Origin of the sequence: Ferrimonas kyonanensis DSM 18153 (genome assembly GCF_000425405.1) — a bacterium.
GTDB classification, from domain to species: Bacteria; Pseudomonadota; Gammaproteobacteria; order Enterobacterales; family Shewanellaceae; genus Ferrimonas; species Ferrimonas kyonanensis.
The window spans coordinates 1-57,671 of sequence record NZ_AUDJ01000032.1 but is presented as its reverse complement, the minus strand read 5'-3'; the positions used below and the strand labels follow the sequence as shown (position 1 = coordinate 57,671).

Sequence of the window (57,671 nt, the reverse complement as noted above, 5' to 3'; positions counted from 1 at the left end):
CCACAAAACCTGTGGACAAGCCTGTTATTAGATCGATGACTACTTCGTAAGTTGCTGATCTTAAAAATTATTTGATCTTGGTTTTCACTTTGGTCAAAAAAAAAGCCCGCCAGAATCTGGCGGGCTTTTTTGTGGCTGGTCGCCAGGCATTCGCAGCGAGTCTGCTTTGCGAATGCCGGGTCGGCGTTAGCCTTTCGGGTAGGGGTGAGCCACGCCTTTGTGGCAGTCGATGCAGGTTTTGCGCTTGTCTTCCGCTTTCTTGAAGTTCATGGCGTGCATCCGCTTCGCGACTTTCTTCATGGACTCAGGCTGGTTCTCGTAGATGTTGGAGTGACAGCTGGTACAGGTTCGGGAATCGATGGAGCGCAGGTAGTCGCGCGCCAGATCGGCCTGTTCTTTACGGTTGTCATCCAGCCACTTCTGAGTGTTGAAATCTTTGATGGTCATGTAGCCGATGATGTCTTTGGAGACGATGATCTTCTTCACCAGGTACTCGAAGCCGCCTGGAGGCAGGTGACACTGAGCACAGGTCACAGTGATGCCGACACTGTTGTTGCCGTGGCTGGACGCCATAACCTCATCCCGCAGGGAGTGGTTGGAGTGACAGGTCATGCAGAAGTCGTCGGTGCTGGTAGCGTGCAGGACAACTTGAGTGCCATAGACACCGATTCCGCCCATCACCAGGGCCAGGAAAGCGCCTACAGGAATGCCAAGTAACCACTTTGACTTAGGTTGTTGCCATAACCGGCTCCATCCAGAGCGTTTGTTGTCAGACATCTCGATTCCTTAATTCATATTTGTAGAGTAATTCTTTGGTCTTCAGAAACTTTAGCCAACTTTTTGAGGATGGTTCAAAAATCTGGACCAAAACGGTATTGCTAAATGTATAACGCGATATTCTCAATATATCGATATTGGCCTGATAAATGAACAACTTTACCTAAGCTCGAGACAAATGTGAGAGGTGATCACGTATTTGTCTGAAACACCATCAATGACTCAAAACGAAATGGAAGCAGGCTGGGATCACGCAAAAATAAAAAAAGCCGCCCTTCGTTGCCAAAGGGCGGCTTATTTCAGACCGGTCGGCTATCAGGCGTTAGCTTGAATCGCTGTCAGGGCGATGGTGTAGACGATGTCTTCAACCAGAGCACCACGGGACAGGTCGTTCACCGGCTTGCGCATGCCTTGCAGCATTGGACCGATGGAGATCAGGTCGGCGGAACGTTGTACCGCTTTGTAGGTGGTGTTACCGGTGTTCAGGTCCGGGAACACAAACACGGTGGCCTGGCCGGCAACCGGGCTGTCCGGAGCCTTGGAGGCTGCAACGTTTGGCATGATGGCGGCGTCGTACTGCAGTGGGCCATCAATCACCAGGTCTGGGCGCTTCTCCTGAGCAATGCGAGTGGCTTCACGCACTTTCTCTACGTCTGCACCTTGGCCGGAGCTACCGGTGGAGTAGGAGATCATGGCCACGCGAGGCTCAATGCCAAAGGCTTTGGCGGAATCGGCGGACTGAATCGCAATCTCGGCCAGCTGCTCGGCATTCGGATCCGGGTTGATGGCGCAGTCGCCGTAAACCAGAACCTGATCAGGCAGCAGCATGAAGAAGATCGACGACACCAGAGACGCATTCGGTGCGGTCTTGATCAGCTGCAGTGGTGGACGAATGGTGTTGGCTGTGGTGTGAACCGCACCGGACACCAGGCCGTCGACCTTGTCTTCAGCCAGCATCATGGTACCCAGTACCACGTTGTCTTGCAGTTGCTCGCGGGCAACCACTTCGGTCAGGCCTTTGCTCTTACGCAGCTCGCACATCGGTGCCACGAAACGCTCGCGGGCCAGATCCGGATCCACGATCTCGATGCCTTCGCCCAGGGTGACACCCTGTTGACCGGCAACGCGACGAATCTCTTCCGGGTTACCGATCAGTACGCAGTTGGCAATGCCACGTTCGGCACAGATGGCGGCGGCTTTCACGGTACGTGGCTCGTCACCCTCTGGCAGCACAACGCGCTTGCCGGCACGGCGGGCAAACTCGGTCAGCTGGTAGCGGAAGGCGGCCGGAGACAGGCGGTTTTCACGCTTGGAGTCGCTGGCAACGTTTTCGATGAACTTGCGATCGATGTGGCCGGCAACGTAATCCTGCAGCAGTTCGATACGGGCGGAATCATCCACAGGCACTTCGTGGTTGAAGTTCTGGATGTTCAGTGCGGTCTGCCAGGTGTTGGTGTCAACCATCATCACCGGCAGGCCGGTATCAAAGGCTTGCGCGCACAGATCTTGAACTTGCTGCTCCAGCTCGTAGCCACCGGTCAGCATCAACGCGCCAATCTTGGTGCCATTCATGGCAGCCAGACAGGCAGAGACGATGATGTCGGAACGGTCACCGGAGGTAACCAGCAGCGTATCCGCTTGCAGGTGGTTAACCATGTTAGGGATGGCGCGGGTACAGAAGCTGACGCGACGCAGACGACGGCTGTGCATTTCACCGGCGTTGATCAGGCGGGCACCCAGGTGCTTAGCCAGATCGGAGGCCCGTGGCGAAACCAGGTCCAGGTTGTAAGGAACCGCACCCAGGATGCCCACTGGAGAGTTGGCAGACAGCTGGAAGATGTCGGCGTGGTCACCGCGAACGACCTGATCGTGTTCAAACACTTCAGACAGATCAGGACGGGCACGGCCTCGCTCATCGACCGGCGCACCGATCTTGTTGATGATGGCGCCCAGAATGCGTTTGTTCTTCTTACCACCAAACTCATCGACGATGATCTCCAGGCGCTTCTGCACCTGGTTGGCACCATCGGCACCTGGATTGATAACGAACACGATATCGGCATCCAGAGTCTTGGCGGTCTTGGCATTCAGGGTGTTGGCGAACGGATGGCTGCGGGTAGGAACCAGGCCTTCCACGATCAGCACTTCAGTTTCCTCATCACCGGACTTCACTCGAGCCACAATCTCTTCCAGAAGCACATCGGTATCGCCGGAGCTGATGCGCTGCTGCGCGTGTTCCATGGCAAAAGGTTCTGGTGGATTGATGGTAGGGGAAGTAGACAGAATGGTGGAGGAACGTTCCGGGCCGGTATCGCCGGGACGTTGCTGGGCAACAGGCTTGAAGAAGTTAACCTTAACACCCTGGCGTTCGAGTGCACGAACCATACCCAGGCTGATGGAGGTCAAGCCGACACCAGTACCCACTGGGATCAACATGATAGAGCGAGACATAATATACCTCTTAAAAGAAACTGAGCCACTTCCGTGGCTCAGTGTACAGCATTTAGATCAGAGCCAGAGCGTCGCTGGCAATGACGAACTCTTCGTTGGTTGGGATAACCATCGCAACTGGAGTGCCGTCTTTGGTGATAACACCTTCGTTGCCGAAGCGGGCAGCGGCGTTCTTCTCGGCGTCGACGTCGTAACCGAAGATGGCCAGGTGCTCCAGTACCTTCTCACGAATCAGCATGGAGTTTTCACCGATGCCGCCGGTAAAGATGATGGCGTCAACGCGCTTCAGAGGCACGGTGTAGGAAGCCACGTACTTGGCCAGGCGGTAGCAGAACACTTCCAGAGCCAGGGTGCAGCCTTCGTCACCGGCCGCATGGCCTTCTTCGATGCCACGGCAATCGTTGGTCTTTTCAGACAGGCCCAGCAGACCGGATTCTTTGTGCAGGATGTTGTGCACTTCGTCCAGAGAGTAGCCCAGGTTGTTCACCATGTAGAACACGACGTTAGCGTCGATATCACCAGAGCGAGTGCCCATTACGATGCCTTCCAGCGGGGTCAGACCCATGGAGGTGTCAACGCACTCGCCATTGCGAACGGCGGATACGGAACCGCCGTTACCCAGGTGGCAGGTGATGACGTTGGTGTCGGACACCTCTTTGCCCAGGGCCTTGGCGGCTTCTTGGGAAACGAACAGGTGGCTGGTGCCGTGGGCGCCGTAACGACGGATGCCGTGGTCGCGGTACAGGTTCTGTGGGATGGCGTATGCGTAAGCAGTCTTAGGCATAGTCTGGTGGAACGCGGTATCGAATACCACAACCTGAGGCAGCTCGGCGAAAGCGGCTTTAGCAGCACGAATACCGATCAGGTGAGCAGGGTTGTGCAATGGCGCCAGGGCGGCACACTCTTCGATACCGGCAATCACTTCGTCAGTGGCCAGCATGGACTTGGTGTACTTCTCACCGCCGTGAACGATACGGTGGCCGATGGCAACCAGTTGCTCAGCCAGTTCTGGCTTGCTGGCCAGAATGGTGTTTACGATGTAGTCCAGAGCCTCGGTGTGGGCTGCGCCGGCACCCAGAGCGGCTTCGCCCTTGTTGCCATCCAGCTTCCATTTGATACGCGCGTCTTCCAGATTGAAACATTCGGCCAATCCGGACAGATACTCGTCACCTGAAGTAGCATCGATTACAGCGAACTTCAGAGAGGAGCTACCGCAGTTAAGAACCAGAACAAGTTTGCTCATTATTCAAACACCTAAGTGATATACATGCGAACAACCGACTACGCACTCTGGGCGTATAAGTCGATAGCGACTGAAGAGGGTAAGCCAATACAGTATAGACCGCTGAAGAACGTGAACTCGGCCACGGGAATCGGCGGTTATTCGGCTGAATTGCAGCCACCCTCGTAAAAAAGGTATGACCATTTTACCCGAACTTTTCTCAAGAAGCAGAATCAGGACGTGTTACACTTAACAAATCTGTGATCAGTCTCGCGTTGTCCATAGGAGAGTGAAGCATGACCTTTTTTGAAACATTGCGATGTGGCAATGACTACATGAAGGAGTGGCCGAAAGCCGCCCAGCTGGCGCCGTTGTTTCCGGAGCATCGGGTCATCCGTGCCACCGAGTTGGCGATTCGAGTCATGCCTCCAATTGCGGTGTTTTGCTTCTGGCTTCAGTACCAATCCATGGGGGCCACCAGCTTGCCCCAGGCAATAGCCAGTGGCTTGTTTTTATTGAGCTTACCCCTGCAGGGACTGTTCTGGTTAGGCTGGCGGTCTCAACAACCCTTGCCTAAGCCTTTGCTGGTATGGTGTGACGATTTGCGCTCGAAAATGGTGGCGGCCGGTGAACAAATCGCCCCTTTCGGCGCGTCGGCCCGATACCTGAATATGGCCAAGTTACTGCGCAGAGTGTTTACAAAAATCGAGCGGGGAGAGTGGCAGAGGTTTGATTAACAACTGAGCGCACTCGAACCCAGATCACAAAAAGGAGGCGGTGGCCTCCTTTTTTGTGGGGTTTTTGTGGGAACAGTGTTCGATTTTGGTGTCAGTAGTACACCACACTTTTTATTCGCTGTTTTGGCGCCTGCTGAAACAGTTGCCAGACTTTCTCATAATCCAGCTTCAATTCCGCCACGTAATTGTCCCCCACCGGATAGATTCGAACCACTTCAGCGCCGCGCACCAGGCCGTCGATTTGAGTCTCAAATCGGTCCCCCTGCAGCAGTTGCTGATCGATGGCGCTGGTACCCGACACCCTGACTCCGTAGATCTGTTCCGCCAATTCCCGGTAGGCATCCAACTTGGCGGCTCGCATCGCCTGCTGTTGGCGCAGAGCGGGCGTGTCTCCTTGTTGCGACGAGATCGGAGCAATGCCCTTGGCGGTCAGGATTGGGAATGAGGTTGGGGCCACCGTCTCGTACTCGACGTAGGCGTTGTTCTGGCAACCGGCCATGACCAGAGCGACGACAAGGATCCAGCTTCTCATGGGGTAACCTCTCTTACCGGGGTGCGACCCGGTTGTTCATCGCGAATCAACAGACCCTGCTGTTCCGTTACGCTGTAGCTGGGCTCCAGATAGCCGGCGGACTCCTGCCAGGACAGAAACGCCTGAGAGGTCGATACCACCCGGTTATTGGCAATGTCCACCAGCCGGGTGTTGATGATGACCCCATCGCTGTCCTGGCTCAGGGTGGCAACCAGCACCTGATTGACCGGCAGATTGGCCTCCAGGCGCTGATAATCGCGACTGAGAATCAGGTTGCCCTGCTCAGAGACCCGAATCTGTTTGCTGCTGTTGAGCTCCACCAGGTTGAAGCCTCGCTGGTGCAGGGCCGACAACAGCCCTTCACCGAGTTGCCGGGGCAAGCGGCCGCTGGCGTTGATATTATTCAGCCACACCGGGGTGGTGACGGCGATCAGCTGTCGTTTATTCAACAGATCGTGGTTGCGCTCCAGATCTTCGGCAATGCGTGCGGACAGGTGAATAAGGGCACTGCTGTGCGGCAAACCTTTGCCGCTGTCGGAGTAGTCCGGCAATGGGGGCTCCGGTGGGGCAGCACAGGCCGTCAGTAGCAGGAACAGAACACCAATAGCCGCTTTCATCACTGTCTCCGTATTTAGGGCGCCTGTCAGGCGCATCGTTTGTTAATGGCTTATCGGCCCAAAACTCCAGGGCTTTAATTGCCATTGTCGGCACGAGCATTGCATTATTTACGCCAACTGCATCGAGGAACACGACAGATGATCAATCGGCGAACCACCGCTCTGCTCCTGGCCGGCTGTCTGGGCATGCCAGCCTGGGGACAATGGACGACATTAACCGGAACCGCTCCCGTGGCGGGGCAGGGGATGGAACAGGCCCGTCAGCAGGCGATCAACAACGCCCTGAGCCAGGCCAGTGGCGACACCATGGTGGTGGAAACTCTCAATAACGGGGTGCTGAGTCAGGGCAGCGAACCGCTGAGCCAGGTCGGTCAGTATCAGGTGATTGCCGAACACGTTCGTGACGACGTTCTGGAAGTGACGCTGCAGGCCGACGTTCGCAGTATCGGCAGTCAGTGCGACGGCGCCGGATTCCGTCAGGCAATCACCGTGCCCCGGGCGCAGGTGGTGCACCGGGAGCAATTGGTTCCGGGCAGCCTGTATGAGTTTGATGCCGCGGTCAGTCGCTTACTGGCCAACACCCTTAATGGGGAAGCACGTTCCCTGTTTGCCCATTCGCGCCCGGACATCAGTTTTGATTCGAATCAGCTCAATCAACAGTATCAGGGGGCCTGGGCGCAGGAGTTGACCATCAAGGACAACAGCCAGTACATCGCGGTAGTGCGAATCGATGATGTGACGGTGGACCCCCACAAGCCGCTTCTGGGCTGGTTTTCCTACGATCGCAACCGCTATTTTGGTGCCGATCTGTCGGTGTACGACGGTCTCAGTGGCCAGTTGGTGTGGCAAAACCGCTACCGGGCCCAGGGCGACTGGCCCTACGAGCGCACCGATGCCGTCAACATCGCCAGCAGTCAGTTCTGGAACAGTGAATACGGTCAGCAGATTCGTCAGACCGTGACTCAGATGGCCCAGGATCTGGATGCCACCCTGCGCTGCCGCCCGTTAAACGGCCGGGTGCTGGCGGTTAACGGCGAGCGGGTCACCTTTAACCTGGGCAGCCGTCATGGAGTACGGGTCGGGGATCGACTGACCCTGCAGAGCCGACAACAGGATCAGCAAAGCTGGTGGCCCCAGCAAAATGGCAAGGAAGACCGTTTGCTGGTGGAGCAGGTTCAGCGGGAGCAGGCCATTGGCCGGTTGCAGCCCGGAGCCAGTTACACCGCATGGCAGCCTCAGGATCTGGTTCGGGCCAGGGGACAGAGTCGGTAACGGTGATGTCTAGGGGGGCGGCGAAACAGCGCCGGGTGTTCAGGCCTTGATGGCCTTGCCCAGGCGGTTGCCGCTGCTGGTGGTGCCTGACTGGTTATAGGTCAGAGAGTTGGCACTTTTGGTGCTATTGAGGATCTGCTGCAGCCGACTGAGGCTGGCCAGGGTCTGGTCCGCCAGCTGGCTGTTTTGTTGATTGAACATCTGGCATTGCGTCAGCACCGACCGGCATTGTTCAATGCCCTGACGGGCCTCGGCATCATTGGCCAGTTGCGCCACATCCGGGTGGCCGGCCAGAGCCGTGTCTGCCGCATTAATGGCGTCCAGCTGTGCCAGCTTCTCCCGCAGTAGCGATTCGATGGCATCCGCGTCTCGCTCCACCAAAGCCTGGTGTTCTTGTTGCAGCAGCTGTTGCAGTTGCTGCAGACGCCCTTGCTGGGCATCGATCAACTGCAGAAGTTCTGGATTAACCACGGCCGGTCAGTTCACTTTCAAACTTGGACAGATTGCTGGCCAGTTTGTCCGGGTTCACATGGTAGCGGCCCTCGGCGATCTGCTGTTTCAGCGCTTCAACCTTGGCGCTGTTGACCTCCGGGGTCTCCTGCATCACTTTTTCAGCGCGCTGCAGTTGCTGGGCTTCCTGGGTCAGCATAACCTCATCCCCTTTGGCAGAGGGCTTGGCACCGGTGCTCTTAGGCTGAGCATCCGCACTCACCTGGCGCTTTGCTGGCTGCAGGCTGGCGGTGCCGCTGCTGAGTTTGTTAATGTCGATAGCCATCGTGTTGGCTCCGTCGGTTAGGGGTAAAAACGGGTGTTCTACAAGACCTATCGGCCATTGCACAGAAAGCTTTAGTGTTATTTTACATTTTGACTTCCACTTGGCCAATGGCAGAGACGTAAGCTTCTACCATTCGTCGGGAGTTGCTGTTCTGCACTCGTACCGATTCTCCCAGGCTGCCACCACTGAGTGCAACGCCACTGGTGCGAATGGACAGGTTGTCGTTGTTCACCACAATCACCACCGGATCGCCTTTGCACACCAGGCAGATGTTTTGTTGTGAAATGGCCTGACCAGCGGCGGTTCGACGTTTAAGCCGTGCACCATTCAACTCATCAGGGTGGCTAAAATGATTGCCTCGAATGCTGTTGGAATTCACATAGCGAACCTCCAGCATGGTGTCGTCGATCACAGTATTGGCCCCCAGAGTGGTGGTGGCGATCACCACCGGGTATTCAATGGTCACCTGAACCGGAACATACACCAGCCAGGGAGCGGGGCCGGGACAGCTGACTTTCACCGTCACATACCGGGCTCCGGCCTTGCTGTTCGGGGCTTGGGCCAGCAATGGCTGTTCACAGTTGTCGAAGTGGCGACGTGAATCCAATTCGTTGGCTTCGACGGTAATTCTGGCTTGTGGATCAGAGCCTAGGGTGTTCTGTACATAGCCCTCAGCCGTCTCCTGAATCAGAGCGAGAGAGGTCTCACACATTGCGGAAAATGTGGACAGCAAAGAGAGCAAAAACAAACACAGCTTCATGTAATTTGACCGGATTAGAGATAACCTACACTTGAACACGGTTGGGGAAATTGATACAACGCAGTCGCATCATAGCAAAAGTTTTCGCGCCAACAATTTGTCAGTTGGGTTTACAGCAATAACTGTGCCTTTGTTTTAGTTTTAATAAGGACATCTTTCGATGGCTAGCATTTTAGATTCGGTAAATCAGCGAACCCAGCTGGTTGGTCAAAACCGCCTTGAACTCCTGTTATTCCGTCTAAATGGCCGGCAGACCTTTGGGATCAACGTGTTCAAGGTCCGGGAAGTATTGCAATGCCCTAAACTGACCCTGCTGCCACGGCTCAACAGCCTGATTCGTGGTGTGGCTCACATTCGAGGTCAGACCATTTCGGTCATCGATCTGTCTGCCGCCATCGGTGGTCGTCCGGTGCAGGACACCGAAAACAGCTTCATTATCATCAGCGAGTATAACCGCTCGGTTCAAGGGTTCCTGGTCGCCGGGGTGGAGCGGATTGTCAACCTCAACTGGGACAGCGTCCTGCCACCGCCACAGGGAAGCGGCAAGAGCAACTACCTGACCGCGGTCACCGAACTCAACAACGAACTGGTTGAGATTCTGGATGTTGAGAAGATTCTCGATGAGATCACGCCGGCCAAGACCGACATCAGTGACGATGTGGCCGCCAACCTGAGTCCCATCACCGAGCGCAAACGCCGTATCATGGTGGTGGACGATTCCGCCGTGGCCCGTAAGCAGATTGTGCGCGCCCTGGAGCCTCTGGGACTGGAGATCGAGCTGGCGAAAGATGGCCTCGAAGCGCTGCGCCGGCTGGAAGAGCTGGTGAAGGACAAAGAGGACATCGACGAGGTCTTTGGTGGTATCATCTCCGACATCGAAATGCCGGAGATGGATGGTTATACTCTGACCGCGTCGATTCGGGATAACCCCAAGTTGACCTCCCTGAAAGTGATTCTGCACACCTCCCTCAGTGGGGTGTTCAACCAAGCCATGGTGAAAAAAGTCGGCGCAGATGACTTTATTGCCAAATTTAACCCCGACGAGCTGGCTGGCGCCATTGACCGTTATTTGAAAGAGGCCTGAATCGGTGCCGACGAAAACCTTAGCTCCTACTGAATACCAGACCTTTGCCGCCTTCCTGCAGAAGCAGTGCGGCATTGTATTGGGTGATAACAAGCAGTATCTGGTACGTAGCCGCCTAAGTCCGCTGATGAAGTCCTTTCAGGTGGCCAACCTGTCTGAACTGGTCAAGCAATCCATGCGCCCGGAACAAAGCAAGCTGCGCATGGCCGTGATCGAAGCGATGACCACCAACGAGACCTTCTGGTTTCGTGATAACTACCCCTATCAGTTGCTGTCTGAGCAGTTGCTGCCGGAACTGGCCAAGCTGGGCCGGCCGATTCGCATCTGGTCGTCGGCGTGCTCCTCGGGGCAGGAGCCGTACTCCATGGCGATGATCGCCCAGGAGACCCGCCAGAAGCGTCCCGGCATGCTGATGTCCGGCATCGACATCGTCGCCACCGATCTGTCCACTCAGATTCTCGATCAGGCCAAGGCCGCCGAGTACGATGAACTGGCACTGACCCGAGGCTTGTCCCCGGAGCGGCGCAAACAGTTCTTTCAGCCGTCGGCCAAAGGCATGAAAGTGAAGGATGAGGTTCGCCGAATGGTGAACTTCCGCCAGCTCAACCTGCTCGACAGCTACGCGCTGCTGGGTAAGTTCGACATCATCTTCTGCCGCAATGTGCTGATCTATTTCTCGGCGGAGGACAAGGGCAAGATCCTGCGGCAATTTGCTGCCGCTTTGAACCCGGGGGGCTATCTGGTTCTGGGGGCGTCCGAGTCTCTGGCCGGCTTAACCGATCAGTTTGAAATGCTCAGATTCCCAGCGGGAATCATACATAGAAAGCGATAACCTACTTTCACCTCCTTAAAAGGCGTGCCATTGGCACGCCTTTTGCTTTTCTAGGGCAAGACTGTTTTTAGGAGGCAACAATGGCCATATCGTTTGACAAAGCCCTGGGCATTCACCAGCACACACTTGGCGTTCGTTCCAAGCGGGCCGAAGTGCTGGCAAACAATATCGCCAACGCCGATACCCCTAACTACAAGGCTCAGGATGTCGACTTCGAGCAGGCACTGAATCAGGCCAAAAGTGGCCAGAGCGGTGGCTTGTCCATGAGCAAGACTCACGATAAGCATTTTGATCTTGGCCTGGAGCCGACCGCCGGTCTGGCTTATCGGGTGCCGTTGCAGCCCGATACCGGTGACGGCAATACCGTGGATCTCAATGTGGAACGCAACAATTTCATGCAGAACAATCTGGAGCAACAGATGACGCTGGAGTTTCTCGGCGGCAAGTTCCAGGGAATGCGTAAGGCCATCAGGGGCGAATAACCATGAGCTTATTCAACATATTTGATGTAGCAGGTTCGGGAATGTCGGCACAGAATGTGCGACTGAACACCACCGCCAGTAACATCGCCAACGCCAACAGTGTCAGCAGCAGTGCCGGTGACACTTACCGGGCCCGGCAACCGGTGTTTGCCGCCCAACTGGATGAATTCAGTGCCCAGCAGCAGGCGGCTGCCGGCGTCAAGATTGAGGGCATCGTCGAAAGCGATAAGCCTCTGGTGCGTGAGTTCTCTCCCAACCACCCTCTGGCAGACGAAGACGGCTACATCTACAAGCCCAACGTCAATGTGGTGGAGGAGATGGCCAACATGATTTCGGCGTCCCGCAGTTACCAGGCCAATGTCGAAGTGGCCGACGCCGCCAAGACCCTGGCCAAACAAACCCTGAAACTGGGACGGTAGGAGGTAAACGATGAGCACGATCGACAATAACTACCTCAACTCCCTGAAGTGGGAGGACAAATCCTCTCTGCCGGAGAGCAATAACAACCAGGCGCTGACCCAGGAAGATTTTTTCTCCCTGCTGTCACAGCAGTTGTCGATGCAGGACCCCTTTAAGCCGGTGGACAACGATCAGATGATCTCTCAGATGTCGTCGTTTGCCACCGTCGATGGCATTGGCACCCTCAACGAAGAGATCAAGAACATGAACGCCTCCATGACCTCTTCCCAGGCGCTGGAAGCCAGCAGCCTGGTGGGGCAGAAGGTGTTGATCCCCTCGGATACTGGCAGCAGCGACGGCGTTAACCCGGTTGCCGGTGTCATTGCCGCCCCTGCCGGCGCCGGCACCATGACCGTCAAGGTTAAGGATTCGGCCGGGCAGATTGTTCGCACCCTGGAGGTGCCCGCCGGCAGCGGCGGCAACGTCGACTTCAACTGGGACGGCAACAATGCCGATGGCAAAAAGTTGCCAGCGGGCAACTACAGCTTTACCGCAGAGGCCCTGGTCGGTGGCAAGACCGAGACCCTGCCCGTATTTACCTACGCCCACGTCAGCAGTGTCACGCTGGGCGGAGCAAATTTCGATACAGTCCTTAATCTGCGCGGTGTTGGCGGCATCAAGCTTGCTGATGTATTGGCAGTCGCAGAAGGGTAATCAAGAGGAAAAAGCATGTCTTTTAATATCTCACTCAGCGGCCTGAACGCCGCCCAGAAGGATCTGGATACCACTTCTAACAACATTGCCAACGTCAACACCATTGGCTTCAAGGAATCCCGGGCGGAGTTTGCCGACGTCTACTCGAACTCGCTGTTCACCAACAGCAAGACCAATGTGGGCAGTGGTGTGGCCACCTCCGAAGTGGCACAGCAGTTCCACCAGGGCTCGTTGCAGTTCACCAACAACGCCCTGGATCTGGCCATCAACGGCAACGGCATGTTTGTCACCACCTCGGAGTTTGGTTCTCAGGATTACAGCTTCACCCGCGCCGGTGCTTTTAAGCTCAATGACCAGAACTTCATGGTGGACTCTCAGGGCAACTACCTGATGGCGTTGCCGGTAAACGATGACGGTTCGGTGCAGTCGGTGAGCATCTCCACCACCACCCCGGTGCAGATCCCGCAGACCGCCGGTCAGCCGACGCAAACCTCCATGGTCAACATGTCCATGAACCTGCCAGCGGGGGATGTGACCCATGATCCGGCTAACTTCGATGCCGCGGATCCCACCACCTACAACAACGCCACCTCGGTGACGGTGTACGACTCCCTGGGTGAGCCGCACATCATGACCCAGTACTTCGTTAAACCACCGGGCGGGGCGCTGAACAACAACAACCAGTGGATCACCTTCATGACCATGGACGACAAGCCGGTCAATATTGGTGACGCCGGTGGTGCCACCACCAACGGCACCTGGGATCAGGACGTCGACGGCGACGGCGTGATCACCCTGCCTCCCGGTGGTACCGATAGGCAGAATGTGGCGGCGGTTAACGGCTCCGGCCACACCGGTGCCGTGCTGAGCTTTGACGATACCGGTAACTACATCGGCTCGAACCCCACCATGATTCAGAGTGTGGCCCTGGGCAATACCGGTGCCGGCGTTATCGGCCCCGGTGCCGATGGCACTCAGCGGGTAGAACTGCGCTTTGATAACCCGACTCAGTACGCCTCATCCTTTGAAGTGACTCAGCTGAAGCAGGATGGCGCCACCGTGGGCCGCCTGACCAACGTCGAAGTTGCCTCTGACGGTCTTATTGCTGCCACCTATTCCAACGGCACCGAGGTGGCGCTGGGTAAGGTGGCCCTGGCCCGATTTGCCAATGAGCAGGGGTTGTCTCAGCAGGGCAACACCTCCTGGAAACAGAGTCAGGCTTCCGGTGAGGCGCTGATTGGTGAGCCCAACACCGGCACCTTCGGCAGCGTTAACTCCGCGGCGCTGGAGCAGTCCAACACCGATCTGACCACCGAGCTGGTGGATCTGATCAGTGCTCAGCGTAACTTCCAGGCCAACTCCCGAGCGCTGGACATTGCCAACCAGCTGCAACAGAACATCCTGCAAATCCGCTAATCTCAGATTGCCGCCCCGGCCATCGGGGCGGCAACCCTTTTCCCCTCCCGGCCGTCGATTTTTCTGAACCGCCCCTGAACCGCCATAAAACCGCCCCTTTCGTTTTGGCATAGCAATTGCATTTATCCAGGCTAACCACAGCAAGCGTCCTCATTGGAGTCACTTTTGGATAACATGCTCTACATCGCCGCAACCGGTGCCAGCCAGAACATGAATGCCCTCGGGGTGCACGCCAACAACCTGGCCAATGCCCGCACCGATGCGTTCAAGGCAGACTTGCATCAGGCCCGCAGCATGCAGGCATACGGTGAAGGCTTACCGACTCGAGTGTTTGCCATGACCGAGCGCCCGGCCACCAATTTCGATGCCGGCTCCATTCAAACCACCAATCGCGATCTTGACGTTGCCATCAAGAATGAAGGCTGGTTCGTGGTGGAAGATGCCGAAGGCAAAGAGGCGCTCAATCGCAACGGCTCGTTGCAGATTGATGAGAGTGGCTTGCTGATGAACTCTCAGGGGCAACCCATCATGGGGGAAAATGGCCCCATCCTGTTGCCGCTGCCCATCGAGAAGGTTGAGATTGCCTCCAACGGCATCATTACCGTCCGTCCCCAGGGGGCGCCGGCCAATGCCATGGAAGAGGTGGCCCAGCTGCAGTTGGTGAATCCGCCTCTGACTTCACTTACCAAGGGCGAAGACGGCCTGTTCCGTAACCTGGAAGGGGCTGCCTATCAGACCGATGTCGAGGTGGAACTGCTCAGTGGTGCCGTAGAGGGCAGCAACGTAAGTCCAGTGCACGAACTGGTGGGCATGATTGAGATGCAGCGCCAGTTTGATATGCAACTGAAGATGATGAAAACAGCAGAAGAGAATGACAGGTCAGCCGCAAAACTCTTGCGGGTGTAACCAGATTAAAGGGACAGCAACATGCAACCGGCACTTTGGATTAGCAAGACGGGCCTCGATGCCCAGCAAACAGAAATCGCCAACATCTCCAACAATCTGGCCAACGCCAGCACCGTCGGCTACAAGAAAAGCCGGGCGGTGTTTGAAGATCTCCTGTACCAGACCATCAACCAGGCCGGCGGCATCAGTGCCCAGAACACCGAGCTGCCCAACGGTCTGACCCTGGGGGCGGGTACCAAGGTGGCGGCCACCCAGCGAATCTTCTCTCAGGGCAACATGCTGACCACGGACAACAGCCTGGATCTGATGATCGATGGTCCGGGGTTTTTCCAGATTCAGATGCCGGACGGCACCATCGCTTACTCGCGTAACGGTCAGTTCACTCTGGACGAAGAGGGGCAGATGGTGACCCCGGGTTCTGGCTACGTACTGGATCCAGGCATTGTGATTCCCGAAGACACTCAGTCCATCAGTGTCTCGGCCGAGGGGGAGGTGTCGGTTCGCACCCCGGGCGTGGCAGAGAACGTGGTGGTGGGTCAGATTGAGATCAGTAACTTCGTTAATGCCAGCGGCCTCGAGCCCATCGGTCAGAACCTGTTTCTGGAAACCGGTGCCAGCGGTGCCCCCATTGCCGGGGTGCCCAGCCTCGACGGCCTGGGTTCCATTCGCCAGGGGGCGCTGGAGACTTCCAACGTCAATGTGACCGAAGAACTGGTGAACATGATTGAAGCCCAGCGGGTGTATGAGATGAACTCCAAAGTGATCTCCACCGTTGACCAGATGCTGGCCAACCTCAACCAGCAGCTGTAAGGAGCCGTGATGAGAGTCCTGATTGTGGCCGCCAGCCTGCTGGCGCTGGCCGGATGCACTACCCCGGGCGGCCCGCTGCCCGATGATCCCTACTATGCGCCGGTGTATCCGGACCTGCCGCCAACTCAGGTGGTGACCACGGGCTCCATCTACCAGGATACCTTCTCCAACGAGCTGTACTCCGACATTAAGGCACACCGGGTCGGTGATGTGATCACCGTGAATCTGGTGGAATCCACCAAGGCCAAGAAAAGTGCCACCAACGAGATGTCCAAAGACAACTCCATGAGCCTGGATCCCATCAGTGCTGGCGGTGCGCCAATCACCATTAATGGCCAGACCATTGACCTGAACTACAAAGAGAAACTGGACTTGTCCAAGGAGGCGGATGCGGATCAGAGCAACAGCCTCGATGGCTCCATCTCGGTCAACGTGTTGCAGGTGCTGTCCAACGGCAACCTGGTAATTCGCGGTGAGAAATGGATCACCATCAACGACGGCGAAGAGTACATTCGCTTGACCGGGTTGATTCGCCCCCGCGACATCAAGCCAGACAACACCGTCGAGTCCACTCGAGTGGCCAACGCCCGCATTCAGTACAGCGGCACCGGCACCTTTGCCGAATCGCAGAAGACCGGCTGGTTGGCCGCGTTCTTCAATGGGCCTTTGTGGCCTTTCTAGGGAGCGTGATATGAGACTGTTTGTTGCCGTGCTGGCCCTGGTTCTGGCTTCCCCCGCCGCGCAGGCGCTGCGCCTGAAGGACATCTCCGATGTGCAAGGGGTTCGCAGTAACCAACTGGTGGGTTATGGACTGGTGGTGGGTCTGCCCGGCACCGGTGAGAAAGGCCGATTCACCGAGCAGAGCTTTACCACCATGCTGTCCAACTTCGGCATCAACTTGCCGCCCGGTGCCCGTCCCAAGCTGAAAAACGTGGCCGCGGTGGCGGTACACGCCGAGCTGCCGCCGTTCACCAAGCCCGGCCAGCAGATTGACATTACCGTTTCCTCCGTCGGCAGTGCCAAGAGCCTGCGCGGTGGCACCCTGCTGCAAACCTTTCTAAAAGGGGCGGACGGCAAGGTGTATGCACTGGCACAGGGCAGCCTGGTGGTGTCCGGTTTCAGCGCCACCGGTGCCGACGGCTCCAGCGTGATTCAGAATACCCCCACCGTGGGCCGCATTCCCAACGGCGCCATCGTCGAGCGCAGTGTCCCCAGCCCCTTCGCCAATGGTGACTTCCTGACCTTTAACCTGCAGCGGCCGGATTTCTCTACCGCCAAGCGAGTGGCAGACACCATCAACGGCTTGCTGGGGCCCGGCGTTGCCCGAGCACAGGACGCCACCTCCATTCAGGTCTCGGCGCCCCGGGATCGGTCCCAGCGCGTCGCCTACCTGGCAACGCTGGAAAACCTCAATGTGGAGCCCGCCGATGAATCGGCCAAGGTGATCGTCAACTCTCGCACCGGCACCATCGTCGTCGGTAAAAATGTGCGCCTGTTGCCGGCAGCCATCACCCATGGCGGCCTGACGGTGACCATCTCCGAGAATTTGCAAACCAGTCAGCCGAACCCCTTTGCCCAGGGTCAGACCGCAGTGACACCGAACAGCAGCATCGATGTGCAGCAGTCCAATCGGCGCATGTTTAAATTCGATCCCGGCGTGACCCTGGATGAACTGGTACGGGCCGTCAACCAGGTGGGCGCCGCGCCTTCAGACCTGATGGCGATCCTGGAAGCGTTATCTCAGGCCGGCGCGCTTCGCGGCGAGCTGGTGATCATCTAGGGGATGGCGGTGGATCCTTTAAAGCAAAACCCCAACCACTACATGGACCTGGCAGCCATGGACGATCTGCGCCAAAAGGCTCAATCGGATCCCAATGCCAGCCTCAAAGAGGTGGCGCTGCAGTTTGAGGGCATCTTCCTGGGGATGATGCTCAAAGAGATGCGCAGTGCCAGTGCCGTGCTGGAGTCCGACAGTCCCTTTAACAGTCAGACCAGCAAGTTCTATCAGGATATGCAGGATCAGCAACTGGTGTCCGAACTGTCCAGCCAGGGCGCGTTGGGGCTGGCGGATCTGATTGTAGCCCAGTTGGGCGGTGACGATGCACTGACGCCTGCGTCGGCACTGCGAGGCCAGGCTGGCATGGCCATGGCGGCCGCGCCTGTCACGTCCTCCGTCTCTGCCGTTGCCGAGTCGGCCCCAAAGGTCGAGCCGTCATTGCCACGGCCGCCATTGGCGGCGGCGGCCAATCCGGAACCGGATTTCAGCCAGCCTCGCAGCTTTGTTGACAGCCTGATGCCTCATGCCCAGGTTGCGGCCGATAAGCTTGGGGTCAGCCCGGAACTGCTGGTGGCCCAGTCGGCGCTGGAGACCGGTTGGGGGCGCAAGGTGTTGCCTGCCGCTCAAGGCAGCAGCAATAACCTGTTTAACATCAAGGCGGGCAGCAGTTGGCAGGGCGACAAAGTGGCCATCAATGCGCTGGAAGTGGAGCAGGGGATGCCGGTGAAACGGCGCTCTGAATTCCGAGTGTACGGCGACATTGCCGACAGTTTTTCCGATTTTGTCGAGTTTGTGAATAAGCCCAGGTATCGCGATGCCCTCGATGCCGGCAACGATGAAGGCTTTATTCGGGGGCTGCAGCAGGCTGGCTATGCCACCGACCCCGCCTATGCGGACAAAGTGCTACAGGTGATGAAACGTCTGATGACCGACACCAGCTTGGTGCCAAAGGGGAGTAATTAGTGTCTGATTTAATGAACATTGGCCGTTCTGGTGTAATGGCGACCAGGAAGCAGCTTCAGGTCACCTCAAACAACATCGCCAATGCCGGAACGGCTGGATACTCTCGCCAGGTGGCGGAACAGCGAACCTCTCAGTCATTGTTTATTGCCGGAGACTTCGCCGGAACCGGTACCTACGTGGCTGACGTTAGCCGAGTCTATAACAGCTATGCCGCCAGGGAGTTGCATCTAAGCGAAAGCCAACTCTCCTACGCCAAGACCAGCTACATTAAGGCGGATGAGCTCAACCAGGTGTTCTCGGTGTCCGGTGACGCCATTCCCGACTCGCTGAATAACGCCTTCAACGCCATCAACAACATGGCCGATATTCCCAATGATCTCAGCGCCCGAGATAACGTCCTGGTGGCCCTGGGGCAGTTGTCCGGCTCCTTTGATACCGTCGCAGAGAGCCTCACCAGCCAGTTGCGTCAGACCAACGAGCAGGTGATCACGACGGTGGATCGGGTCAATGCCATCACCAAAGAGCTGGCAGACATCAACAGTCAGCTGCAAAAAGTGGGCGGTGAAGACCTTCAACTGCTTGATTATCAGAACCAGTTGATCACCGAACTCAGCGATTACACCCAGGTGAACGTGATTGAACAGGAACTGGGGGTAAAGAGCATCATGATGGGCGGGACGGCCATGTTGGTGTCCGGGCCCAATCAGCTCGAACTGGGCATCACCGACGGCGATCCGGTGCGGCATGAATTACGCTACACCATCGATACCGGCAACCAGAAGATCACCCTGGATGGCCGGGATGTTGGCGGCCAGTTGCAAGCGTTGACCGATTACCGCGATAACGTGCTGCTGCCGGCGGAACGGGATCTGGGCAAGATGGCCATCGGCATCGCCGATGCCATGAACCGCACCCAGGCCAATGGCTTTGACCTCTATGGCAATGTCGGCCAGCAGGTGTTTGCCGACATCAATGCGCCGGAGATGTCCATTGGTCGCAGTGCCAGTTCCGGTAACAATGCCGGTGGTACTCAAACCAGCGTGTTTATCGACGACGTCGACAAGCTCACCGGTGGCAAATACACCATGAGTTTTGACGGGGCTAACTATCAATTAACCGACGAGTTTGGCGTCAGCTCCACCCTGGTTCAGGATCCCTCCAATCCGACGCGCTACAGCTCGGCGGAAGGCTTCAGCGTGGTGATGGACACCAGTGGCGGAGCGCCGGTGGCCGGCGATAAATGGGCCTTGATGCCCACCGCCAACGCGGCCAAGGGACTGAACCTGAAGATCGAGGACCCCAAGTTGCTGGCCGCCGCCGGATACTCTCTGGAGACCAGTGCCGGCGACGGCGAAGCCTCGCTGGTGTCCGTGGATCGAACCCACGCCAACTTCCCGTCCGGCGAGGTGAGCCTGTCGGTGACCCCAAATGACCCCCTGTCGGTGCCCCCCGGGCAGAACACCTATCAGGTGACCGACCCCGATGGCACCGTGCTCGATAACGGCGTTTACACCGGCAATACCGTCAGTGCCATGGGCTTTGAGGTCCAAATCGACAACAACACTACCGCCAGCAGCGGTTTTACCATGAACCTGGATTTTGCCGTTGGCGACAACGCCAATGCCGTTGAAATGGGCAAGATTCCCAACATCAAGTTGTTGGATGGCGGCAAGTCGACCCTGATTGATACCTTCCAGGGGGTGATCACCGAGGTCGGCAGTCAGGCCGCCGCCGCCGAGGTGGGCATGAATTCAGCCCAGGCGGTGTATTCTCAGGCCCAGAACCGGGTTGAGTCGGAGTCCGGCGTTAACCTGGATGAAGAGGCGGCCAACTTGCTGCGGTTTCAACAGGCATTCCAAGCCTCTGCGCGAATCATGACGGTAGCAAAAGAGACTTTCGATACACTATTTACTTCGTTGCGATAGGGGGAGCGGATGCGCGTTTCAACGTTTCAGTTCTATAACCTGAACACCAACAACCTGACCAACCTGCAGTCTCAGAACAACCGGACTCTGCAACAGTTGTCCAGTGGCAAGCAGATCAATACCGCAGCGGATGATCCGGTGGCCAACATTGCCATCGAGAACCTCAAACAGCAGTCGGCGATGTTGAGTCAGTATGAAGCCAACATCAACCTGGCCAACAACCGTTTGCGCCAGGAGGAGCCTCACCTGGCCTCCTACGAAAACCTGCTGATGAACGCCCGTGACATCATGCTGGCAGGCAACGACGGTTCCTTGTCTCTGGAGAACCGTCGCGTGCACGCCAGTGACCTGAAAGCCAACCTCGACTCGCTGTTGTCTCTGGCCAACAGTCAGGATGAGTCCGGTAATTACCTGTTTGCCGGCACCGACAGCGACACCAAGCCGTTTGTGGATCAGGCCGGAGTGGTGACCTACGTCGGTAACTCCGGTCAGCGTACCGCCATGGTCGGCGATGGGGTGTCGGTGCCGGTGAATGATCCGGGCAACGAAGTGTTTATGAATGTGCCGGTGGCCAGTGGCGCCTATCAGGCGGATTACGCCAATGCCACCATGTCGGAGAAGTTCTTTGTCGAGTCGGCGGAAGTGGTCAATCCGGCGCTGACCCAGGCACCCAGTTACCAGTTTGATTTCGTCAACGACGGTGCCGGTAACGTGGCTTACGAAGTCTATGACGATGGCGGCACCCTGGTGTCTGGGCCGACGGCGTTTGATCCCACTCAGCCCATTGCGTTTCAGGGGGTGGAGGTGACACTGAGTGGCGATCCGCAGATCGGCGACTCCCTGACCATGGCTCAGCAGGAGAGCCGGGACGTGTTTACGGTTATGAACCGGGCTATCAGCATGCTGGAGTCGCACGAAGGGCTGACGGGCCCCAATGCCCAGGCAGAGTATGCGCAGTTACTGGGAGACCTGGGCGAGGTGTTTAACCATGCCACCGGTGTCCGTGCCGAAGTCGGTAACCGCATGAAGGCGCTGGAGACTTACGAAAATCAGCACAGTGACATGAAACTGGTGTCGGAAAGCGTCAAGTCGACGCTGGAAGATCTGGATTATGCCGCCGCCATCTCGGAGTTTGAGCGCCAGTCTCTGGCGATGAACGCGCTCACGGAAACGTTCGGCAAAATGAGCGGTACCTCCCTGTTTGACTTCGTTTGATTCGCCGTTCGGCGACCACAACGGCCATTGGTGAAGAGAGCTGGATCACACTTTTCATCGATGGTCGTTTTTTGTGCCCGGAATTTGTTTTTAACACTATGTAAAGTAAAGGAAAAATCCCTTCCTCTCCCCCGGTGGAAAAAAATCGCAAAAAGATCTAAAGCCACTGAAAACTCAGCCGATACCCTAATTGAAACCAAGACGCGCCATACAACTCGGCGCGACAATATGGCAATAACGCCCGAGTTAATGAGGAAGACATCATGGCTTTAAGTGTAAACACCAACGTCACTTCGATGCAGGCCCAAGGCAACCTGAACAAGGCCAGCATGGCCACCAAAACCTCCATGGAGCGTCTGGCTTCTGGTATGCGCATCAACTCTGCGAAAGATGACGCCGCAGGTCTGCAGATCTCCAACCGTATGACCAGCCAAATCAACGGTCTGGATGTGGCAATGCGTAACGCCAACGACGGTATCTCCATCGCTCAGACCGCTGAAGGTGCGATGCAGGAATCCACCAACATTCTGCAGCGTATGCGTGACCTGTCCCTGCAGTCTGCTAACGGCTCGAACTCTTCCGAAGACCGTCTGTCCATGCAGAAAGAGATCACCGCTCTGCAAGACGAACTGACTCGTATCTCCGACACCACCGTATTCGGTGGCCAGAAGCTGCTGGACGGCTCTTACGGTTCTCAGGATTTCCAGATCGGTTCCGGCGCCAACGAAACCATCGGCATTGCCTTGCGCAACACTTCCGCTGCATCTATCGGTAACCACAAGTTTGACGCTGCCGGTACCGTTGCGGGTAAGTTCGTAGTTGGCGCAGCCAACGGCATGGACGCAGTGGTTGCTGGTGACAACTTCAAGATTGCCACCTCCAGCGGTTCAACTTCCGCCATCACTTACGCCGCCGATGCAAGCTCTAAAGACATTGCTGATTCCATCAACACCGCGACCTCTGCTGCCGGTGTGGGCGTGACCGCCGAAGTGAAGAACGAAGTTACCCTGTCCAACATCGCCTCTACCTCTGCCGGTGAGACTCTGACCCTGGACATCAACGGTACCTCCGTGAACGCTACCAACTTCAACCCCAACGACCTGGAAGGCCTGGTTAACCAGATCAACGCTGCCGGCATCAGTGGCGTAACCGCCAGCTTCGATTCCGACAACCCAAGCGAGTTGAAACTGAGCTCCAGCGATGACATCTCTCTGGACATCTCCGATACCAACGCCGGTAACGTGACCGCTGACATGACCAACCACGGTGGTGCCACTGCGACTCTGACTGAGGGCGCTGCTAACCCAACCATCGCCGTGGGTACCGTAGTCATGAACTCCACCGAGAAGTTCAGCTTCGACGGCGCTGACACCGAAGCCTTCAACCTGGCTTCTGCGTCTTCCACCGTTGATTCCATCGCCTCTGTGGACATCTCTACCGCCGACGGTTCTCAGGATGCCATCGGCATCATCGATGCCGCCATCGCGCAGATTGACTCTCAGCGTGCTGACCTGGGTGCGATTCAAAACCGTCTGGGCCACACCATCAACAACCTGGGTAACATTCAGACCAACGTATCTGACGCCCGTAGTCGTATTCAGGACGTTGACTTCGCGAAGGAAACTGCAGAGCTGTCTAAGCAACAGGTTCTGTCTCAGTCCTCCTCTGCGATGCTGGCTCAGGCCAACCAGCTGCCATCTGCGGCACTGTCTCTGCTGTAAGTTCTACTTACTGCAACAAAAGCCCGGGTCTTGCCCGGGTTTTTTTATGCCTGCAATTCAAAGGTTCAATAAAAAACCTAAAGCTTTTCTATACCGGGCCGATGATAGGGGGGACAAGGGAAAAAGTGTTGAACGTCGCAGTTGGACGCGTCAAAGCCACACAAGGACCCAGAGTTACGCCGGGGAGGGCCGACCTCCCTGTTTACCGCTATCTGAATCGAGGAAGGGACCATGGATAGCACATTGATCAACTCAGTTGGCACGCCAGTTGCAGTATCTGCGGTTAAACCAGAACTGTCGGCTGAGCAGCAATTACAAAAGGCCGGCCAAGCCGAAGCGGTGGCCGCCGATGCGGTGACCGCGACCGCCAAAGCGGAAGAGGCCAATGAGTCAAAACAGAACCAAGATGACCGGATTGCTCAGGCCACTCATGGTATGAATGAGTTTTTTGACTCAATGAACAAAGAGATTCGCTTTCACATCGACGAAAAAACCGACCGCAGTGTGGTCAAGGTGGTCGAGGCCAAGACCGGCGAAGTGATCCGGCAAATTCCTGCCGAAGAGGTGCTGGAACTTGCCGCTCGAATGTCCGAAGCCAGCGGACTGTTGATGAAAGAAGAAATTTAACCGTTCGGTGGTGACCGGATAGAACAGAGGTAAGATTATGGGCTTAACGGCGGTAGGTCTGGGCTCCGGCCTGGACATCAATGGCATTGTAAAAGCGCTGGTTGATACAGAGAAGCTGCCGAAGGAAGCGTCGCTCAACTCGAAAGAGGCGACGGTCCAGGCGGAGATCTCCGCCGTGGGCAGCATCAAAAGCGCCATGACTACCTTCCAGGATTCCCTGGAGAAACTGTCCGACCCTACCGAGTTTAATCAGCGCAAGGTGTCCCGCAACCAGGTGGACTTCCTCAGCGCCAAAGCCGATGACACCGCCGTTACCGGCAGTTACAACGTGGTGGTGGAACAGCTGGCGGAAAACCAGAAGGTGGGCAGTGGGCCGGTGGCCGATGTCACCACCAACCTGGGGGCCGGCTCGTTGGACCTGGACGTCAACGGCAAGAGTTTTAGCGTCAGTGTCGATGCCGACGATTCTCTTCAGGATGTAATGAAGAAAATCAACAACTCTGAAGACAATGTTGGCATCACCGCCACCATCGTCACCGATGACACCGGCAGCCGCCTGGTGATGAGCTCCGACAAAACCGGTACCGAAAATCAGATTACCGTCACCGCCAGTGGTGACACCAGCCTGACCGACGTGTTCAATGCCACCACCGAGATTCAGCCTGCCAAAGACGCGATAGTGACCATCGATGGCCTTAAGGTCACCTCCAGCAGCAACACCCTGGACAAGGCGATTCAGGGAGTTACCCTGGATCTGACCAAGGCCGATGCCGGTGAGTCCACCAAGATCACCATCAGCAACGACGACGATGCGGTGATCAAAAACATCGAGGCCTTCGTCGAGGCCTACAACGAGATGATGACCACCGTCAGTAACCTCTCGGCCTACGACCCCAACACCAAGACATCCGGCGCCCTGCAGGGGGATGCGCTGCCCAGGGCGATTCAGAGCCAGATGCGCGGCCTGCTCGGTAATGTCTATGACACCAGTGACGGACCCAAGTCGCTGTCGATGTTCGGCGTCTCCAGCGATCGCTACGGTAAGCTGGAGATTGACGACGACAAGCTCAAAGAGTCGGTCAAAGACAACGGCGCGGCCCTGGCAGAGATGTTCACCAAGGAAGACACCGGTCTGACCTCGAAACTGGATTCGGCGGTCGATGCCTATGTGCAAGCCGGCGGCATCATCGCCAGTCGGGATACCACCCTGAAAAACCAGTTGGAGCGAATTGCAGACGACAGGACCAGCCTGGCGACCCGAATGAAGTCCTATGAAAATCGCCTCTATAAGCAATTCAATGCCATGGATGCGGCGGTCGCCTCGCTGAACTCTCAGAGTGCCGACCTTGCTGCCCGATTTGATGCTCTGCCAGGATTTACCAAGAAGTCATGAATCAATCATCTTTGGAACAGATCACTCACGCCATTTCGGATCTGCTGGAAGAGATTGATGCCGCAGAGATGGAAGCCAGGGATGAGCTTTTGCCTAAGCTGAATCAGCAGATCGAAGCGCGGCGCGCCTGCCTGGCCCAGCTGCTGGAGACGGAACTGGCTCAGGATAGGGAGTGGATCAAACGGCAACTGGACATCTCTCGAGGCTTGGCGCAACAGAGTAAACGCCAGCTGGACAAACAACGAAGTGAGTTGGGGGGCTACCGCAAGGGCCGCCAACAAGTATCAATTTACCAGAACGTAGAATTAGGAAAGTAGCATGCGTGGATCCTTAAAAGCTTACCGTCAGGTGTCCGTTGACAGCCAAAAAGCCGAAGCGTCGCCTCACAAGGTCGTCCAGCTTCTGCTGGGGGGCAGTATTGACAAGTTGATTCAGGCAAAGATGGCCATTGACACCAACCAGGTGGCCAAGAAGGGCGAGTTGATGGGCCGCAGCATGGAGATCATCACTCACCTGAAAGCCTCTCTGGATCATGAAAAAGGCGGTGAGATTGCCGATAACCTGGCCTCTTTGTACGAATACGTGCTGCGACGCATTGCCGAAGCCAACGCCGGCAACGACAGCGCCATTGTGGACGAAGTCGTGGATCTGCTGAAAACCGTGAAAGAGGGCTGGGATGCCATCCCTGCCGAACACCATCATGTTAAGCAGCCCGCATAATTAGAATTAAGCAAACTGGGTTCTTGGCCGCTTATTAACCGTCAGAAACCCAGGTCGCTTGCTAAAGTGTACTTTCTCATTACAATAACCGGACAAGAAATGCTGCTCAGGCAGTTAATGCACCCTCTAGTGAGTGCTTTAATTCGGATTTTCAATTAGCTACGCTTAAATTGCTAATTAGTGCGGGTATGGCCGGAAGATAAGTAATGCAAACAGAACAAAGCATATTATTAGTGGATTGGGACCCGGAACGGCTCCAACAACTAAGCTTTTTACTTAACTTCCTGGGAGAGCAGGTCGAGTCAGTTAAAATGGCCGAACTCCCGATGCGACTGAATGACTCAGAACGCTACAGAAGTGTGATCTTCGGTCATAATAATGAGACCGACAGCGAAACCGCAGTGCAATTGTTGCGTGATTTTCCGCACCAGCCGTTTCTGTGTCTGGATACCCGTCCCCTGGAGATTGCCAACCTGGTGGGTGAGATCGCGCTGCCCTTCAGCTATGCTCAGCTCACCGAGATGCTGCACTACTGTCAGGTGTACAACCGTACCCGTCATGAACTTGCTCCCACCAGTGCCAATCAGACCAAGTTGTTCCGCAGCCTGGTCGGTCGCAGCGAAAGCATCGCCGAGGTGCGCCACCTGATGGCTCAGGTGGCCGAAACCGAGGCTACCGTGTTGGTGCTGGGTCAGTCGGGTACCGGCAAAGAGGTGGTGGCCCGCAACGTTCATTACCTCTCCAAGCGCCGTAACGGCCCTTTTATTCCGGTCAATTGTGGTGCCATTCCGGCCGAATTGCTGGAAAGCGAGCTGTTTGGTCACGAGAAAGGGGCCTTTACCGGTGCCATCGGTACCCGCAAAGGCCGGTTTGAGATGGCCGAAGGCGGCACCCTGTTTCTGGATGAAATCGGTGACATGCCGGCTCACATGCAGGTGAAGTTGCTGCGCGTGTTGCAGGAAAAGACCTTTGAGCGGGTCGGTGGCACTAAGCCGCTGCAGGCGGACGTGCGAATCGTTGCCGCCACCCATCAAAACCTCGAGTCGATGATTGAGAAAAATCAGTTCCGTGAGGATCTCTACTACCGACTTAACGTATTCCCTATCGAGATGCCGGCCCTGAGCGAGCGCAAAGAAGACATTCCTTTGCTGCTGCAGGAGTTGGTGACCCGCCTGGAAGGCGAGGGCAAAGGCGCCGTGCGCTTTACCCTGAGGGCGGTGGAATCTCTGGTGGCGCACCCCTGGTCTGGCAACGTGCGCGAACTGTCAAACCTGGTGGAGCGGATGGTGATTCTCTATCCCAACAGCCTGGTAGATGTGAATGACCTGCCATTGAAGTATCGCCATGTGGATGTGCCTCAGTACTCTCCGGAATACCCGGAAGAGTTGCAGGAGCGCGACGCGCTGGCGGCGCTGTTCTCCGGCGAGGAGAGCATCGAACTGCCAGAGCAGAAGTTCTCATCGGAACTGCCCGAAGATGGCGTCAATCTCAAGGACATGTTGGCGGAGCTGGAGGTGGAGATGATTCGCCAGGCTCTGGATCAGCAAAGCAACGTGGTGGCCAAGGCCGCCGAGATGCTGGGCATGCGCCGCACCACTCTGGTGGAGAAGATGCGCAAATACGGCCTGAGCAAAGCCTGAAGACCGGCGGCAGCATTGCCGCTTGGTTTCCGCTTCTTCCTGGTTTGTTAACATAATTTCCGCTCTGACTCAGTCCATCACTGGCGCAAATTTGCAGCAAACCGTGATCGGTGTCGCAACAATGCCATCTGGTCCCCCATGTTCAAGCTGTTGATAGCGCTGAATTTAACCCAGATCACACAATGAATGGAACAAGGCTGCTCCAACGTCACTTTTTACCTATCCTGTTACCGTCCTTTTAAATGCCAGTGCTTGGCATAATTCATGCATTATTCGCTCATCGCGTTCAGATTTACGTTTTTTTGACAGGATGACTACATGGCGGTCAGCCAATCCACCCTAGCTTCTATTGATGCCCCTTCGGCGGGCAGTCAGGCCGAAAGTCGCCTGAATCACCTGATGCATTGTTTGCCGGCCGGGGTGCTGCTGCTGGATGAGATGGGCGTGGTTGAGCAGGCCAATCCCGCCGCCTGTGAGCTGCTGGAACAGCCACTGCAAGGCAAAGCCTGGCGTCAGATTATTGACTCGGCCTTTGCGCCGCGGGCGGACGATGGTCATGAGGTGTCGCTAAAAAATGGCAAACGCGTCAGCCTGAAAACCCGCTCTCTGACACCGGAGTCCGGCCAGTTGGTGATGCTCACCGATTTGACCGAAACCCGTCGCATGCAGCACAACGTTTCGCACTTGCAGCGCTTGTCGGCGTTGGGAAAGATGGCGGCATCGCTGGCACACCAGATTCGTACTCCCTTGTCTGCCGCACTGCTGTACGGTGCCAACCTGGCCAGTCCGAAACTGGATGACGCCGGACGGGCGCGGTTCCAGCAGAAGCTGATGGCGCGCTTGGGTGAGCTTGAGCAGCGGGTCAATGATCTGTTGTTGTTTGCCCGTGGCGGCCACACTCAAAAGCTGGAGCCGCTGTCGGTTGTCGACCTGATTCAGGAATTGGCCACCAGTTGCGAAGCGGCACTGCAGCAGCGCCAGGCGGATCTCAGCTGGGTGTTTCAGGCCTCGCCTCACATCGAGGCTAATGTCACCGCCCTGCAGGGCGCGCTGCAAAATCTGATAAACAATGCTCTGGAAGCCAATGCCAACGCCATTCGCATCACCGTGTCTGAACTTAAGGGGCGGGCGGTGATTCAGGTGGCCGACAACGGTAACGGCATGACTCAGGAGCAACAACAACAGGCAATGACGCCATTTTACACCACTAAGGCCAACGGCACCGGCTTGGGCCTGGCGGTATTGCATTCCATCTGCCGGGCTCACGATGGCACCATCAGCCTGGCGTCACTGCCCGGACAGGGCAGCCAATTTACCCTGACCTTTCCATGCCTGGAACAGCAAGAGGAACAACGTGCATGAGTAAGCACACCATCTTAGTCGTTGAAGATGATCTGGGCCTGAGAGAAGCTCTGGTGGATACCCTGATGCTGGGCGGCTACCAGTGCCTGGAAGCCGGAGACGGCCAGGAAGCCTTGATTCAAATTGGGCGTCAGCGCCCGGACATGGTGATATCCGACATCCAGATGGCTGGCATGGACGGGGTCGCCCTGTTAAAAGCCATTCGGGCCAAAGATTTACAACTGCCGGTTCTGTTAATGACCGCCTACGGCACCATTGACGCCGCCGTCGAAGCTATGCGCTGCGGGGCCAGTGATTACCTGGCCAAGCCGTTTGCGCCTGAAGTGTTGCTGCACCAGGTGGAGCGCTATCTGATGCCGACGCCGGATCCGGTGCCCCAGCCCATCGCCGCCGACCCGGCCAGCCAGCAGTTACTGGCATTGGCAGGGCGGGTGGCACAATCCGATGCCTCGGTGATGATTGCCGGCCCCAGTGGTTCAGGCAAAGAGGTGTTGGCGCGTTACCTGCACCAGCAATCGCCTCGCGCCAGCGCCCCCTTTGTGGCGATCAACTGTGCGGCGATTCCGGAAAACATGCTGGAAGCCACGTTGTTTGGTTATGAAAAAGGCGCCTTTACCGGTGCCGTTACCGCCTGTGCCGGTAAGTTTGAGCAAGCCCAGGGGGGCACCATCCTGCTGGACGAGATCACCGAGATGGACCTCAGCCTGCAGTCCAAATTGCTGCGAGTGCTGCAGGAGCGGGAAGTGGAGCGTCTGGGCAGTCGCAAGACTCTGAGCCTGGACGTTCGAGTACTGGCGACTTCCAACCGGGATCTAAAGCAAGCCGTGGCCGCCGGTGAGTTCCGCGAAGATCTCTACTACCGCCTGAATGTGTTTCCGCTGACCTGGTTGCCCCTGTGCCAGCGCCCCGGCGACATCGTGCCGCTGGCGGAGCACCTGATTGGCCGTCACTGCAGTGGCCGCCCCGGTGCTGCCAAGCCGCGGTTGACCGACGCCGCCAGAATCAAACTGCAGCAGCACACCTGGCCAGGCAACGTCCGTGAACTGGAAAACGTGGTTCAGCGGGCGCTGATCCTCTGCGTAGGTCAGAACATTGAAGCGGATGACCTGTTCATCGATACCGGCAGTGCGCCGGTGATGCCGGTGGCTCAAGTGGTCGACGTCAAGTCGGACAGCCTCGGCGACGAATTGAAACTGCAGGAGCATCAGATCATCGTCGATGCCCTGAACCACCACGGTGGCAGCCGCAAGGCGGTGGCCGAACAACTGGGGATCAGTCCCCGTACCCTTAGGTACAAATTGGCCAAGATGAGAGACATGGGGATCGAATTGCCGGCGTGAAGCCTGTACACTGCGTGCCCTGGTCGAGGTTTTATTACAACAATGATGATGAAGAACGGTAAGGAGTAGCTCGAGATGGAGATTGGCTCTAATCCAATGCTGAGTGAGATGCAGCAACTGGCGCTGGAAGCCCAGCCCGGTGCGTTGCAGCCCACCGCTGGCCCAAGCGGCGACTTCGAAGCGCTGCTGGGTAATGCCATCGATCACGTAAATGGTTTACAGAAGAATGCCTCGGATCTGTCTACTCGGCTGGAGCTGGGTGACAGCAGCGTGACCTTGTCCGACACCATGATCGCCAAAGAGAAGGCCGGTGTGGCCTTCGAGGCGACCATCCAGGTTCGCAACAAGCTTGTTGAAGCCTATAAAGAGATAATGAGTATGCCCGTTTGATGGGCTTAAGGTAAAAGCGTGGCAGAGGCGAATCAGTCAACCCAGTTGGCATTGGGGAACGACGCGGCATTGCCCATAGAGGGCGGTGATACCGCGGCCGTCGAAGAAAATAAAGCCAGTCCATTCGGATCGTTGGCCGGTACCGATACACTGCGTCAGGTGTCGCTGATCCTGGCGCTGACCGTGTGTCTGTTGCTGGTGGTGTTTATTGTCATCTGGGCCCAGGAACCGGATTACCGGCCGTTGGGAAAGATGGAAACCGCCGAGCTGGTGGAAACCCTGGATTTTCTTGATCAGCAGAAGATCGAGTACCAGGTGGAAGCCAATGTGATCTCGGTGCCGGAAGACCAGTACAACGACATCCGTCTGCGCATGACCCGGGCTGGGCTGGAAAATGCCAACGCCACCGAACAGGATTATCTGAACCAGGAGAGTGGCTTCGGCGTCAGTCAGCGACTGGAATCGGCCCGGCTCAAGCACACTCAGGAACAGACTCTGGCCCGCGCCATCGAAGAGCTGCGCAGCGTCAGCCGGGCCCGGGTGATTCTGGCCTTGCCGAAAACCAACGTGTTTGCCCGTCAGCAGGCGGAGCCCTCGGCCACCGTGGTGGTGGGCCTGACCCGCAATACCGAACTGCGCCAGACCGAAGTGGATGCCATTGTCGACATCGTCGCCTCGGCGGTGCATAAGCTGTCGCCGTCGCGAGTGACCGTCACCGATCAGCATGGTCGTCTGCTGAACTCCGGCAGTCAGGATGCCATCTCCAGCCGCGCTCGTCGCGAACTGGAAGTGGAGTCTCAGCAGGAGCAGGCGCTGCTGCGTAAAATCGATTCCATTTTGATCCCGGTGCTGGGCATCGGCAACTACACCGCCCAGGTGGACGTCAGCATGGACTTCTCCGCCGTGGAGGAAACCTCCAAGCGCTATAATCCGGACCTGCCGTCACTGCGCAGTGAGATGGTGATCACCGACAACCAGAATGGCAAAGATGCCATCGGCATTCCCGGTGCCCTTACCAACCAGCCGCCGATGAATTCCGACATTCCTCAGCAGGTGGATGCCAATGGCGAAACCTCGGTGATCGGCAGCAATCGCCGCCGCTCCGAAGCCACCCGCAACTACGAGCTCGATTCCACCGTTAGCCACGTGCGTCAGCAGGTTGGGGTTGTGCGCCGCATTACCGTGTCGGTGGCGGTGGATTACACCCTGGGTACGGCGGCAGAGGGCGAGGTGGCAACGCCGCAACCTCGCAGTGAACAAGAGTTGGCCAACCTGCAGCGGTTGCTGGAAGGCAGCATCGGTTTCAGCGGTCGTCGAGGTGATATGGTCGATGTCATCACCATTCCATTTGCCGAAGGGGTATCCCTGGAAGCGCCGGAACTGCCTCTGTATGAACAACCGCTGTTCTGGCGTCTGGTGAAGTTTGGCAGTGGCGCCCTGGTGATCATCGTCATTGTCCTGGCGGTGATTCGACCGATGATGAAACGGCTGCTGGATCCTCAGGGTGACAAGACCAAGGCGCTGTCCCCGGGTGAAGAGCTGGCCGAGATTGAAGATCAATACGCCGCCGACACTCTGGGCATGCTGGCTCAGAGCGAGGGCGATTACAGTTACGCCGACGATGGCTCGATTCTGTTGCCGGATCTGCACAAAGAAGACGACATGCTGCGCGCCATTCGGGCCCTGGTGGCCAACGAACCTGAGCTGTCGACCCAGGTAATTAAACATTGGTTGGAAGACGATGCCTGATTTGACCGACGTCGCCCCGGTGGCACCGGGTGAGTTTGACCCTAAAAATTTAAACGGTATCGAAAAGACCGCGATTCTTCTATTGAGCCTGTCGGAATCGGATGCCGCCCAGGTGCTGAAAAATCTCGAGCCCAAGCAGGTGCAGAAGGTTGGCATGGCCATGGCGGGCATGTCTAACTTCAGCCAGGACAAGGTCACCGCGGTGCACCGGCTGTTCCTGGAGCAGATTAAGAAATTCTCCTCCATCGGTCTTAACAGCCAGGAGTTTGTTCGCAAGGCGTTGACCCATGCCTTGGGTGAAGACAAGGCCGGTAACCTGATTGACCAGATCGTCATGGGTCATGGCGCCACCGGTCTGGATTCCCTGAAATGGATGGATGCCCGACAAGTGGCCAACATCATTCAGAACGAACACCCGCAGATCCAAACCATTGTGCTGTCCTATCTGGAGCCGGATCAGGCGGCTCAGATCATGGGCCAGTTTACCGAGCGGGTCCGCCTGGATCTGATGCTGCGTATCGCCAACCTGGAAGAGGTCCAACCGGCGGCATTGCAGGAGCTGAACGACATCATGGAGAAACAGTTTGCCGGCCAGGCGGGCGCCCAGGCAGCCAAGATGGGCGGCCTGAAGGCGGCAGCCAACATCATGAACTACCTGGACACCGGTATGGAAGGCCAGTTGATGGAGTCGATTCGCGACACCGACGAGGAGTTGGGTCAGCAGATTCAGGATCTGATGTTTGTGTTCGAAAACCTGTCGGACATGGACGACAAGGCGATGCAGGTGCTGCTGCGGGAGATGCAGCAAGAGGTGCTTATTCGCGCCCTCAAAGGCGCGGACGATCAGCTCAAGGAGAAGATTCTCGGCAACATGTCCAAGCGCCAGGCCGACCTGGTGCGCGACGACCTCGAAGCCATGGGCCCGGTACGCTTGTCGGAAGTGGAATCGGCCCAGAAAGAGGTACTGTCCATTGCCCGCCGCCTGGCCGACTCTGGCGAGATTGTTCTCGGTGGTGCCGGTGGCGAAGAGTTCCTGTAATTCATGAGCAACGAGACCCGCGCCGCTTACACTCGCCACCTCCAGTCGCAATTGCAACAGGGGGATGCCGAGCAGTGGCAGTTGCCTGATGTGACTCAGGTGAGCGACCGTGCTCAGATCAACGCGGTGAACCGGCACACCGCTCCGGCCGAGCCGGAGCCCGAGCCGGAAGAGTTGCCGGCGCCGCCGACACTGGCGGAGATTGAGGCGATTCGCACCGATGCCCAGCAGGAAGGCTACGACGCCGGCATCGAGCAGGGCACTCAGAAAGGGATCGAAGAGGGGCGTCTCAAGGGGCTGGAAGAGGGGCACCAGCAAGGATTTGCCCAAGGCCTGGAACAGGGGCTGGAAGAGGGCAAAAAGCAGATTGCGCTGCAGATGCAACAGTGGGATGCCCTGCTCAATGAGTTGATTGCGCCGCTGCAGGCGGTGGATTCCCAGGTCGAGCAGGAGCTGATCGAGCTGACCCAACAGCTGGCGAGGGCGGTGATCGGCTGTGAAGTCAAAACCCAGCCAGAGCCATTGTTGCTGGCCCTGCGCCAGGCGGTTGAAGCGTTGCCGAGCCAAGAGCAGCGAATCACCATTCGCCTGTCGGCACCGGATCTGGAATTGGTAAAATTTAGCTACGGCGAACAGGAGTTGGCCCGGCGCGACTGGCGCCTGGAACTGGAACCCAGCCTGACCCAGGGCAGTGTCCAGGTGCACACCAAGCGCTCCCGGGTTGAGATGCCGCTGTCCGAGCGCATCGACGCCATTTTCAATCAGTTTATCAACCAACCTCGCTCCCCGGTGGATGAGCCGGACTACCCCCGTGCCGAGTCCACGCCGCCGCAGCTGGATCCGGACACCGAGGTGGAGGCCGCCCAGTCGACGCCAGGCGCCGCCGAGGCCGAAGCGGAGCCTGTCGGCCCTGAGCCGCAGGGCGATCACCATGGACCTGCGTAGCGACCGACTTCAGCAGCGGATTCGAGCCTGGCAACACAACGTTGCCAGCCAGAAACCGGTGGCCAGTGGCCAATTGTTGCGGGTGGTGGGACTGACTCTGGAAGCGGTGGGCTGCCGGGCACCGGTTGGTTCCCTGTGCAGCATCGATACCCTCAGCGGCGAGATTCTGGCCGAGGTGGTGGGTTTTGATGACCAACTGCTGTATCTGATGCCCATCGAAGAGATGAAAGGGGTGTTGCCCGGAGCCCGGGTCACCCCCATTGGCGGCCGCCGCGGCCTGGCGGTGGGCGAGGCACTGTTGGGGCGGGTGATCGATGGCAATGGCGAACCCATCGACGGTCAGGGACCGCTGAAAACCCGCCAACGCGCCGCTCACAGTTCTCCCATTCTCAATCCCATGGCCCGGCGGGCCATCTCTCAGCCCATCGATACCGGTGTGCGTACCATCAATGCCCTGTTGACCGTAGGCCAAGGTCAGCGCATGGGCTTGTTTGCCGGCTCCGGTGTCGGTAAGTCGGTGCTGCTGGGGATGATGACCCGAGGCACCAACGCCGACGTCATCGTGGTGGGCCTGGTGGGGGAGCGGGGTCGAGAGGTGAAAGAGTTCATCGAAGAGATTCTGGGGCCGGAAGGGCGCGCCCGCTCGGTGGTGGTGGCGGCACCGGCAGACAACAGCCCGATGATGCGGCTGCGGGCCTGTGAAACCTCTACTCGCATCGCCGAGTATTTCCGCGATTGCGGTAAAAACGTGCTGCTGCTGATGGACTCGCTGACCCGTTATGCCCAGGCCCAGCGAGAGATCGCCTTGGCCATCGGTGAGCCGCCGGCCACCAAGGGTTATCCGCCGTCGGTGTTTGCCAAGCTGCCGAAGCTGGTTGAGCGGGCCGGCAATGGCGGCCCGGGGCAGGGCAGCATCACCGCCTTCTACACCGTTCTCACCGAAGGGGACGATCAGCAGGATCCCATTGCCGATGCCTCGCGGGCGATTCTCGATGGCCACATCGTGTTGTCCCGGCAACTGGCTGAGAGCGGCCATTATCCGGCCATCGACATCGAAGCCTCCATCAGCCGGGTCATGCCGATGGTGACCGAGCAACTGCACCAGACTGCGGCGGTGATGGTGAAGCAGCTGTGGTCGGCCTACCGCCAGAACCAAGATCTGATCGCCATTGGCGCCTACTCCAAAGGCTCCGACCCGAAAGTCGATAAGGCCATTGCCATGCAGCCGGCATTCAACGCCTTCCTGCGCCAGGAGATGAAGCGCTCGGCCTCCTACACCGAAAGTCTGGAACAGCTGGCCCGCCTGGCGGCCAACTGCAAAGTCTGAGGTTAGCCGATGGCGGATCCCAAACAACTGGCTAAGGTACTGGAACTGGCAGACAAGGAGTTGGAAAAGGCCCAGCTGCAGCTGCGCAGTGCCCGCTCTCAGGCCGATGCCCTGCGGGAACAGTTAAAGCAACTGCAAGCGTACCGCTTCGATTACGTCAAGCAGGCCGATGAGAAGGCCGGCACCCTGGTGGCGGCCAACCACTATCAGCAGTATTACCACTTTATTGCCAAGCTCGATGGCGCCATCAATGACCAGCACACGCAGATTCAGGCGGCCGACGAAGCGGTGCTGCAGTTTCAGCAGCATTGGCAGTTGATTCAGCAGAAACAGAAGGCATTGGCGCTGCTGATTGACAAGGAACATCAGCGCCGGGCGGCCCGCGCAGAGAAGCGGGAGCAAGCCGAGTTGGACGAGTTTGCCATTCAGCAATATTTGCGAAGTCGCGCCTAACGAATGGCATAGAGTTTGCAAAGAAATCAGCACTGATTTTGGCTTACTCGATGGACCCTTTTTGCTTATGGACGCACGCCTGACTGTAAACACCTCCTCCTCCGTACTCGGACCGGCGGCAACGCCGGCCGCCGAGGCGCAAGGGGAAGGGTTTGGCGCCGCCCTGGCTTCGGCCTCTCAACAGCAGAGTGGTGACCGCGCCACCTCATCGCAAGCCCCCGTTGCCACTGAATCTCCCGAGGCCGAGTCCGGCGTCAAATCTCCGTCTCAAACCGACGATGCCAACGCCAAGCCTGAGGTCGCAGCCACCGAGACCAAGGGCGGCGATGCCGCGCCTTCGAGCACCAATGCTAGCGACAACGGCGACGAGGCCAAGACGACAGACGGCGAGACGGCGGCCAAAAGCGGCAAGGATTCCCTTAACGCGGCAAACCTGCTTCAACCGGGGCGGCAACAACCTGCCTCGGCCGCCTTAGAGGATAACAATGAGGCCGAGGCTGAGGGTCGCCAACAGACCGAGGCCAAGGACACCGCTGCCAGCGCTGATGACCCTAACCCGCAGACGTCATCGTCCGAGCTGGCTAAGACGGTTCAGCCAGCCTCGACAGACGCCAAGCCCCAGGCCGACGATGCCCCGGTCTTGGCAGCTACCAAGGGTAGTGCGACTCCGGTTGAAGCCAGTGTTCCAGAGGAGGCTCCAGGGTTTGCCGTCGCGGCAGGGGTGGCTTCCGATCTTAAGCCGACCGAGACCAGCGGTCACGGCGCCAGCGAGGCGGTGACCGCCGCCTCGGCCAAGCCCGAGGACGGGGACAGTGACAGCGACCCTGAGGCTGAGGCCGACACGAAAACGGCCGTGGCCGCCGGCTCCACCGAACCACAACCGTCGACGGTCGCCGGCAGTGATGACGCCAAGACGAGCGACTCTCCGTTTGCCGGACTGGCTCAGGCCAACGCCGCGCCGGAGTCGACCCAAGCTCAAGACGATGGCAGCGGTGACCCGGCCCAGAGTCAGGCTGCGAGCAGCGTGAGTAAAACCACAGATCCACACGGTGTCGCTGCGGCGGCACAGACCCTGGTGAGTCGACCGGCTCAGGCCGCCAAGGTGGCTGGAGAAGGGACCCAGGCGACCTCTGGTGCCGACTCCGTTCCAGTAACCCAGGCCAAGGGCAGTGCCGAGGCCGGCAGCAGCGACGGCGATGCGTCCGCCGGTGGCGATAAGGCTAACGGAGAACTGCTGGCCCAGCTTCAGGGCTTCAAGCAAGCCCAGGACAAATTGAGTTCGGCCCCCAAAGGCCGGATGGCAGCCTCGGCCTCTGGCGCCGAGGGCGGTTCGACCACTACCACAACGGCACCACAACTGACAGGCAGTGACGCCGATGCCGATCCGCTGGCAAAGTGGGCCAATGACCTGGTTAAAGCCGATGCCGGCGCCTCTGCCGGACGCACCACGGCGACCCTGACCGCCGACGCGGCGCTGCCGACAGCAGACACCCTGTTGGCCAACTCGGCCGCGGCCATGGAAGCGGCAGAGGCTGCCGAGCTGGATCTGGATCCGCAACTGCGATTGCAGCAGGCGCGAACGCCGGAGGCGCGGGTTCAGGCTCACCAACAGCTGCAGCACGATCCCGCAGCGGCTTTGCGTCAGCCGGTGGCGGCAGAGCGAATGGCGCCGGAGCTGCGAGAGCGGATGATGATGATGATCAACAGCCGCACCAGCCAGGCCGAGATTCGCCTGGATCCTCCGGAACTGGGCGCCCTGCAAGTGAAGATTCAGATGAACGGCGATCAGGCCCAGGTGCAGATGCACGCGGCTCAGGCTCAGACCCGGGAGATGGTCGAACAGGCGTTGCCAAGATTACGGGAGATGCTGGCGCAACAAGGCATCACCCTGGCCGACACTCACATTAGCCATGGCAGTGGGGGGCAGGCCGGAAATGAGGCCGGAGACGGTCAGGGCCAGCATGGTCAGCAAGGCTTCGGTGATGGCATGGTAGAGGCCAGTGACGACACGCTGGCGGCTGTGCAGCAAATGACCGGCCGAAATGCCGACGGCGGTATCGATTATTACGCGTAAAGCGCGGTGTGTTACCCTGATGGGGATTGACGAAGGATGGAAAGTTAACGATGGCGGAAGAGTCGCTGCAATTGGAAGTGAAGCCGGCTGGAAAGCGGCCCAAATGGATGATGCCTGCCGTGATTGCGGCAGCCGGAGTCCTGATCGCGGTGGCGGTTGCCGTGGCGGTGATGGTGATGAGTGATGACGGCTCAGACGCCGAGGGTGAACAGGTGGAGCTGAATACGCCCCTGACGCCGGGCGATGCGCTCTATGTCGGCATGCCAAGACCGTTTCTGTTTAACCTGCCCGGTGACAAGCGCAGTTATCTGGTGCAGATTAAGGTGCAGATTCAGGTTCGCGGCAATGCCGCTCAGGATCTGGTCAAGAAGCACATTCCGCTGATAGAAGACTCGTTGTTGACCACCTTCAGCGGTTCCAACGCCAAGCAACTTGCCAGCCGTGAAGGCAAAGAGGAGTTGCGCACCCAGGCGTTGATGAACGTGAAAACGACCCTGCAAGGGGTTACCGGTAAACCTCTGGTGGAACGTGTGTTGTTCACCGGATTTGTAATGCAATAAGAGACTCTGAATGAGCGATCTGCTTAGCCAAGACGAAATTGATGCCCTCCTGCACGGTGTGGATGAGGTCGAAGACGAGGTCATAGAAGACGGTGGTGACAGTGCCACCACCTATGACTTCTCGTCTCAGGATCGCATTGTCCGGGGTCGAATGCCGACTCTGGAACTGGTCAATGAACGTTTTGCCCGTCACCTGCGGATCAGCTTATTTAACTTGATGCGCCGCTCCGCCGAGATCTCCATCAACGGCGTGCAGATGATCAAGTTTGGCGAATACGTCCATACCCTGTTTGTTCCCACCAGCCTCAACATGGTTCGGTTCCGGCCGCTGAAAGGCACCGGCCTCATCACCATGGAAGCCCGGCTGGTGTTTATTCTGGTGGATAATTTCTTCGGCGGCGATGGCCGTTTTCAGGCCAAAATTGAAGGCCGGGAGTTTACCCCCACCGAGCGGCGCATCATTCAGTTGCTGCTCAAGACCGTGTTTGAGGACTACAAAGAAGCCTGGTCACCGGTGATGGATGTGGAGTTCGAGTACCTGGACTCGGAAGTGAACCCGGCCATGGCCAACATCGTCAGCCCCACCGAAGTGGTGGTGGTGTCGTCGTTCCACATCGAACTCGATGGCGGCGGTGGTGATTTCCACATCACCTTGCCCTATTCCATGATCGAACCGATTCGGGAACTGCTGGATGCCGGGGTTCAGTCGGACAAACAGGATACCGACCAACGATGGGCCAGGGCGTTGCAGGAAGAGATCCTGGACGTGCCGGTGGAGTTTTCCGGCACCCTGCTGGAGACTCAGGTCACCCTGAACGACATCATGGAGATGAAGAGCGGCGACATCATTCCGGTGGATATGCCGGAAAATATGTTGGTGCGGGTCGAAGAGTTGCCGACTTTCCGAGGGCGCCTCGGTCGCAGTGGCGATCACAAGGCGATTCAAATCACCGAACGAATCCCTCGGCCAGAGAGCTTCAAGACCGAATTGCAGATGGTACAGAGCCGCCTCCAAGGGGTGAGTGATGTCACTGAAAACATGTTAGAACAGCTGAAAGAGAGCCCAAAAGATGAGTAATGACGACGACCTGTTTAACCAAGACGGACTGGCGGACGAATGGGCCTCGGCGCTGGCGGAGCAGGCCGAGCCTGAACCCGTAGAGCTGGAGTCGTTTGACGAACCCGCCGGGCGCAGTTTCAGCGAAGAGGAACGCAAAAAGCTCGATTCCATTCTCGACATTCCGGTCACCATCTCCATGGAGGTCGGACGCAGCAACATCAGCATTCGTAACCTGCTGCAGCTAAACCAGGGCTCGGTGGTGGAACTGGATCGCGTTGCCGGTGAACCGCTGGACGTGATGGTTAACGGCACCCTGATCGCCCACGGCGAGGTGGTGGTGGTCAATGAAAAATTTGGTATCCGTCTCACCGACGTGATCAGCCAGACCGAGCGAATCAAGAAGCTGAAATAACCATGCGAACTCTTCTGTTGCTGTCGGCGGCCAGCTTCTCCGCCGCCGCCGAGCCGGTGTCTGCCGGCGACCAGTTGGCCACCACCATTGCCACCCTGTTTGGGGTGGTGGCGCTGATCGTGGTGCTGGCACTGATGGCCCGGAAAATGAACCTGCCCACCAAGATGGTGGGCAAGATTCGTCTTATCGCCAGCATGTCGTTGGGTACCAAGGAGAAGGTGGCGGTGATCGAAGTGGGCGAGCAACAGTATTTGATCGGCGTCAGCTCCGGTGGCATCCAGCTGTTGGATAAGCTGGACACTCCCATCGAGTCGCCGCAACCACCGGAGTTTGCCAAGGTGTTTGCCAAAGTCAGCAAGGGGCAGAAATCGTGAATCGTTGGCTTCCCTGGCTGGCCTTGCTGCTGCCCCTGTTGATGCCGTCGCTGGCTCTGGCGGAGGCGGGCATTCCTGCGGTTACCGTCACCACCAATGCCGACGGCAGTCAGGACTACACCGTCTCGTTGCAGATTCTCGGCCTGATGACCCTGCTGACCTTCCTGCCGGCGATGGTGGTGCTGATGTCCAGCTTCACCCGCATTATTGTGGTGCTGGCGATTCTGCGTCAGGCCCTGGGCTTGCAGCAGACGCCGTCAAACCAGGTACTGCTGGGAATGGCGTTGTTCCTGTCGTTGTTCATCATGACGCCGGTGATGGACCGGGTCTATGACGATGCCGTGGTGCCCTACATGGAGGAGCAGGTGACGGCCCGGGATGCACTGGATCGTGCCTCGGTGCCCATCAAAGCCTTTATGTTGTCGCAGACGCGGGTTTCGGACCTCAACACCTTTATCGAGATCAGCGGCACCACCGGTCTGACTTCGCCGGAACAGACGCCGATGCGGGTTTTGATTCCGGCCTTTGTCACCTCGGAACTGAAGACCGCCTTCCAGATCGGCTTTATGCTGTTCCTGCCGTTTCTGGTCATCGATCTGGTGGTGGCCTCGGTATTGATGGCCATGGGGATGATGATGCTGTCACCGATGATCGTATCACTGCCGTTTAAGATCATGCTGTTTGTATTGGTGGATGGCTGGAGCCTGGTGATGGGCACCCTGGCCAACAGTTTCGGGGTGTAGCCGTGACCCCAGAAGCCTACGTCGACCTGTTCCGCCATGCCCTGTACACCATTCTGATTATGGTATCGGCCATCATTGTTCCCGGTCTGCTGATTGGTCTGGTGGTAGCGGTGTTCCAGGCCGCCACCTCCATCAACGAACAGACACTGTCGTTTCTTCCTCGCCTGCTGGTGACGCTGCTGACCCTGGCGTTTCTGGGTCACTGGCTGATTCGGACGCTGATGGAGTTCACCTTTGAGCTGGTGGAGCGGATACCTGCGGTGATCGGCTGATGGAGTTGCCGCTGGAGGTGATCTTCGACTGGCTCAGGGGACTGTTGTGGCCCCTGTGTCGTATCAGCGCCATGCTGATGGTGATGGTGACCATCGGTGGCAGTTCCGTTCCGGCCCGAATTCGAATGGCGTTGGCGGTGGTGATCACCGCCGCAGTGGCGCCGATTCTGCCCATGGCCCCCCGCATCGACCTGCTGTCTGCCGAGGCGATTCTGATCACCGCCCAGGAGCTGTTGATTGGCATCAGCGTCGGTTTCGTCTCGATGCTGGTGCTGAACACCTTCATTCTGGCCGGTCAGATCATCGGCATGCAGACCTCCCTAGGTTTTGCTTCCATGGTGGATCCCAGTAACGGCCAGCAGGTCCCCTTGGTCGGCCAACTGTTCCTGCTGCTGTCGACGCTGATCTTCTTCCTGGTGGATGGCCACCTGATGATGATCCGCATGCTGGTGGCCAGTTTTGAAACCCTGCCCATCGGCGAAGGGATGGTGCCGCAAAATTTCCTCGATCTGGCCAACTGGGGCAGCCTGATGTTTGCCGGTGCCCTGACGTTGGCCCTGTCGGCGGCCACCGCCCTGCTGCTGATCAACTTCTCCTTTGGGGTGATGACCCGGGCCGCGCCGCAGCTGAACATCTTCGCCATCGGTTTTCCCATTACCATGTTGTCGGGGCTGTTGATCCTGTGGCTGTCCCTGTCCGGGTTCATGCCCCACTTCGAGGCGGCCTGGCAGCATGGCCAGACCACCCTGTGTGACATTCTCAAGCTGCAGTGTGAGGCGCCCTGATGGCAGAAAACAGCAGCGATCAGGAAAAAACCGAAGACCCCACACCCAAACGACTCCAGCAGGCCCGGGAGAAAGGGCAGGTGCCCCGATCCAAAGAGATGGGCACCGCGTTTGTGTTGATGGGGGCCGCCATCGCCATGATGATTTTTGGTCAGGCCATCGCCCAGAGCATGATTTCGCTGGCGACGTCACTGTTCAGTCGCAATCGTGCCCAGGTGTTTGACGTGTCAGAGATGACCCGGGTCTTTGGCGAGATTGTGATGGCGGTGGGGCTGCCAGTGTTGGGATTTGTGGTGTTCCTGACCGTGGCCGCCTTTGTGGGCAACACCCTGCTGGGGGGCATGACTTTCAGCTGGAAGGCGGCGGCCCCGAAAATGAATAAATTTAACCCCATCAATGGCTTTAAGCGGATGTTCGGGGTGCAGGCCGTGGTGGAGCTGGTGAAAGCCGTGGCCAAGTTTGCGGTAGTGGCGGTGGTGGCCTGGATGCTGCTGACCATCTACTTTGAAGACATCATGGCACTGTCCACCGGCACCACCTTTGGCGCCATTGCCGGTTCCGTGTCCCTGCTCAATAAGCTGTTTACCATTCTCTGTTGTTCGCTGATGCTGATTGTGATCATCGATGCGCCGTATCAGATCTGGAACCACACCAAGCAGCTGAAGATGACCAAGCAGGAGATCAAGGATGAGCATAAAGACAGCGAGGGTAAACCTGAGGTCAAGGGGCGGATTCGCCAGTTGCAGCGGGAGATGTCTCAGCGACGGATGATGAGTGAGGTGCCTCAGGCCGATGTGGTGGTGGTCAACCCGACGCACTACTCGGTGGCACTGAAATACGACAAGGCCAAGGCCCGGGCACCGCTGGTGGTGGCCAAGGGCACCGACGAGGTGGCGCTGAAGATTCGCGAGATCGCCCGAGAGTACGAGGTGCCGGTGATCAGCTCGCCGCAACTGGCGCGGGCGGTGTATTACTCCACCAAACTGAACAAGCAGATTCCAGACGGCTTGTTCACCGCAGTGGCACAGATTCTTGCTTATGTGTTCCAGTTGAAGCAGTTCCAGAAAGGCCGCAGCGGCCGCCCCGTGCCACTGCCCAACACTCTGCCGATCCCCGACGAACTGCAGATGGACAGCGATGGCAACCCGCTGAAGCCTGATTCGGAGTAGCCTCGGTTTCCCACCCCGTCGCCCTTGCGAACGCGAGGGCCCAGCGACACGCCCCAATATGTCGCCCTTGCGAACGCGAGGGGCCAGCGACATGCCCCAATATGTCGCCCTTGCGAACGCGAGGGCCCAGCGACTTTGGTTTTGACCGTGGAAACAGCCACTGGATTCTCGCCTACGCAAGAATGACAAAAGGGCAAAGCCACTGGGTACCCGCGTGCGCGGGCACGACGGAAGGTCGTAGCTTACGCCATGCGAATCCGGCATGGATGGCGACCACTACCCCTGCCGTTCGCACAACTCTCCAGCCGTGTCGCCCTTGCGAACGCGAGGGCCCAGCGACTTTGATGTTGACCGTGGAAACAGCCACACGATTCTCGCTTACGCAAGAATGACAAAAGGGCAAAGCCACTGGGTACCCGCGTGCGCGGGCACGACGGAAGGTCGTAGCTTACGCCATGCGAATCCGGCATGGATGGCGACCACTACCCCTGCCGTTCGCACAACTCTCCAGCCGTGTCGCCCTTGCGAACGCGAGGGCCCAGCGACTTTGGTATTGTGCTCGAACACCGCTGAGTGACAGCGTCAGCAACACGATGGTCATCAAGATTAACGGCAGTAAAATTCACTTAATCTTTTTCTCTATAGTGCTGAAATCCCGTTTTTTATCACGGCATCCCTCGTCGGCGCTGTGCAGGCGTTCGGTGACTGGTATACTCCTTGCTTATTCGTTAGCATTCCCGCTCGGCGTCAACAATCAGACGGAACATGAATCTACAGTCCAGCCTGTCCGGCTTTTTCCAAAAATACGGCATCTTCCTAAAGGGAGCCGGTACACCTTTGATGGTGCTGGCGGCCCTGGCCATGGTGACCCTGCCCATGCCGGCGCTGCTGCTGGACATGCTGTTCTCGTTCAACATAGCCCTGGCTCTGGTGGTGTTGCTGGTGTCCATCTACACCATGCGCCCGCTGGACTTCGCCGCCTTCCCTACCGTGCTGCTGATTGCCACCTTGCTGCGGCTGGCACTGAACGTGGCGTCTACGCGGTTGGTTCTGCTGGAGGGCCACAACGGCGGTGATGCCGCCGGTAAGGTGATCGAGGCGTTCGGCTCGGTGGTGATCGGCGGCAACTATGCCGTGGGTCTGGTGGTGTTCCTGATTCTGGTGATCATCAACTTTGTGGTGGTCACCAAGGGTGCCGGTCGTATTTCCGAAGTGACCGCTCGCTTTACCCTGGACGCCATGCCCGGTAAGCAGATGGCCATCGATGCCGACCTTAACGCCGGGTTGATCAACCAGGAGCAGGCCCGTGAGCGTCGTGGCGAAGTGGCCAAAGAAGCCGACTTCTACGGGGCCATGGACGGTGCGTCCAAGTTCGTGAAAGGCGATGCCATTGCCGGCATCCTGATCCTGTTCATCAACATCCTCGGCGGCTTCGTCATCGGCATGACCCAGCACCAGCTCGGCTTTGCTGAGGCACTGGAGATTTACACCCTGCTGACCATTGGTGACGGCCTGGTGGCACAGATTCCCGGGTTGCTGTTGTCCATCGCTGCCGCCATCATCATTACCCGCCAGAACGAATCCCAGAAGATGGGCGAGACCCTGGTCAGCCAGATGTTCGACGATCCCAAGGTGCTGATGGTGACCTCCGGGGTGTTGATTGTCATGGGGTTGGTGCCGGGCATGCCGAAGCTGGCGTTCCTGGGCTTTGGCTTGTGCGGTGCTGGTCTGACCTACTGGACCTTTAAGCGGCGCCAGAAGGCCGCCGAAGTGGCGGTGCAGGAACAGGAAACCGCCGCCACCGAGCGCATCGAGGCAGAAACCAAAGAGCTGGGCTGGGACGACGTCAATCAGGTCGACACCATCGGCCTGGAGGTGGGCTACCGCCTGATCCCGCTGGTGGACAAGGCACAGAAAGGGGAGCTGTTGGCCCGCATCAAGGGGGTGCGCAAAAAGCTGTCGCAGGAGTTTGGTTTCCTGATTCCGCCCGTCCACATCCGTGACAACCTGGACCTGGCTCCGAACGCCTACCGCATCAGCCTGATGGGGGTGGCCATCGGTGAAGCCGAGATTCGCCATGATTGCGAACTGGCCATCAACCCGGGTCAGGTGTTTGGGCAACTGGAGGGCCAGACCACCACCGATCCGGCGTTTGGTCTGGAAGCGGTGTGGATCAACTCTGATCGTCGTGACCATGCCCAGACTCTGGGATACACCGTGGTGGATGCGGCGACGGTGGTGGCCACCCACCTTAGCCAACTGCTTACCAACAATGCCTCGCAGTTGCTGGGCTACGAAGAGGTTCAGCAGTTGCTGGATATCCTGGCCAAAGATTCACCCAAACTGGTGGATGGTCTGGTGCCTGAAGTGCTGTCTCTGGGCGTGATCGTCAAGGTACTGCAGAACATGCTCAACGAGGGAGTACCGGTGCGGGATGTGCGCACCCTGGTGCAGACCCTGGTGGAGTACGGACCAAAGAGTAAAGATCCGGAAGTGTTAACGGCGGCGGTGCGTATCGCTCTGAAACGTCTGATTGTTCAGGAGATAAACGGCTCCGAGTCCGAAATACCCGTCATTACTTTGTCACCTGAGCTGGAACAAATATTGCATCAGTCATTACAATCCAGCAACGGTGATAACAGCGGCCTGGAGCCCGGGCTGGCAGAGCGCCTGCAGAAGTCGTTGTCAGAAACGGCCCAGAAGCAGGAGATGGTGGGAGAGCCTGCCGTGCTGCTGACCTCCGGCGTATTGAGAACCACATTGAGCCGGTTTGTAAAACATACGATTCCATCCCTGAGGGTACTGTCCTATCAGGAGATACCGGATGATAAACAGATTCGAATTGTCCACTCCGTGGGCCAGTAACCCGAGGAGCGGGGAGTAAACCAACGTGAAGATAAAACGATTTTTTGCCAAGGATATGCGCACCGCGCTGGCCGAAGTCAAAGAGACTCTGGGCACCGATGCGGTGATCATGTCCAATAAAAAGGTCAACGGCGGCGTCGAAATTGTGGCGGCCGTGGATTTTGATGACCACAGTGGCGCCAGTAATCCGTCACTGAATCTGTCTACTGCTCCGGCTCCGTCGATGTTATCCCGTAAGCTGGCCGAAGATACGGTTTCCCTGGGGGGGATGAAAGCCCCGACCCATGCGCCGCGCCAACAGGCGCCGCTGCGCAGCCCGGCGAAACAACCGCTGGTCAGCGACGACCGCCAGCCTCGCAAATCTGAGGCCGATGCTGCCAGCGACAGCCTGCGTGGCTTGCTGGAGCGTCAGCAGCAGCGATTGAAGCAGCGAAGCTTCGAAGAGGAGCAGCCGCGGCAACTGGGGCGTCGTAATGAGGCATTGCCGGAGTGGGCTAAGGAAGCCTTTGGCCGGCCGGAGCAACCTAAGGCGGCACCCAAGGCACAGGCGAAACCCCGTCCGGTGGAAAACCGTGGCGGCGGTCAGCAGGAGCTGCAGGCAGTGCGCGATGAGATGGCGTCCATTCGTCAATTGTTGGAGCACCAGGTCTCTAACCTGATGGACCAGGATCTGGCCCGTCGCGAGCCGGTGCGAGCGATGCTGGCGGAGAAGCTTCGGGACAACGGTTTTCACCGCAGTGTGGCGGATCATTTCGCCTCCATGGTGCCGGAGCACCTGAGCCTGCATGACGCATTGGCTCAGTTGCCACAACTGATTGCCCGCGAGTTGACTCAGACTTCGGAAGAGACATTGAGCCAGGGCGGCGTCATCGCACTGGTGGGGCCAACCGGTGTGGGCAAGACCACAACAGTGGCCAAATTGGCGGCACGCTTCGCAGCTCGGTACGGAGTTGATCAAGTTGCGCTGATTACGACCGATAACTATCGTATTGGCGCCAAAGAACAGTTGGCTACCTATGGTAAAATCATGGGCTGTCCGGTGCGAAGTGCCAGTAATGTGAAGGAGTTAGAAAATGTGCTGTATCAGCTTCGCAGCCGTCGATTGATTCTGATCGACACCGCTGGCATGGGCCAGCGGGACATGCGACTGGTGGAACAGCTGGATAACCTGGTTGCAGCGACCCGGTTGCCCATCCGCCCCTACCTGGTGTTGTCATCGACGGCCCAGTATCGGGTGCTCAAGGAAACGGTGGAACAGTTCCGCCGCATCTCCCTGGCAGGGTGCATTTTCACTAAGCTGGATGAGGCCCATAACATCGGAGAGGCGTTGAGCGTTTTGATTCAAAATTCCTTGCCAATCAGTTACCTTACTGATGGACAACGAGTACCTGAAGATCTTCGCACCGCCGAACCCGAATACTTGGCGCGACGCGCGGTGGTCCTGGACCAACCGCAGCAATGGGGCGAGCCCGAACAACGACAGAGTATGGCGGGCAGCTATGAATAGATGGTTTTTGCAGGATCAGGCGAGCGGACTAAGAAAGATGGCACAGCAAAAGCAAAAGATGGTGAAAGTGATTGCGGTGACCGGCGGCAAAGGCGGCGTGGGCAAAACCAACGTCTCCATTAACCTGGCAACCTCACTGGCACAGAAAGGCCAGAAGGTGCTGGTGCTCGACGGTGACCTGGGCCTGGCCAACGTGGACGTATTGCTTGGACTGCGGGTAACGCACAACCTGTCGCACGTGATCAGCGGCGAATGCACCCTGTCGGAAGTGCTGGTGGAAGGCCCCAAAGGGGTATTCATCGTGCCGGCAGCGTCGGGCACTCAAGAGATGGTGGAGTTAACCGCCGCTCAGCATGTGGGTCTGATTCGCGCATTCAGCGAGCTGGAAGACGAGTTTGATGTGCTGATCGTGGATACCGCGGCCGGCATCTCAGAGATGGTGCTTAGCTACTCGCGGGCCGCGCAGGAGGTGATGGTGGTGGTGTGCGACGAGCCCACGTCCATTACCGATGCCTATGCCCTGATTAAGATTTTGTCTCGGGAGCACGGCGTATTCCGCTTCCGCATTGTGGCCAACATGGTCCGCAGTCTGCGGGAGGGCATGGAGCTGTTTGCCAAGCTGTCGAAAGTGACGGATCGCTTCCTCGATGTGGCCCTGGAACTGGTGGCCACCATACCCTTTGATGAAAACGTGCGTAAGGCCGTCCGCAAACAGCGGGTCGTGGTCGAAGCCTTCCCACGTGCCCCGGCGTCCATCGCTTACCAGGGGCTGTCCAACAAAGTGATGAGTTGGCCAACTCCGGATAACCCCGGAGGGCATCTGGAGTTCTTTGTCGAACGTCTGGTGCGCCGCAATATGTACGGGGAAGCGGTTGGTGAATAAGGCGGCCGCCTACACCCAGTTCGATAACCGAACCTCCTTGGTCGAGCGCTACGCCCCGCTGGTGAAGCGCATCGCCCATCACCTGATGGCCCGTCTGCCGGCCAGTGTGCAACTGGATGACTTGCTTCAGTCCGGCATGATTGGCCTGCTGGAAGCCTCCAGGAATTTCGACGGCAGCAAAGGGGCCAGTTTTGAGACCTTTGCCGGCATCCGTATTCGCGGTGCCATGCTGGATGAAATTCGTCGTGGCGACTGGGTGCCACGATCGGTTCATCGAAACTACCGTCAGGTCACCGAAGCCATCAGCGAACTGGAAAAACGCCTCGGTCGGGATCCCCGCGATACCGAAGTGGCCGAGCATCTGGACGTACCTGTTGCTGAATATCATCAGATGCTAAATGAAGCCAGCATGGGTAGAATGGTCGGCATTGAAGATTTGGGCGTGCCGGCCGATAGCTTTGTTGATGAAGATGCGCCGCAACGCAATTTTGAGCAGGTGGCTCAGGAACGGTTTCAAAAGGCGCTTTCTGCCGCAATTAAAACATTGCCTGAAAGAGAAGCGCTGGTTTTGTCGCTCTATTACGATGAAGAACTCAACTTGAAAGAAATTGGTCTGGTGCTTGGGGTAAGTGAATCACGAGTGAGCCAGATCAATAGTCAGGCAATGATGCGCCTTAAAAGTCGCTTATCAAGTTGGCAACAATAGAATTTAGATTAATAATGCGCTCTGCACTATTGGCTCGATGGGGATACCCCGGCTGGAGGATGTTTTGAACACAAACATGAAGATTCTGATCGTTGATGATTTTTCAACAATGCGTCGGATCATCAAAAACTTATTGCGTGACCTGGGGTTTAACAACACTCTCGAAGCGGACGATGGCAATACTGCCCTTCCTATGCTGAAGGAAGGCGATTTCGATTTTGTCGTAACTGACTGGAACATGCCGGGCATGCAGGGGATTGACCTGCTGCGTGCCATTCGCGCAGACCAGAATCTGAAGCACCTGCCTGTTTTGATGGTAACCGCCGAAGCCAAACGCGAGCAGATCGTGATGGCGGCCGAGGCTGGTGTAAACGGTTACGTCGTTAAACCTTTTACTGCTGCGACCCTAAAAGAGAAGTTGGAAAAAATATTCGACCGTCTTAACTAAAAGTCGCAGGGAGAGCATATGCAACAGGATGCCTATATCTCGTTGGAAGATGCCCGTGAACTGGTGGCTTTGTTAGAGCAGGACCAGGTAGAGCAGGCGAACCAACTCATTCAGATGGCGGCCGCGCCACTGAATCAAAAATTGTTCGATGAAGTCGGTAAACTGACTCGTCAACTGCACGATGCATTGCAGGACTTCCAACTTGACGACCGCATTTCGGACCTCGCCAAGCACGAGATTCCCGATGCCAAAGAGCGCCTGACTTACGTTATCGAGATGACCGAGCAGGCGGCCAACCGCACCATGGATGCGCTGGATGATGGCATGCCGTTGGTGTCGCAGATGCAGTCGCGGATTCAGAGTCTGCAACCCGGCTGGCAAAAGCTGATGGATAAGCAGATTGAGCTGGGCGAGTTTAAGACGCTGTGCCACGAAATGGACACCATGCTGTCTACCTCCGCCGCCGATGCCAGTAAGGTGACCGATACCCTGAACCAGATTATGATGGCTCAGGATTTTCAGGATCTCACCGGGCAGGTGATTCGCCGGGTGATCGACCTGGTGCGAGAAGTGGAAGAGAATCTGGTGTCGATGCTGACCGTCTTCGGTGAGCAGGCAGACGTAAACCGTCAGACTGTCGACACGGCAGCGGCGGAAGGCCCAGTAGTGAGTTCGGAAAACAAAGCGGAAGTCGTGAACGGTCAGGATGAAGTTGACGATCTGCTTTCCAGCCTCGGGTTCTAGGAGCTAGGCGATGGGTTTTGACATAGATGACGAAATCCTGCAGGACTTTTTGGTTGAAGCAGGTGAGATTTTGGAACAGTTGCAGGAGCAGCTGGTGGAGTTGGAAAATAACCCCACCGACAGCGACCTGTTAAACGCCATTTTTCGGGGTTTCCATACAGTAAAAGGCGGGGCGGGCTTCTTGAGTCTGACCCACCTGGTCGACGCCTGTCACGGCGCCGAAAACGTGTTCGACATGCTGCGCAATGGCCAGCTGGAGATGACGTCAGAGCTGATGGACGTGATTTTACAGGCTCTGGACACGGTCAACGAAATGTTTGCCCTGGTGCAGGCCGGTGATGAGCTGGAGCCAGCGGACCCGCAATTGCTGGCGACTCTGGCAGCGATCACCGACCCCAACAGCCCATCGCCATTAGCGGTTCCCGAGCCCGCAGAGGTCAGTGCCCCGGCACCGGCCGCTGAACCTGTGCCAGAGCCAAGCGTCGAGCCCGAGCCCGTTTCGCTCAATGGCGGCGGCATCGACAGCATGACTCAGCCCGAGTTTGAGCACATCATGAGTGGCCTGGATGACAGCCAATGCGGCGCGCCTCTGCCCACCGCGTCTGCAGCCAGTGACTCCGCCCCTGCCGACATCGGCACCGGAGACGAAATCTCAGACGATGAATTTGAAGCCTTGCTGGATAACCTGCATGGCAAGGGGCAGTTCTCTACCGAAGTGGCGCCGGAACCGGCGGCCGCTTCCGGCGACCTGATCTCCGACGATGAGTTTGAAAACCTGCTGGATGAGCTGCACGGCAAAGGGGGCGCGCCGGGCAAAGTTCCTGCGGCTGCCGAAGCATCGGCGTCCGATGACATAACCGATGACGAGTTTGAGGCGTTGCTGGATCAGTTGCACGGTAAGGGCCAGGCCCCGGCTGCGGTAACCCCGGAACCGGCTGCCGCTCAGCCTGTCGCGCCAGCCCCGGTGGCCAAAGCGGCGCCTGCACCGGCCAAAGCCGCCGCGAAAAAGGCGCCGGCCAAAAACCAGAACGCCCCCAGTGGGGAAACCACGGTCCGGGTAGATACCGCTCGCCTCGATGACATCATGAACATGGTCGGTGAGCTGGTGCTGGTGCGTAACCGGTTGGTCAGCCTCGGCATCGAGCGTGAAGATGAAGAGATGAGCAAAGCGGTGGCCAACCTGGATCTGGTGACTGCCGATCTCCAGGGTGCGGTAATGAAGACCCGCATGCAGCCCATCAAAAAGGTGTTTGGCCGCTTCCCGCGCGTGGTTCGCGATCTGGCTCGCAGCCTCAACAAAGACATTGCCCTGACCATGGAAGGGGAGGATACCGACCTCGATAAGAACCTGGTTGAGGCGCTGTCTGATCCACTGGTGCACCTGGTGCGTAACGCCGTCGACCATGGCATCGAGATGCCGGACGAACGCGAAGCCAATGGCAAACCTCGTCAGGGTAACATTCTGCTGTCGGCCTCTCAGGAGGGCGACCACATCCTGCTGTGCATCCGCGATGACGGTGCCGGTATGGATGCGGAAAGGCTCAAAGGCATTGCCATCAGCCGCGGCATTCTCGATGAGGATGGCGCCGCCCGCATGAGTGACCAGGACGCCTACAACCTGATTTTTGCCCCTGGCTTCTCCACCAAGACCGAGATCTCCGACATCTCCGGCCGTGGTGTGGGCATGGACGTGGTCAAGACCCGCATCACTCAGTTGAACGGCTCGGTGCACATCGACTCCAGCAAGGGCACCGGTACCATCCTTGAGATCAAGGTGCCACTGACCTTGGCGATCATGCCGACGTTGATGGTGGAAGTGGGTGAGCAGATCTTTGCCCTGCCGCTGTCCTGCATCAACGAAATTTTCCACCTGGATCTGAGCAAGACCAATGTGGTGGATGGTCAGTTGACCGTGACCGTGCGTGAAAAGGCGATCCCGCTGTTCTACCTCGACAAGTGGCTGCTGAATGGCCCCGGCCGGGTGGAGCGCGAAGACCAGGGCCATGTGGTGATCGTCCACATCGGGACCCTGCAGGTCGGTTTCGTGGTGGATGGCCTGATTGGCCAGGAAGAGGTAGTGATTAAACCCTTAGGTTCACTGCTTCACGGCACTCCCGGCATGGCCGGTGCCACCATCACCTCTGACGGTGGCTGTGCCCTGATTCTCGATGTACCTGGACTGCTGAAGCAACACGCAAGACGCTAGCAGTCGGTAGAGTAAACGAAGGATAGGTATGTCGATAAAAGTACTGGTGGTAGACGATTCAAGTTTTTTTCGTCGCCGCGTATCGGAAATCATCAACGCAGATCCGTTGCTGGAGGTGGTAGGTACCGCCTCCAACGGCCGCGAAGCCGTTGAGCAAGTACGCCGCCTGCGTCCGCAGGTGGTGACCATGGACATCGAGATGCCGCAGATGAACGGCATCGAAGCGGTGCGCGAAATCATGCGCACTAACCCGGTGCCGGTATTGATGTTCTCCTCCCTCACCTACGAGGGCGCGCGCTCCACGCTGGAAGCGCTGGAGGCCGGTGCCGCCGACTTCCTGCCGAAGCGTTTCGAGGACATTGCCAACGACCGTGCCAATGCCATCGCCCTGTTGCAGCAGCGGGTGCGTGCCATCGCGTCGCGTCGCAGCCTGGGCAGCAGCCGGCCGACTCCGGCTCCGGCCAGTCCGCGCTCAACCTTGAGCAGTCGCACTGCGGTTGCCTCCAAGCCGGCTACCACCGCGCCGCGGCCGGCGCTGCGCACCGGCACCAGCAGTGACGTGGGGGCGGTGAAAATGCCGTCCAGGCCCAGCGGCAAGAGTTATAAGCTTCTGGCCATCGGAACCTCCACCGGCGGCCCGGTTGCCCTGCAAAAGATTCTTACCCTGTTGCCAGCGGATTTTCCACTGCCCATCGTGCTGGTGCAGCACATGCCGGCGGCCTTTACCCCGGCGTTTGCTCAGCGACTGGACAGCCTGTGTAAGATTTCGGTTAAGGAAGCCCAGGGCGGAGAAGTGCTCAAGCCTGGCTGCGCCTATCTGGCCCCCGGCGGCAAACAGATGCTGATCGATGGTTCCAACCGCGCCGCCAAGCTGACCATTCGCGACGGCGGTGAACAGCTGAACTACAAACCCTCGGTGGACGTGACCTTTGGGTCGGCGGCCCGAATTTACAAAGGCGATGTGCTGGGAGTGATCCTCACCGGCATGGGGGCCGACGGCCGTGAAGGCTCGCGGATGCTCAAGCGGGAAGGGGCCAATATCTGGGCCCAGGACGAAGCCAGTTGCGTGGTCTACGGCATGCCGCAGGCGGTGGCGGTCGAACAGATCTCCAGCTGCTCCATTCCCTTGGATAAGATGGCCGACTGCATCCTTAAAGAGGTGGGTCGCCGATGACCTGCGGCTGGCGCTGTAAGCTCAATGGGTACCTGATGGCCGTGCTGGCCACCGTGGCTTGCGTCAGCCTGTTTTGGGCCGTGGATAAGCACCATGTGGCTGCCGAATTGGAGCAGCAGTTGGTCAACCAACAGTCGATTACCGAGCAGCAGCAACAGCAATTGCAAACTCTGGCCACCGAGTTGACTCAGTGGCGGGAGTTGGAACGTCAGCGACAGGAGATTCGTCGTCGTCATCAACAGGCTCAGGAAACCGGTGAGCCGGTCGCCTTGACGACCGATGACGCCGGTGTCACCACCTATGCTCAACCCCATGGTGGGGTAAAAATCAGCCGCGAGCCATAGGCTAAGCGGCACTAGCAACTGGGGAAGTCCGTGCAGGTCTGGACCGTATCGAATCAGAAGGGTGGGGTAGGCAAAACCACCAGCGTCATTACCCTGGCCGGGCTTCTGGTGAAGCGCGGCTACCGGGTGTTGGCGGTCGATACCGACCCACAGGCGTCTCTGGGCTATTACCTGGGGGTGGATCCCGATGAACTGCCGGGTTCGCTGTTTGACCTGTTTCGCTATCATGAAGAGATCGAGCGTCAGCACGTTGAGGCGGTGATTGTCCCCACTAGCGTGCCGCAATTGGATCTGTTGCCGGCCACCACGGCGTTGGCGACCCTGGATCGAACCCTGGGCACCAAAGACGGCATGGGGTTGATTCTTAAGCGGGTGCTGGAGATGGTCAGCCATCGTTATGATGCGGTGTTGATTGACTGCCCGCCGGTGCTGGGGGTGTTGATGATCAACGCGCTGGCAGCGTGTGACCGCATCGTGGTTCCGGTGCAAACTGAGTTTCTGGCGCTCAAGGGACTGGATAGAATGGTTCGAACCCTGGAGATGGTCGGGCGGTCGCGGGGAACCCAATACCCGTTTACCATAGTGCCGACCATGTTCGACAAGCGCACCCGGGCTTCATTGCAGGCGCTGACCGCGCTGACACAGAAGTACCCTAAAGACCTGTGGCATTCGGTGATTCCGGTGGACACGCGTTTTCGTGACGCCAGCCAGGCACATTTGCCGCCATCGCACTTCGATGCCGGCAGTCGTGGCGTCAAGGCCTATGATCAACTGTTAGACGCGTTGCTGGATCAACAAGGTGGGCTCCATGTCTAAAGCGGCAGAACAGGCCCTAGTAGATTATTTTGACGTCATGTTGACCCCGCCGAAGCCGGAGTTGGATGAGGTCCAGAAAGCCAGCCTCAGCCAATTGCTGGAGCAGGCTGAGGTTGAACATCCTGCCGTTGCGGATGTGGAACCCTTGCCGTCAACTGAGGTTGAAGAGGCGATTGAAGTACAACAACAACCGTCATCGGTTAAGGTGGCATCAGAGCCGGTGGTCGAGTCCGAGACCTCTGCCTCGGTTCAGGAGCAACCACAACCGGCCGACGAAGCCGATTGGCGAGAGCAACTGGAACAGGAGTTTCAGTGTCTGTATTTCGAAGTGGCGGGCTTGGTGATTGCCGTACCGTTGCTTACACTGGGCGGAATTAAACGCCTGAGCAAGCTGAATCACCTGCCCGGCAGCCCGAACTGGGTGCTGGGGGTGCAGTTGGATGCTCAAGATGGAAAATTGAATGTGGTGGACAGCGGCCAGTGGTTTTTGGCCGATCGACCACAAACCAATACCGCCGATTACGATTATCAGTATCTGGTGCGCCTGGGGGACAGCCCCTGGACGCTGGCCTGCGAATCGTTGTTGGATGCGGAGCCGCTGTCTAAGTCAGAGATAAACTGGCAGCAGCAGGCTTCATCGAAACGGCCCTGGTTGGCGGGCATTGTTCGGGATAAGAAATGCGTGGTGCTCGACGTTCCTGAGCTGATACGCATGCTTGATGCTGGTTTAGATATTACCGTAAAGGAGTCCTGATAGGATGAGTGAATTACGCGCAGCGGTGGCAGAAACCACCGAAGGTGAAGACAAGGTACTGCAATGGGTCACCTTCCGCCTGGATAACGAAACCTATGGTGTGAACGTGATGCAGGTGCGGGAAGTGTTGCGATTCAGCGACATCGCGCCGGTACCGGGTGCGCCGCACTACGTATTGGGAATCATCAACCTGCGCGGTAACGTGGTTACGGTGATCGATACCCGTTCCCGCTTTGCCCTGCCTCAGGCCGACGTGACCGATACCACCCGTATCGTGATCATCGAAACCGAGAGCCAGGTTGTGGGTATTCTGGTGGACAGTGTGGCGGAAGTGGTTTACCTGCGTTCCTCCGAGATCGACTCGGCGCCGAACGTGGGCACCGAAGAGAGCGCTAAGTTCATTCAGGGTGTAAGCCATCGCGATGACGAGTTGCTGATTCTGGTGGATCTCAATAAGCTGCTGACCGATGAAGAGTGGCAGGAGATCTCTGGCCTGTGATAGCGCTGATCCTTGCTGGGGCTGCGGCTGCGGTGTCTCTGGCGGCTCTGCTGTTTGGGTGGAAAAGCCGCCAACAGGCCCAGGGGATCGAACGCAAATTTGAAGCGTTGACGTTATTGCTGAAAGAGGCTGAGCGTCAACGTGATGGTTTGCGTCGCGAGCTCAATGAGCTGCGCAGTGGTGCGCTCGGGGTTGGCCGTAAGGTGAAAACCATCGAGCAGCAACTGGCCCATACTCAAGCTAGACAGGATGAGCTGTCTCATAACGATCCCGATGCCCGACTCTACAGCCGAGCCATGAAAATGGTGGAGCTGGGGGCCGGTGTCGACGAGATTGTCAAAGAGTGCGAAATTCCCATGGCGGAAGCGCAGCTGCTGGTGACCCTGCATAAGTCACCCAACGCCTGATTCAAAAAACGGAGCCTAAGGCTCCTTTTTTTATTGCCCCCCTCCCCAGCGCTCTTCGCCTTTGGTCATTCTCGCGCACGCGAGAATCCAGCGACTTTGACCTTGATTGTCGCACCCGCTTTTGATTTTTACTTTGCAAAAGCCACTGGGCCCTCGCGTTCGCAAGGGCGACGGGGTGGAGGATATGACCCCTCGCGTTCGCAAGGGCGACGGTGCGATCAGGAAGATTTTGCAGTTAACTTGAGCTTTAGAGGTTGCCACAGAGTTGGGGCCGCTCGTTACCACCGCAGGTTAACCACTCCTCCGTCGTGCCCGCGAACGCGGGTACCCAGTGATGTGATGGACGCCCCCCTACGATACGGCGTCAAATGCGCCAGAATTAAGTTGCGAAACATAATTCCCAGAGGAGCGTCCATCATGTCTATTAAAGCCATTGGAATCGATTTAGCCAAGAGTGTTTTTCAGGTATGTGTTCTGCAGGAGGATGGTTCAATCCT

59 protein-coding genes are annotated in these 57,671 nt (G+C 57.8%); 51 read left to right on the top strand and 8 right to left on the bottom strand.

Going from position 1 to position 57,671, the window contains the following annotated elements; genetic code table 11:
• Positions 1-186: 186 nt before the first annotated feature.
• The 3 genes from H598_RS0111485 to H598_RS0111475 all read right to left on the bottom strand — a co-directional run bounded on the left by H598_RS0111485 (position 187) and on the right by H598_RS0111475 (position 4,474).
• Positions 187-777, bottom strand: coding sequence for a NapC/NirT family cytochrome c (locus tag H598_RS0111485; protein WP_028113146.1), 591 nt, complete (start codon positions 775-777; stop codon positions 187-189).
• Between the two features lie 315 nt (positions 778-1,092).
• Positions 1,093-3,228 (bottom strand): phosphate acetyltransferase, encoded by a 2,136-nt coding sequence (pta, locus tag H598_RS0111480; RefSeq protein WP_028113145.1) that lies wholly within the window; start codon positions 3,226-3,228, stop codon positions 1,093-1,095.
• Positions 3,229-3,280: 52 nt separating this feature from the next.
• Positions 3,281-4,474, bottom strand: coding sequence for an acetate kinase (locus tag H598_RS0111475; protein WP_028113144.1), 1,194 nt, complete (start codon positions 4,472-4,474; stop codon positions 3,281-3,283).
• 272 nt (positions 4,475-4,746) lie between these two features.
• Between H598_RS0111475 and yfbV the strand changes: the two genes are divergently transcribed.
• Positions 4,747-5,187 carry a terminus macrodomain insulation protein YfbV gene (gene yfbV, locus H598_RS0111470; RefSeq protein WP_028113143.1) on the top strand — a complete coding sequence of 147 codons (441 nt, stop codon included), beginning with the start codon at positions 4,747-4,749 and terminating at the stop codon, positions 5,185-5,187.
• Between the two features lie 91 nt (positions 5,188-5,278).
• On the opposite strand, the gene H598_RS0111465 is transcribed toward yfbV, so the two are convergent.
• Together H598_RS0111465 and H598_RS0111460 are read right to left on the bottom strand one after the other, a co-directional pair.
• A complete protein-coding gene (locus H598_RS0111465) occupies positions 5,279-5,719 on the bottom strand; it encodes an LPP20 family lipoprotein (RefSeq protein WP_028113142.1) in 441 nt (146 codons plus the stop codon).
• Entirely contained in the window at positions 5,716-6,336 is a 621-nt protein-coding gene (locus H598_RS0111460) for a FlgO family outer membrane protein (RefSeq protein ID WP_051252679.1), read from the bottom strand. Before H598_RS0111460 ends, H598_RS0111465 begins: the two co-directional genes overlap by 4 nt.
• Before the next feature lie 138 nt (positions 6,337-6,474).
• On the opposite strand from H598_RS0111460, the gene H598_RS0111455 reads away from it, so the two are divergent.
• Positions 6,475-7,608, top strand: coding sequence for a flagellar assembly protein T N-terminal domain-containing protein (locus H598_RS0111455; protein WP_028113140.1), 1,134 nt, complete (start codon positions 6,475-6,477; stop codon positions 7,606-7,608).
• Positions 7,609-7,647: 39 nt separating this feature from the next.
• Here the strand turns inward: H598_RS0111455 and flgN are convergent, their stop codons facing one another.
• The 3 genes from flgN to flgA all read right to left on the bottom strand — a co-directional run bounded on the left by flgN (position 7,648) and on the right by flgA (position 9,095).
• A complete protein-coding gene (gene flgN, locus H598_RS24120; RefSeq protein WP_051252678.1) occupies positions 7,648-8,079 on the bottom strand; it encodes a flagellar export chaperone FlgN in 432 nt (143 codons plus the stop codon).
• Entirely contained in the window at positions 8,072-8,383 is a 312-nt protein-coding gene (gene flgM / locus H598_RS0111445; protein WP_028113139.1) for a flagellar biosynthesis anti-sigma factor FlgM, read from the bottom strand. The genes flgN and flgM overlap by 8 nt, the downstream gene beginning before the upstream one ends.
• An 82-nt stretch (positions 8,384-8,465) precedes the next feature.
• Positions 8,466-9,095, bottom strand: coding sequence for a flagellar basal body P-ring formation chaperone FlgA (gene flgA / locus H598_RS24115; RefSeq protein WP_051252677.1), 630 nt, complete (start codon positions 9,093-9,095; stop codon positions 8,466-8,468).
• Positions 9,096-9,303: 208 nt separating this feature from the next.
• Here flgA and H598_RS0111435 point away from each other — a divergent pair, with 208 nt between their 5' ends.
• The 49 genes from H598_RS0111435 to H598_RS0111190 all read left to right on the top strand — a co-directional run bounded on the left by H598_RS0111435 (position 9,304) and on the right by H598_RS0111190 (position 57,174).
• Positions 9,304-10,227 (top strand): chemotaxis protein CheV, encoded by a 924-nt coding sequence (locus H598_RS0111435; protein WP_028113138.1) that lies wholly within the window; start codon positions 9,304-9,306, stop codon positions 10,225-10,227.
• A gap of 4 nt (positions 10,228-10,231) precedes the next feature.
• Positions 10,232-11,059, top strand: a complete 828-nt coding sequence (locus H598_RS0111430; protein ID WP_028113137.1) for a CheR family methyltransferase — start codon at positions 10,232-10,234, stop codon at positions 11,057-11,059.
• 80 nt (positions 11,060-11,139) lie between these two features.
• Positions 11,140-11,541 carry a flagellar basal body rod protein FlgB gene (flgB, locus tag H598_RS0111425; RefSeq protein ID WP_028113136.1) on the top strand — a complete coding sequence of 134 codons (402 nt, stop codon included), beginning with the start codon at positions 11,140-11,142 and terminating at the stop codon, positions 11,539-11,541.
• Positions 11,542-11,543: 2 nt separating this feature from the next.
• Complete coding sequence (gene flgC / locus H598_RS0111420; protein WP_028113135.1) at positions 11,544-11,960, top strand: flagellar basal body rod protein FlgC; 417 nt, start codon at positions 11,544-11,546, stop codon at positions 11,958-11,960.
• A 10-nt stretch (positions 11,961-11,970) separates the two neighbouring features.
• Positions 11,971-12,654 carry a flagellar hook assembly protein FlgD gene (locus H598_RS24110; protein ID WP_035415830.1) on the top strand — a complete coding sequence of 228 codons (684 nt, stop codon included), beginning with the start codon at positions 11,971-11,973 and terminating at the stop codon, positions 12,652-12,654.
• Between the two features lie 15 nt (positions 12,655-12,669).
• Positions 12,670-14,070 (top strand): flagellar hook protein FlgE, encoded by a 1,401-nt coding sequence (gene flgE, locus H598_RS0111410; RefSeq protein WP_028113134.1) that lies wholly within the window; start codon positions 12,670-12,672, stop codon positions 14,068-14,070.
• A 165-nt stretch (positions 14,071-14,235) separates the two neighbouring features.
• Positions 14,236-14,976 (top strand): flagellar basal body rod protein FlgF, encoded by a 741-nt coding sequence (locus H598_RS0111400; RefSeq protein WP_028113133.1) that lies wholly within the window; start codon positions 14,236-14,238, stop codon positions 14,974-14,976.
• Positions 14,977-14,997: 21 nt separating this feature from the next.
• Entirely contained in the window at positions 14,998-15,786 is a 789-nt protein-coding gene (flgG, locus tag H598_RS0111395) for a flagellar basal-body rod protein FlgG (RefSeq protein WP_028113132.1), read from the top strand.
• A 6-nt stretch (positions 15,787-15,792) separates the two neighbouring features.
• Positions 15,793-16,467, top strand: coding sequence for a flagellar basal body L-ring protein FlgH (gene flgH, locus H598_RS0111390; RefSeq protein ID WP_028113131.1), 675 nt, complete (start codon positions 15,793-15,795; stop codon positions 16,465-16,467).
• A 10-nt stretch (positions 16,468-16,477) separates the two neighbouring features.
• Positions 16,478-17,566: a flagellar basal body P-ring protein FlgI gene (locus tag H598_RS0111385; protein ID WP_028113130.1), complete on the top strand. Its 1,089-nt coding sequence runs from the start codon at positions 16,478-16,480 to the stop codon at positions 17,564-17,566.
• A gap of 9 nt (positions 17,567-17,575) precedes the next feature.
• Complete coding sequence (flgJ, locus tag H598_RS0111380; RefSeq protein ID WP_028113129.1) at positions 17,576-18,526, top strand: flagellar assembly peptidoglycan hydrolase FlgJ; 951 nt, start codon at positions 17,576-17,578, stop codon at positions 18,524-18,526.
• Complete coding sequence (gene flgK, locus H598_RS0111375; protein ID WP_028113128.1) at positions 18,526-20,451, top strand: flagellar hook-associated protein FlgK; 1,926 nt, start codon at positions 18,526-18,528, stop codon at positions 20,449-20,451. Before flgJ ends, flgK begins: the two co-directional genes overlap by 1 nt.
• Positions 20,452-20,460: 9 nt before the next feature.
• A complete protein-coding gene (gene flgL, locus H598_RS0111370) occupies positions 20,461-21,666 on the top strand; it encodes a flagellar hook-associated protein FlgL (protein ID WP_028113127.1) in 1,206 nt (401 codons plus the stop codon).
• 263 nt (positions 21,667-21,929) lie between these two features.
• A complete protein-coding gene (locus H598_RS0111365) occupies positions 21,930-23,387 on the top strand; it encodes a flagellin N-terminal helical domain-containing protein (protein ID WP_028113126.1) in 1,458 nt (485 codons plus the stop codon).
• Positions 23,388-23,618: 231 nt separating this feature from the next.
• Complete coding sequence (locus tag H598_RS25575) at positions 23,619-24,014, top strand: flagellar protein FlaG (RefSeq protein WP_051252675.1); 396 nt, start codon at positions 23,619-23,621, stop codon at positions 24,012-24,014.
• A gap of 37 nt (positions 24,015-24,051) precedes the next feature.
• Positions 24,052-25,407 carry a flagellar filament capping protein FliD gene (gene fliD / locus H598_RS0111355; RefSeq protein ID WP_028113125.1) on the top strand — a complete coding sequence of 452 codons (1,356 nt, stop codon included), beginning with the start codon at positions 24,052-24,054 and terminating at the stop codon, positions 25,405-25,407.
• Complete coding sequence (locus H598_RS0111350; RefSeq protein ID WP_028113124.1) at positions 25,404-25,724, top strand: hypothetical protein; 321 nt, start codon at positions 25,404-25,406, stop codon at positions 25,722-25,724. Before fliD ends, H598_RS0111350 begins: the two co-directional genes overlap by 4 nt.
• A gap of 1 nt (position 25,725) precedes the next feature.
• The gene (gene fliS, locus H598_RS0111345; RefSeq protein ID WP_028113123.1) at positions 25,726-26,127 is read left to right on the top strand and encodes a flagellar export chaperone FliS; all 402 of its coding nucleotides are present in this window, start codon (positions 25,726-25,728) and stop codon (positions 26,125-26,127) included.
• A 206-nt stretch (positions 26,128-26,333) separates the two neighbouring features.
• Entirely contained in the window at positions 26,334-27,767 is a 1,434-nt protein-coding gene (locus tag H598_RS0111340; protein ID WP_028113122.1) for a sigma-54 dependent transcriptional regulator, read from the top strand.
• A 318-nt stretch (positions 27,768-28,085) separates the two neighbouring features.
• Positions 28,086-29,129 carry a sensor histidine kinase gene (locus H598_RS0111335; RefSeq protein ID WP_084144431.1) on the top strand — a complete coding sequence of 348 codons (1,044 nt, stop codon included), beginning with the start codon at positions 28,086-28,088 and terminating at the stop codon, positions 29,127-29,129.
• Complete coding sequence (locus tag H598_RS0111330) at positions 29,126-30,469, top strand: sigma-54-dependent transcriptional regulator (RefSeq protein ID WP_028113120.1); 1,344 nt, start codon at positions 29,126-29,128, stop codon at positions 30,467-30,469. The genes H598_RS0111335 and H598_RS0111330 overlap by 4 nt, the downstream gene beginning before the upstream one ends.
• A gap of 75 nt (positions 30,470-30,544) precedes the next feature.
• Complete coding sequence (gene fliE, locus H598_RS0111325; protein ID WP_028113119.1) at positions 30,545-30,859, top strand: flagellar hook-basal body complex protein FliE; 315 nt, start codon at positions 30,545-30,547, stop codon at positions 30,857-30,859.
• 18 nt (positions 30,860-30,877) lie between these two features.
• Positions 30,878-32,608 (top strand): flagellar basal-body MS-ring/collar protein FliF, encoded by a 1,731-nt coding sequence (fliF, locus tag H598_RS0111320; RefSeq protein WP_156897011.1) that lies wholly within the window; start codon positions 30,878-30,880, stop codon positions 32,606-32,608.
• Positions 32,601-33,647 carry a flagellar motor switch protein FliG gene (gene fliG, locus H598_RS0111315; RefSeq protein WP_035415828.1) on the top strand — a complete coding sequence of 349 codons (1,047 nt, stop codon included), beginning with the start codon at positions 32,601-32,603 and terminating at the stop codon, positions 33,645-33,647. The genes fliF and fliG overlap by 8 nt, the downstream gene beginning before the upstream one ends.
• Before the next feature lie 3 nt (positions 33,648-33,650).
• Positions 33,651-34,592 (top strand): flagellar assembly protein FliH, encoded by a 942-nt coding sequence (fliH, locus tag H598_RS24100; RefSeq protein WP_051252674.1) that lies wholly within the window; start codon positions 33,651-33,653, stop codon positions 34,590-34,592.
• The gene (gene fliI, locus H598_RS0111305) at positions 34,579-35,919 is read left to right on the top strand and encodes a flagellar protein export ATPase FliI (RefSeq protein WP_028113116.1); all 1,341 of its coding nucleotides are present in this window, start codon (positions 34,579-34,581) and stop codon (positions 35,917-35,919) included. The genes fliH and fliI overlap by 14 nt, the downstream gene beginning before the upstream one ends.
• A 9-nt stretch (positions 35,920-35,928) precedes the next feature.
• On the top strand, positions 35,929-36,372 hold the full coding sequence (gene fliJ / locus H598_RS0111300; RefSeq protein WP_028113115.1) for a flagellar export protein FliJ: 444 nt from the start codon (positions 35,929-35,931) through the stop codon (positions 36,370-36,372).
• A 67-nt stretch (positions 36,373-36,439) separates the two neighbouring features.
• The gene (locus H598_RS0111295; protein WP_028113114.1) at positions 36,440-38,446 is read left to right on the top strand and encodes a flagellar hook-length control protein FliK; all 2,007 of its coding nucleotides are present in this window, start codon (positions 36,440-36,442) and stop codon (positions 38,444-38,446) included.
• A 50-nt stretch (positions 38,447-38,496) separates the two neighbouring features.
• Positions 38,497-39,006, top strand: a complete 510-nt coding sequence (locus H598_RS0111290; RefSeq protein WP_028113113.1) for a flagellar basal body-associated FliL family protein — start codon at positions 38,497-38,499, stop codon at positions 39,004-39,006.
• 10 nt (positions 39,007-39,016) lie between these two features.
• Positions 39,017-40,084, top strand: coding sequence for a flagellar motor switch protein FliM (gene fliM / locus H598_RS0111285; protein ID WP_028113112.1), 1,068 nt, complete (start codon positions 39,017-39,019; stop codon positions 40,082-40,084).
• On the top strand, positions 40,077-40,478 hold the full coding sequence (gene fliN, locus H598_RS0111280; protein ID WP_028113111.1) for a flagellar motor switch protein FliN: 402 nt from the start codon (positions 40,077-40,079) through the stop codon (positions 40,476-40,478). The genes fliM and fliN overlap by 8 nt, the downstream gene beginning before the upstream one ends.
• A gap of 2 nt (positions 40,479-40,480) precedes the next feature.
• A complete protein-coding gene (gene fliO / locus H598_RS24095) occupies positions 40,481-40,852 on the top strand; it encodes a flagellar biosynthetic protein FliO (RefSeq protein ID WP_051252673.1) in 372 nt (123 codons plus the stop codon).
• Between the two features lie 41 nt (positions 40,853-40,893).
• Entirely contained in the window at positions 40,894-41,595 is a 702-nt protein-coding gene (gene fliP, locus H598_RS0111270; RefSeq protein WP_051252683.1) for a flagellar type III secretion system pore protein FliP, read from the top strand.
• Positions 41,596-41,597: 2 nt separating this feature from the next.
• Positions 41,598-41,867, top strand: a complete 270-nt coding sequence (gene fliQ, locus H598_RS0111265) for a flagellar biosynthesis protein FliQ (protein ID WP_028113109.1) — start codon at positions 41,598-41,600, stop codon at positions 41,865-41,867.
• Positions 41,867-42,652 carry a flagellar biosynthetic protein FliR gene (gene fliR, locus H598_RS0111260; RefSeq protein WP_028113108.1) on the top strand — a complete coding sequence of 262 codons (786 nt, stop codon included), beginning with the start codon at positions 41,867-41,869 and terminating at the stop codon, positions 42,650-42,652. The genes fliQ and fliR overlap by 1 nt, the downstream gene beginning before the upstream one ends.
• Positions 42,652-43,821 carry a flagellar biosynthesis protein FlhB gene (gene flhB, locus H598_RS24090; protein ID WP_051252672.1) on the top strand — a complete coding sequence of 390 codons (1,170 nt, stop codon included), beginning with the start codon at positions 42,652-42,654 and terminating at the stop codon, positions 43,819-43,821. The genes fliR and flhB overlap by 1 nt, the downstream gene beginning before the upstream one ends.
• Positions 43,822-44,586: 765 nt before the next feature.
• Complete coding sequence (flhA, locus tag H598_RS0111250; RefSeq protein ID WP_028113107.1) at positions 44,587-46,686, top strand: flagellar biosynthesis protein FlhA; 2,100 nt, start codon at positions 44,587-44,589, stop codon at positions 46,684-46,686.
• A 25-nt stretch (positions 46,687-46,711) separates the two neighbouring features.
• Complete coding sequence (flhF, locus tag H598_RS0111245; protein WP_028113106.1) at positions 46,712-48,193, top strand: flagellar biosynthesis GTPase FlhF; 1,482 nt, start codon at positions 46,712-46,714, stop codon at positions 48,191-48,193.
• Positions 48,186-49,076, top strand: a complete 891-nt coding sequence (locus tag H598_RS0111240) for a MinD/ParA family protein (protein WP_028113105.1) — start codon at positions 48,186-48,188, stop codon at positions 49,074-49,076. The genes flhF and H598_RS0111240 overlap by 8 nt, the downstream gene beginning before the upstream one ends.
• Complete coding sequence (locus tag H598_RS0111235; RefSeq protein ID WP_028113104.1) at positions 49,069-49,782, top strand: RNA polymerase sigma factor FliA; 714 nt, start codon at positions 49,069-49,071, stop codon at positions 49,780-49,782. The genes H598_RS0111240 and H598_RS0111235 overlap by 8 nt, the downstream gene beginning before the upstream one ends.
• 64 nt (positions 49,783-49,846) lie before the next feature.
• Complete coding sequence (gene cheY, locus H598_RS0111230) at positions 49,847-50,230, top strand: chemotaxis response regulator CheY (protein WP_028113103.1); 384 nt, start codon at positions 49,847-49,849, stop codon at positions 50,228-50,230.
• 18 nt (positions 50,231-50,248) lie between these two features.
• Positions 50,249-50,974 (top strand): protein phosphatase CheZ, encoded by a 726-nt coding sequence (locus H598_RS0111225; RefSeq protein ID WP_028113102.1) that lies wholly within the window; start codon positions 50,249-50,251, stop codon positions 50,972-50,974.
• Between the two features lie 10 nt (positions 50,975-50,984).
• Entirely contained in the window at positions 50,985-53,180 is a 2,196-nt protein-coding gene (locus tag H598_RS0111220) for a chemotaxis protein CheA (protein ID WP_028113101.1), read from the top strand.
• A gap of 28 nt (positions 53,181-53,208) precedes the next feature.
• Positions 53,209-54,354, top strand: a complete 1,146-nt coding sequence (locus tag H598_RS0111215; RefSeq protein WP_028113100.1) for a protein-glutamate methylesterase/protein-glutamine glutaminase — start codon at positions 53,209-53,211, stop codon at positions 54,352-54,354.
• Positions 54,351-54,698: a hypothetical protein gene (locus H598_RS0111210; RefSeq protein WP_028113099.1), complete on the top strand. Its 348-nt coding sequence runs from the start codon at positions 54,351-54,353 to the stop codon at positions 54,696-54,698. Before H598_RS0111215 ends, H598_RS0111210 begins: the two co-directional genes overlap by 4 nt.
• 30 nt (positions 54,699-54,728) lie before the next feature.
• Positions 54,729-55,514, top strand: a complete 786-nt coding sequence (locus H598_RS0111205) for a ParA family protein (protein WP_028113098.1) — start codon at positions 54,729-54,731, stop codon at positions 55,512-55,514.
• Positions 55,507-56,268 (top strand): chemotaxis protein CheW, encoded by a 762-nt coding sequence (locus H598_RS24085; RefSeq protein WP_051252671.1) that lies wholly within the window; start codon positions 55,507-55,509, stop codon positions 56,266-56,268. The genes H598_RS0111205 and H598_RS24085 overlap by 8 nt, the downstream gene beginning before the upstream one ends.
• A 4-nt stretch (positions 56,269-56,272) precedes the next feature.
• Positions 56,273-56,767, top strand: a complete 495-nt coding sequence (locus tag H598_RS0111195; RefSeq protein WP_028113097.1) for a chemotaxis protein CheW — start codon at positions 56,273-56,275, stop codon at positions 56,765-56,767.
• Positions 56,764-57,174, top strand: coding sequence for a DUF2802 domain-containing protein (locus tag H598_RS0111190; protein ID WP_156897010.1), 411 nt, complete (start codon positions 56,764-56,766; stop codon positions 57,172-57,174). Before H598_RS0111195 ends, H598_RS0111190 begins: the two co-directional genes overlap by 4 nt.
• Positions 57,175-57,671 lie beyond the last annotated feature (497 nt).

Coding starts and splice junctions, on each gene's coding strand:
- H598_RS0111485 (WP_028113146.1), bottom strand. CDS start 777: ATGTCTGACAACAAACGCTCTGGATGGAGCCGGTTATGGCAACAACCT.
- pta (WP_028113145.1), bottom strand. CDS start 3,228: ATGTCTCGCTCTATCATGTTGATCCCAGTGGGTACTGGTGTCGGCTTG.
- yfbV (WP_028113143.1), top strand. CDS start 4,747: ATGACCTTTTTTGAAACATTGCGATGTGGCAATGACTACATGAAGGAG.
- H598_RS0111465 (WP_028113142.1), bottom strand. CDS start 5,719: ATGAGAAGCTGGATCCTTGTCGTCGCTCTGGTCATGGCCGGTTGCCAG.
- H598_RS0111460 (WP_051252679.1), bottom strand. CDS start 6,336: ATGAAAGCGGCTATTGGTGTTCTGTTCCTGCTACTGACGGCCTGTGCT.
- H598_RS0111455 (WP_028113140.1), top strand. CDS start 6,475: ATGATCAATCGGCGAACCACCGCTCTGCTCCTGGCCGGCTGTCTGGGC.
- flgM (WP_028113139.1), bottom strand. CDS start 8,383: ATGGCTATCGACATTAACAAACTCAGCAGCGGCACCGCCAGCCTGCAG.
- flgA (WP_051252677.1), bottom strand. CDS start 9,095: ATGTGTGAGACCTCTCTCGCTCTGATTCAGGAGACGGCTGAGGGCTAT.
- H598_RS0111435 (WP_028113138.1), top strand. CDS start 9,304: ATGGCTAGCATTTTAGATTCGGTAAATCAGCGAACCCAGCTGGTTGGT.
- flgB (WP_028113136.1), top strand. CDS start 11,140: ATGGCCATATCGTTTGACAAAGCCCTGGGCATTCACCAGCACACACTT.
- flgC (WP_028113135.1), top strand. CDS start 11,544: ATGAGCTTATTCAACATATTTGATGTAGCAGGTTCGGGAATGTCGGCA.
- H598_RS24110 (WP_035415830.1), top strand. CDS start 11,971: ATGAGCACGATCGACAATAACTACCTCAACTCCCTGAAGTGGGAGGAC.
- flgE (WP_028113134.1), top strand. CDS start 12,670: ATGTCTTTTAATATCTCACTCAGCGGCCTGAACGCCGCCCAGAAGGAT.
- flgG (WP_028113132.1), top strand. CDS start 14,998: ATGCAACCGGCACTTTGGATTAGCAAGACGGGCCTCGATGCCCAGCAA.
- H598_RS0111385 (WP_028113130.1), top strand. CDS start 16,478: ATGAGACTGTTTGTTGCCGTGCTGGCCCTGGTTCTGGCTTCCCCCGCC.
- flgL (WP_028113127.1), top strand. CDS start 20,461: ATGCGCGTTTCAACGTTTCAGTTCTATAACCTGAACACCAACAACCTG.
- H598_RS0111365 (WP_028113126.1), top strand. CDS start 21,930: ATGGCTTTAAGTGTAAACACCAACGTCACTTCGATGCAGGCCCAAGGC.
- H598_RS25575 (WP_051252675.1), top strand. CDS start 23,619: ATGGATAGCACATTGATCAACTCAGTTGGCACGCCAGTTGCAGTATCT.
- fliD (WP_028113125.1), top strand. CDS start 24,052: ATGGGCTTAACGGCGGTAGGTCTGGGCTCCGGCCTGGACATCAATGGC.
- H598_RS0111350 (WP_028113124.1), top strand. CDS start 25,404: ATGAATCAATCATCTTTGGAACAGATCACTCACGCCATTTCGGATCTG.
- fliS (WP_028113123.1), top strand. CDS start 25,726: ATGCGTGGATCCTTAAAAGCTTACCGTCAGGTGTCCGTTGACAGCCAA.
- H598_RS0111340 (WP_028113122.1), top strand. CDS start 26,334: ATGCAAACAGAACAAAGCATATTATTAGTGGATTGGGACCCGGAACGG.
- H598_RS0111335 (WP_084144431.1), top strand. CDS start 28,086: ATGGCGGTCAGCCAATCCACCCTAGCTTCTATTGATGCCCCTTCGGCG.
- H598_RS0111330 (WP_028113120.1), top strand. CDS start 29,126: ATGAGTAAGCACACCATCTTAGTCGTTGAAGATGATCTGGGCCTGAGA.
- fliE (WP_028113119.1), top strand. CDS start 30,545: ATGGAGATTGGCTCTAATCCAATGCTGAGTGAGATGCAGCAACTGGCG.
- fliG (WP_035415828.1), top strand. CDS start 32,601: ATGCCTGATTTGACCGACGTCGCCCCGGTGGCACCGGGTGAGTTTGAC.
- fliH (WP_051252674.1), top strand. CDS start 33,651: ATGAGCAACGAGACCCGCGCCGCTTACACTCGCCACCTCCAGTCGCAA.
- fliI (WP_028113116.1), top strand. CDS start 34,579: ATGGACCTGCGTAGCGACCGACTTCAGCAGCGGATTCGAGCCTGGCAA.
- fliJ (WP_028113115.1), top strand. CDS start 35,929: ATGGCGGATCCCAAACAACTGGCTAAGGTACTGGAACTGGCAGACAAG.
- H598_RS0111295 (WP_028113114.1), top strand. CDS start 36,440: ATGGACGCACGCCTGACTGTAAACACCTCCTCCTCCGTACTCGGACCG.
- H598_RS0111290 (WP_028113113.1), top strand. CDS start 38,497: ATGGCGGAAGAGTCGCTGCAATTGGAAGTGAAGCCGGCTGGAAAGCGG.
- fliM (WP_028113112.1), top strand. CDS start 39,017: ATGAGCGATCTGCTTAGCCAAGACGAAATTGATGCCCTCCTGCACGGT.
- fliN (WP_028113111.1), top strand. CDS start 40,077: ATGAGTAATGACGACGACCTGTTTAACCAAGACGGACTGGCGGACGAA.
- fliO (WP_051252673.1), top strand. CDS start 40,481: ATGCGAACTCTTCTGTTGCTGTCGGCGGCCAGCTTCTCCGCCGCCGCC.
- fliP (WP_051252683.1), top strand. CDS start 40,894: ATGCCGTCGCTGGCTCTGGCGGAGGCGGGCATTCCTGCGGTTACCGTC.
- fliR (WP_028113108.1), top strand. CDS start 41,867: ATGGAGTTGCCGCTGGAGGTGATCTTCGACTGGCTCAGGGGACTGTTG.
- flhB (WP_051252672.1), top strand. CDS start 42,652: ATGGCAGAAAACAGCAGCGATCAGGAAAAAACCGAAGACCCCACACCC.
- flhA (WP_028113107.1), top strand. CDS start 44,587: ATGAATCTACAGTCCAGCCTGTCCGGCTTTTTCCAAAAATACGGCATC.
- H598_RS0111240 (WP_028113105.1), top strand. CDS start 48,186: ATGAATAGATGGTTTTTGCAGGATCAGGCGAGCGGACTAAGAAAGATG.
- H598_RS0111225 (WP_028113102.1), top strand. CDS start 50,249: ATGCAACAGGATGCCTATATCTCGTTGGAAGATGCCCGTGAACTGGTG.
- H598_RS0111220 (WP_028113101.1), top strand. CDS start 50,985: ATGGGTTTTGACATAGATGACGAAATCCTGCAGGACTTTTTGGTTGAA.
- H598_RS0111215 (WP_028113100.1), top strand. CDS start 53,209: ATGTCGATAAAAGTACTGGTGGTAGACGATTCAAGTTTTTTTCGTCGC.
- H598_RS0111210 (WP_028113099.1), top strand. CDS start 54,351: ATGACCTGCGGCTGGCGCTGTAAGCTCAATGGGTACCTGATGGCCGTG.
- H598_RS24085 (WP_051252671.1), top strand. CDS start 55,507: ATGTCTAAAGCGGCAGAACAGGCCCTAGTAGATTATTTTGACGTCATG.
- H598_RS0111195 (WP_028113097.1), top strand. CDS start 56,273: ATGAGTGAATTACGCGCAGCGGTGGCAGAAACCACCGAAGGTGAAGAC.